Here is a 52,691-nt window from a genome sequence, read left to right on the forward strand (position 1 = left end):
ACTCTGCGTCGGCAATAAACTCGTTGGCGACTTCGTTCGACTCGAACTGAGCGACGGATTCCTCACCGCCGGCCACAGGCTCTGCGTCGGCAACAAACTCGTTCGCGACTTCAGTCGACCCGACCTGAGCGACGGTTTCTTCACCGCCGCCAATAAGTTCAGCGTCGGCAGCAAATTCGTCGGCGACTTCAGCCGACCCGACCTGAGCGACGGTTTCTTCACCGCCGACCACAGGCTCTGCGTCGGCGACAAATTCGTTGGCGACTTCAGTCGACTCGACCTGAGCGACCGTTTCTTCACTGCCGGCAACAAGCTCTGCGTCGGCAACAAATTCGGCGGCGACTTCAGGCTCGGCAGTCTGGACCTGAGCGATCGATTCAGCAGCGATGCTCTCGCTCTCGACCTGAGTCAGCTCGTCGGCAACCGGCGTTTCGGCCAGCGAGTTGTTCTCTTCGGCCGGCTGCTCGGGCACGACGTGCTCTTCGACCACGTGCTCGGGAACGATGTGTTCCTCGACTTCGTGCTCTTCGACGATATGCTCTTCGACCTTGTGCGACTCGCCCGGCTCGGCGGCGGCGATCGCATCGACCGCGGCGCTCGGCTCGATCGATTCGAAAGCTTCGGCGGACCCTAGCGTGCCGGCCGACTCAGGCGACTCAGCCGCCGTCTCTTCGGTGACTACGACCGCCTGCGTAACCGCCCCCTCAGGCAGAACCTCCGCAACCGGCGAAACGCTGGCTTCCACCGTCTCTGCGGCGTGCTCGACGACCTGCGCTTCGAGCGGGTCGACGAATGCGCCGGCATCATCGACCGGGCCGAACTCAAGCGGCACATCTTCGAGCGTGACTTCCTCGGCAGCGTGCGAGCTCACCGCGGATCCATCGACGACCACCGGCTCGCCAGCTGCAACTTCTTCAGCAACGGCAGCAGCGATCACCGCATCGTCGGTCGCGGCAACCTCAGCGACCGTTTCGACCGCATTCTCAGTCGACGCAACCGCTTCCGACACAGCCGCTTCAACGAAGCCCGCATCAGTAATCGCGTTATCCGACTCGATGCTGTCTACCGCGATCGAAGACGCAGCGGCCACGTCAGCAACGGCCGCCTGTACAGCAATGGCAGCGTCATCGGCCGGCGGGGTCTCATCCTCATCCGGGATGTCGTTCTCACCCGCCAACTCAGGCTGCGCCAGCGCGGCCGCGTTCTCGGCGTCCGCGGTCTCGGAAGCCGCGACCCCACCTTGAACAACTTTCAAGTGCCGCTGCGCCGTGCGCACGTGAATCGGTGCGTAGGCCTCAGCTTGCACGATTTCGATCAAGCCTTCTTTCATCAACTCCAGAATGGCGATGAACGTCACAGTGACGCCCATGCGCCCTTCCTCGGGCTTGAACAGTTCCCTGAACTCGAAGAACGCGACCGTCTGCAAGCGCGCCAGGATTTCCGTCATGCGCTCTCGCTGCGACAGGCGTTCGCGCGAGATGTGGTGGTGAGCGAACTTCTCGGCGCGCGACAGCACGTCGCGGAATGCGTCGAGCATTTCCTTCAACGTCACATCCGGCTGGAGCTTGACGACCTTGCGCTCCTCCAGCTCGGCGGACGCGGTGATGTTGTCACGCTCCAACCGATTCAAGCGATCGAGGTCTTCCGCCGCTTTCTTGAAGCGCTCGTACTCTTGCAGACGACGCACCAGCTCAGCCCGCGGATCCTCTTCTTCCTGACCTTCCGCGACCGCTGGCCGCGGCAACAGCATGCGCGACTTGATCTCGGCGAGCATCGCGGCCATTAGCAGATATTCGCCGGCCAGCTCCAATTGCATCTCCGCCATCACTTCGATGTACTGCATGTACTGACGAGTGATCTCGGCGATCGGAATATTCAGAATATCGAGGTTCTGCTTGCGGATCAGGTACAGCAGCAGATCGAGCGGACCTTCGAACGCGGTCAGGAACACCTGCAGCGCGTCCGGCGGAATATACAAATCGCGCGGCAGCTGGGTCATCGGCTCGCCTTCGACCACAGCGAACGGCATCTCGCTCTGCTGGGGCGGCAGCTCGATGCTCAGGTCCTCCTCCTGCAGCTGCGAGCCGGTGTCCTCCACCAGCTTCAGTTCGGGCTTGGACTTGCTCACCGGTAATTCATCCCCATCGCCTGGTGCACCTCATCGAGCGTCTGGCGCGCAACGTCGCGCGCCTTCTCGTTGCCCTCGGCGATGATGCCTCGGACGAGGTCGCGATTCTCTTCGAATTCCTTCGCGCGTGCCTGCATGTCACGCAGCTGCGCCACGACCGCATCGATCACGGGCTTCTTGCAATCCAGACAGCCGATGCCGGCCGTGCGACAGCCCTGCGCGGCCCACGCCTGAGTGTCGGAGCTCGAGTAAATCTTGTGCAGATCGAACACCGGGCACTTGTCCGGATCGCCCGGATCGGTGCGCCGCTGGCGCGCCGGATCGGTCACCATGCCCTTGAGCTTCTTCGCGACCTGATCGGGATCTTCGCGCAAGCCGATGGTGTTGCCGTACGACTTGGACATCTTGCGGCCATCGAGGCCCGGCACTTTGGGCGTCGCGGTCAGCAGCACTTCGGGCTCGACCAGATAGCTGCGGCCGGTGCCCTCCAGATAACCGATCAGCCGCTCACGGTCCGCGAGCGTCAGGCGAGCCGTGCCTTCCAGCAGCGAGTGAGCTTTGGCAATGGCTTCCGCGTCGCCCTTCTCTTGATAAAGACGCCGCAACTCGCTGTATCGAGTGCTGTTGCGAGTGCCGAGCGCCTTGAGTGCTTTCTCAACTTTGGCTTCGAAGTCGGGCTCGCGGCCATAGATGTGATTGAAGCGCCGCGCGACTTCGCGGGTGATCTCCACATGCGCAACCTGGTCTTCGCCGACCGGCACGAACGCGGTCTTGTACAGCAGGATGTCCGCGGCCTGCAGCAGCGGATACCCCAGGAAGCCGTACATCGCCAGATCCTTGTCCTTCAACTGCTCCTGCTGATCCTTGTAGGTCGGCACGCGCTCGAGCCAGCTCAGCGGCGTCACCATCGACAGCAGCAGATGCAGCTCGGAATGCTCGGGCACGCGCGATTGAATGAAGATGGTCGACGAGGCGGGATTCAGGCCGGCCGCGAGCCAATCGATCACCACGTTCCAGACATTGCTCTCGAGCTGCGAGGTGTCCTCGTAACCGGTCGTCAGCGCGTGGATATCGGCGACGAAGAAGTAGCACTCGTACTGGTACTGCAGCTCCACCCAGTTCTTGAGCGCGCCGTGATAGTTACCGAGATGGAGTGCACCTGTCGGTCGCATGCCGGACAGGACGCGTCGGTTGTTAGCGGGGGTCGCGCTCAATGCTTGGCCTCAGGCCCTGTAAATCAAGGCGTTATCGAATCTTGTTAATTCGGGAAATCAGCAGCTTGCAAAGCTGGCCGCATTATACGCAGCTTGACAGCCAGTCTTGATAGCCGCGCAGGGAGGTAGTTATTCGAAGGCGCTCACGTCGCCTTTGCCGCGGCGGACGATGACCGGCGCCGGCCCGACCAGGTCGATCACGCTGCTCGGCTCGAGGCCGCAGTTGCCGCTGTCGATCACGGCATCGACAAAGTGAAACAGCCGCTCCTGGATCTCGCGCGGGTCGGTCAGCGGGTGCTCGTCGCCCGGCAGGATCAGGGTCGAGCTCATGATGGGCTCGCCCAGCTCGTCGAGGATGGCGATGGGCACCGGGTGATCGGGCACCCGAACGCCGATCGTCTTGCGCTTCTCGTTCTGCAGGCGCCGCGGTGTCTCCTTGGTGGCCTGCAGGATGAATGTGTACGGGCCGGGCGTGAAGGCCTTGAGGGTGCGGTACTGGGTGTTGCTGACGCGGGCGTAGTTGGCGATCTCGGACAGGTCGCTGCACACCAGCGTGAAGTGGTGATGGCGGTCGGTCTGGCGAATGCGCGCGATGCGCTCCATCGCCGTCTTGTCGCCCAGGTGGCAACCCAGCGCATAGCTCGAGTCGGTCGGGTAAACGACCACCCCACCCTCGCGAATGATCTCGACCGCCTGACGGATCAGGCGGAGCTGCGGGTCCTGGGGGTGAATCTCCAGATAGCGGCTGGTCATCCCGGTATGATAGCGGCCCTGTCAAATCGGACCGGCTGCGCCGGTCCGCAAGGCTCGCAAAAAGTTAATTGAGTATTGGCGCATGCAGTTGTTGTTCGACTTCTTCCCGGTCATCGCTTTCTTCGTCACCTACAAGGTCACCGGCAACATGTTCGTCGCCACCGCCGTGATCATCGTCGCGGTGATAGCGCAGACGGCCTGGCAATGGTTCCGCCATCGCAAGATCAGTCAGATGGCGCTGATCTCGGGCGTGCTGGTATTGATTTTCGGCGGCCTGACGCTGGCGATCCATGACAAGGCCTTCATCCAGTGGAAGGTCACGGTGGTGAACTGGCTGCTGGCGGCCGGCTTCCTGGCCAGCCGGTTCTTCGGCGACAAGCTGCTGATCGAGCGCATGATGGGTGAGAACGTGCAGCTGGAGCGCCCGGTGTGGGCGACGCTCAACTGGGCCTGGATCCTGTTCTTCGCGGCGCTCGGCGCCATCAACCTGTACGTCGTCTACAACTTCTCGGAAGAGACCTGGGTCAACTTCAAGCTGTTCGGCATGCTCGGGCTCACCTTCGCGTTCGCGATCGCGCAGGCGATCTGGCTGTCGTCCAAGATGCCGGCCGAGGATGCGCCGCCGCAGTCGGAGAAGCCGCAATGACGCGCGCCGAACGCATCGTCGCCGAGCTGCGCAAAGCGCTGCACACCGATCAGGTCGAGTTGATCGACGACAGTCACTTGCATGCCGGCCATGCCGGCGCCAAGGAAGGCAAGGGCCATTTCCGCGTGCACGTCGTCTCTGCCGATTTCGACGGGTTGCGCACCTTGCAGCGCCACCAGCTGGTCTACCGCTCGCTGGGCGAGCTGATGCAAACCGACATCCACGCCTTGAGCATCACCGCGCTGACACCGGACGAGGCGCGCTGACGAATATCCGTTCAGCATCACTTTCCCTTTATCTCTCCCAAGGATTGCGTATGAACCGTCATTTTCTCGTCAGCCTGCTGCTGCCCCTGACGCTGCTGGCTGGCTGCGGCAAGGCTGCCGAAACCTCCAAAGCGCCCGCCGGCCCCGCCGTCGCGGTGGTCAACGGCAAAGAGATCAGCAAGTCCGAGTTCGACCTGTACGTCGAGAACGTCGCGCGCCAGTCGAAGCGCGAGATCACCGAGGCCGAGAAGTCGCAGCTGCTGGATCAGTTCATCAGCATGCAGCTGGCGGCCGAGCAGGCGGAGAAAGGCGGCATCGAGAAGGAAGCGAAGGTGCAGGACCAGCTCGCGCTGGCTCGTTTGAACGTGCTGGTCGATTCGGGCCTGCAGCAGTGGCTGGAAAAGAATCCGGTGACGGATGCGGAGCTGCGCCCGGAATACGACGCGCAGGTCGCCCAGATGCCGAAGGAATATCACGCCCGTCACATCCTCGTGGACGATCAGGCCAAGGCTGAGGCCATCACGAAGGAGCTGAAGGCTGGCGGGGACTTCGCCAAGTCGGCGCAGAAGAACTCGAAGGATCCGTCGGGCAAGAATGGCGGCGATCTTGGCTGGTTCACGCTGGAAACCATGGTGAAGCCGTTCTCCGATGCGGTCGCGGCGCTGCAGCCGGGGCAGATGACGGACAAGCCGGTGCAGAGCCAGTTCGGCTGGCACATCATCAAGCTCGAAGAGTCTCGCGTCACGTCACCTCCTCCGTTCGAGGAAGTGAAGGATCGGGTGAAGGTGCTCGTGCAGCGGAAGAAGCTGCAGACGTATTTGGATGACCTGCGGAAGAACGCGAAGGTCGAGAAGAAGATCTAAGAAAGCTCCTCGAGAGCCGAGCTTGCCTCGGCTCTCGCAGCGAAGCGCATTTAGCTCTCCAGGAGCTTTAAGAAGGCGGCCTCGTCGAGAATTTCGACGCCGAGCTCCTGCGCCTTTGTGAGTTTCGATCCAGCCTCCGAGCCAGCGACGACGTAGTTCGTCTTCTTCGACACGCTGCCTGTCACCTTGCCGCCAAGTGCGGTGATGCGATCGCCCGCATCGTCTCGGCTCATGCTCTCCAGCGTTCCCGTGAGCACAAATGTTTTCCCGGTCAGCGGCCCTTCCGTCGGCGCGGCGCGGGCTTTTTGGGCCGGCCAGTGGACGCCGAGATCACGCAGCGCCTGGATCACTTCTCGATTGTGGGGCTGCTGGAAGAACGTGTAGACGTGCGCCGCCACGACGGGCCCTACGTCCGGTACTTCCTGGATCGCGGCTTCGTTCGCGTCCTGAAGCGCCTCAATCGAAGCAAAGTGGTTCGCGAGCGCAGTGGCCGTCGACTCGCCGACGTCTCTGATACCGACGGCGTAAAGGAAGCGAGCCAGCGTGGTCTTCTTGCTCTTCTCCAACGCGGAGACCAGATTCTTCGCCGACTTCTCTCCCAGCCGCTCCAGATTCGCGAATTGATCGACCGTCAGCTTGTACAAATCCGCCGGGCTGTGCACCAGCCCTTCCGTGAGCAGCTGATCGACGATCTTCTCGCCCAACCCATCGATATCCATCGCGCGCCGCCCAGCGAAATGCAGCAGCGCGCCTTTCAACTGCGCCGCGCAGGACAGGCTGCCCGTGCAGCGGGCGACGGCTTCGCCCTCCTCGCGCTCCACGGCTGAGCCGCAGATCGGACATTTTTCAGGCAGCACGACCGGCCGGGCATTCTTCGGTCGACGTTCCAGAACGACTTTGACGACCTCGGGAATCACATCGCCCGCACGCCGAATGACGACCGTATCGCCGATGTGCACATCCTTGCGCTGCACCTCATCCATGTTGTGAAGCGTCGCGTTACTCACAGTCACGCCACCGACGAAGACAGGCTCGAGTCGAGCGACGGGCGTCAAGGCGCCAGTGCGACCGACCTGGAACTCCACATCACGGAGAATCGTGTTTTCCTCGTGCGCGGGAAACTTGTGCGCGATTGCCCAGCGCGGCGCGCGGGAGACGAAACCGAGCTCACGCTGTTGAGCAAAGCGATTGACCTTGTAGACGACGCCGTCGATCTCGTACTTGAGTGACTCACGCTTCTCGCCGATATCTCGGTAGTACTGCAGGCAACCTTCGACGCCTTGCACGACCTTGGTGAGAGGAGACACCTTCAACCCCCACTCACGCAGTTGCTCGAGCATCTCGCTATGCGTCGCGGGCAATTTCCAATTGCCGGATTCACCGACACCATAGAAGAAAACATCGAGTGGAGCGTTTGCCGCCATTCGCGGATCGTGCTGGCGGACGATGCCGGCGGCGGCGTTGCGCGGATTCACCTTTACCTTCTCGCCTTTCTCCAACGCGCGTTGGTTCATCGCTTTGAACCCGGCGATCGACATGAAGACTTCGCCGCGCACATCGATCACATCCGGCGCTTTGCCGCGCAGTTGCATGGGCACGGCCTTGATGGTGCGAATGTTGTGGGTAACGTCTTCGCCCTTCATGCCGTCGCCGCGAGTCGCGGCGCGCACGAGCTTGCCGTTTTCGTAACGGAAACTCATGGCGAGACCGTCGAGCTTGGTCTCCGCGACGTACTCGATGACTTTCTCCGTCTCCAGACGCTCGCGGACGCGGCGGTCGAAATTGATCAGGTCCTCATCCGTGAAAGCGTTGTCCAACGACAGCATGGGCGTCGTGTGAACCGCTTCCTGCAGCTCGCTGACCGGCGTCGCGCCGACGCGCTGGGTCGGCGAATCGGGCGTGATGAGATCGGGGCTCTCCGCCTCGATCTGCTTCAACTCATTCAGCAGACGGTCGTACTCGGCGTCGGAGACTTCCGGATCGTCGAGCACGTAATAGCGATAGTTATGATGCTCCAGCTGGCGGCGCAGATCCTCTGCACGCGCCGCAGGCGACGGCTTGGTCACTCGTGATTTCCCCTGCCCGGCGGGCGCTCGAACTCGCGGACTTCCTGTCGCATGCGCTCGATTCGATGCACGGTCAGCGGCACGCCACGATCGTCCTGAAGCACGCCGCCCAGCGACTGGTGCAGGCGACGCGCGCAGGCGACCAGCTCATTGAGCGCATGCATGCCCGGCACGGGGCCGGGCAACTGAGCAAACAAAGTCACGCCCGGATACAGCGTCTCGTTCATCTTCTCCAGATCGAACGTGCCGGGCTCGACCATGCTGGCGATGCTGAAGATGGCCTGCCCGTCGCTGTGCTCGCGATGGAAGATGTCGTACTTGCCATGGTTCAACAGCTCCGCGGCGAGCACTTCCTGCAGCTTCGCGCCTTCGATCCTTTGCGGAGCCGTGCTCAGTCGCAATGAAAGAATCTTGCGACGCTCCGGCGACCGCCGCGGCGCTGGTGTATCGCTGGAAGACAGCGTCGGCGCCGGGGTAACCACCGCCGTCGAACTGGGCGACTGGACCGGCAGCTCTTCGGTGACGGAATCGCTGCCGAGTGTGGGCTCGACGCGTCCGCGGCGAAAATCAGGCAGCGGCCGTGACTCTGGATTGGTCGCAGGCGGCGGCGTTTCTCTCGGCACCGGTCGCGGCTCGCCTCGAGGCAGGCGAGCTTCCATCCGTGGTGGACGCACTGGGCGAACCGCCGTTTCTTCGTAGCTTTCGGCGGCAGGCTTTTCGTCGGCCGCGTCCTCCGGCTCGTCGTTCTCCTCGTACGAAGGCTCTTCGTAGTCAGGAACGTCCGCTCGCTGGAACGCCGGCTCGCGACGCACCTCGGTGAAGCCATGCGGCTGCAACGCAGGCTCGGGCCGCGAGCGAAGCGCGACATCTTCCGCAACGGCGGCGCCACCGCGCCGCCCCCACAGATAAATGCCTGCGAGCAGGACGATACCGAACCCGATCAGAATCCAACGCAACTCACTCATTGCGAGCCCGCTTACATCGCCGCCAGACGCACCGCTTCATCGACATCCACGGCCACCAGGCGCGACACGCCCGGCTCGTTCATGGTCACACCGACCAGGTGCGACGCCAGCTCCATGGTCGTCTTGTTGTGGGTAATGAAGATGAACTGCACGCGCTCGGACATCTCCTTGACGGTGTTGCAGAAGCGGCCGACGTTGGCTTCGTCGAGCGGCGCGTCCACCTCGTCCAGCAGACAGAACGGTGCGGGGTTCAATTCGAAGATCGAGAACACCAGCGCCACGGCCGTGAGCGCCTTCTCACCGCCGGACAGCTGATTGATGGTGCTGTTTCGCTTGCCCGGCGGGCGCGCCATGATGGACACGCCGGCGTTGAGGATGTCCTCGCCTGCCAGCTCCAGGTACGCATGTCCGCCGCCGAACAGGCGCGGGAAGCGCTCCTTCAGGCCGGCGTTGACGCGATCGAACGTATCCTGGAAGCGCTGACGCGTTTCCTTGTCGATCTTCTGGATCGCCGTTTCCAGCGTTTCCAGCGCCTCGGTCAGATCCTTGAACTGACTGTCCAGGTATTCCTTGCGCTGGGACTGCTCCTGATATTCCTCGATGGCCGCGAGGTTCACGGCGCCGAGGCGGCCGACCTTGTCGGCGATATCGCTCAATGTTTCTTCCCAGGCGTGCACTTCGGCTTCCGGCGGCATCTCCTGATACACCGTCGCCAGATCGAGCCCGGTCGCGGCGAACTGTTCCTGCAGCGTCTCACGCCGCACCTTCAGTTCCTGCGCGAGCATGCGCATGTCTTCCAAGCCAGCACGCGCTGCTTCGATCGCGTGCTCGCGATCCAATCGCTGCTGATCCATCGTGCGCATCAGATGCTCGGCGGTTTCCAGCGCCTGGCGCGCGACCGACAACTCCTCCTCGACTTCGACGCGCTGCTCGAGCTTCGCTTCCAGCTCGGCTTCCAGCGCATTCAGCGGCTCATCGCCTTCGGAGAGCTGCTGCGTCAAGCGTTCGCGACGCTGTTCCAACTGTTCCAGCTGATTACGCAGACGATCGAGACCGGCCGAGATGGACGACAGCGCCGAGCGCCGCGACTCCACCTTGATGGCCACGTCCTGCGCACCGGCGCGATCCAGCTGCGCCTGTGAGCGCTTGTGCCCCAGATCCTCGCGACGCTCGTCGCGCTCCTGCTCGAGCCCCATGCGCTGATCTTCGAACTGCGCCATCGCTTCGACGCCTTCCTGCAAGCGGGCACGCGCTTCGGCAATGGCTTCGGAGCGACCTTCGTAATCGCGATCCAGCTCTTCGATTTCACCGGTGACGCGACGCAGACGCTCGGAGGTCTGCTCGGCCTTCGCACGCAGCGCGCTGACCTGCGAGGTGAACTCGCTATGCGAGCGATGCAGACGGTTGACCTCGACCTGCAATTCATCGCGACGCTGTTCGAGCGCGTGGAAGCCATCACGGCATTCCGCGAGCTGAGATTGAACGGTCTCCCGCTGCTCTTCGGCCGCGCTGACGCGATCGCGCAGCTCGCCCATTTCCTTTTCGCGCTCGATGACCCCGGCATGCACGTCCTTGTCGCGGCTGACACGCAGCCAGTCGCGACCGATCCACACGCCATCGCGCGTAATGATCGACTGACCCTCGGACAGCGAATGACGACGCTCCAGCGCTTCGGGCAACGTGTCGACCGCGATGATGCCGGTCAACAATGCCGAGATCGCGGACGGGCCCTGCACGTGCGACAACAAGCTGTTGCTGTCACCGCTCCGCGCACTGCTTGCGCCAGAAGAGAAGAACGAAACAGTGCCGGCTTGCAGTGAGTCGATGCGCTGGGCGATGTCATCGAGCGCATCGACGGATACGGCTTCGAGATACGAGCCGAGCACGGTTTCGACAGCGCGCTCCCAGCCCTGATCCACGACCAGCTGCTGACCGAGGCGCGGACGCTCAGTCAGCGAGTTGGACGACAGCCATTCGGTGACCTTGCCTTGTGCGAGACCGAGCGCAGCCTGCTGCAGAGCCTGCAGCGACATCAACTTGCCCTGCGCTTCCTGCAACTGCTTGCGGCTGTTGTCCTCGGCGCTTACCAGTTCGCGCTCGCGCTCACGCAAGCGCTGCAATTCTTCCGTCGCATCGCGCAGCTGAGTCGCCGCGGTTTCACCTTGAACCGCCGCGTCTTCCTGCTGAGCTTCGAGCATCGCGATGCGCTCGGTCGAATCGCCCATGTCGAGCTGGCCGAGCTCGGTGCTCAGACGCTCACGGCGCGACTGCAAGCCCGAGAGCTGATGTTCCAACTGCTCGATACGCACGCGCTCGACCTGCGTCTTTTCGCTGGCCGATCGAGATTCGCGATTGAAGTCTTCCCAGCGCTCCTGCCACAGCTGCATGGCCTCTTCGGCTTGCGACAACGCGTCGGCGGATGCCTGTTCGCGCTCGCGGGCCGCTTCGAGACCGGGCTCGAGCTGTTCCAGCTCGGTCTGCAGCTGGGTGATCTGTTCCTGATCGCGCGACAGATGCTTGCTGGCTTCGGCCGCACTCTCTTCGGTCTGTTCCAGGTCCTGACGCTGCCGCTGACGCAGCTCGCGGGTGTGCTGAATCGACTGCTCGTTGCGCGAGATCTCGGAGCCGATCTGGTAGTAGCGACCCTGGACTGCGTTGAGGGCTTCTGACTTTTCCGTGAAATCTTCGCGCGAGGTTTCGATCGACGATTCGATGGCGCGCAGCTCGGCGATCAGGGCCTGCATCGCGGTGTCGCGCTCGCGCAGGACGGTTTCTTTCGACTCCGCATCGCCCTCGATGGTCTTCAGGCGCAGCGCGATCAACTCAGCGTTGAGCTTGCGCTCGTCCTGCTTCAAGGCCTGGTAGCGACGGGCGGTCGCCGCCTGGCGCTGCAAGTGGCGCAGCTGCTTGTCGACTTCCTCGCGGACGTCGTTCAGGCGCTCCAGGTTCTCCTTGGTGGCGGAGATGCGGTTCGCGGTCTCGCGGCGGCGCTCCTTGTACTTGGAGATGCCGGCGGCCTCTTCGATGAAGCCGCGCAGTTCCTCGGGACGCGCCTCGATGACACGGCCGATCATGCCTTGCTCGATGATGGCGTAGCTGCGCGAGCCCAGGCCGGTGCCCAGGAACAGCTGCGTGATGTCCTTGCGACGGCAGCGGGCGCCGTTGAGGAAGTACGCCGACGTGCCGTCGCGGGAGACGACGCGTTTCAGGGACACTTCATTGAAGTTGGCGAACTGGCCGGCCAGCTTGCCGTCGGAATTGTCGAACACCAGCTCCACCGAAGCGGTGCCCACGGGCTTGCGCGAGCTGGAGCCGTTGAACACCACGTCGGCCATCGAATCGCCGCGCAGGTGCTTGGCGGAGATCTCACCCATGACCCAGCGCACGGCGTCGATGATGTTCGACTTGCCGCAACCGTTCGGACCGACGACGCCCGTCAGGTTGCCTGGGAAATTCACCGCGGTCGGGTCCACGAAAGACTTGAACCCGGCCAACTTGATCTTATTGAGTCGCATCGCGCCTCGGTAGGAAGAGGGGTATGAAAACGGGCCGTAGTGTATGTGAAACATTCCCGCCTGTGGACGCGTTGACGCAGGCTGAGCGGGCCAAAATTCAGCCCACCGATAGACCTGTACGCGCGGGGTGCGGTCTGTATAATCGCGCCCCTCTTTGGCGAACGATTGTCCGGAACTGTTGAAGCTGTTGGTCCAAGCTGTTGTTTAGGGCCGTGGTTTGGGTTCGAGCCTCGCGCGGGCGAGCCGAGCTCCTCTAGTAGGCCCTGGCGGAGGCACTTTAGATGGCCGCAAAAAAACCGTCGGCGAAGCCGGCGAAGGCCAAGCAAACCGTGGTCAAGAAAGCCCCGGCCGTGAAAGAGCCGGCCAAGGACACCGCGAAAAAGGCGGCGTCCGCCAAGAAAGCGCCCCCAGTCGCAGCCCGGCCCAAGCCCGCGGCGGCGGCCCCTGCGCCTCGCCCGACACCAGCCTCCGCCCACACTGCAACCAAGGCCGACAAGCCCATCGAACCGATCAAGCCAGTTGCCGCCCCCGTACCGAAGGCTGCAACTGTCGCCGCTTCTGCGAAACCGGCCCACAAGCCGGCGCCGAAGGTGAGCAACACAGCCGCCCCGGTCGAGCCGACCGACGATGAGTCGATCGCCGCGCCGGCCCCTGCAACCCCTGTGAAGCCAACGATTTCAGCGAGACCCGTGATTTCCAATCTGAATACCCATTCCCAGGACACTGACGCTGCTAGCGACAGTGAGGACAGCGAAGGCCAGGATCTGTCGAGCGTCAACCTGTTAGCCGGCCCGCGCAATGTAAAGCCTTACATTCCGCGGCGTGGCGAGCAGTACATGAACAAGGAGCAGCTGGAGCACTTCCGGCAGATCCTGAACAACTGGAAACGCGACCTGATGCAGGAAGTGGATCGCACCGTGCTTCACATGAAGGACGAGGCGGCCAACTTCCCGGATCCGAACGACCGCGCGACCCAGGAGTCCGAGTTCAGCCTCGAGCTGCGCACGCGTGACCGCGAGCGCAAGCTGATCCGCAAGATCGAAGAAGCGATCAAGCGGATCGAGGATGGCAGCTACGGCTACTGCGTCGAGACCGGCGAGGAGATCGGCATCAAGCGGCTCGAAGCCCGCCCGGTCGCGACCCTGTGCATCGAAGCGCAGGAACGCCGCGAGCGTCGCGAGCTCCAGTACGGCGACCGCGACGACCGCTATCGCTGATTCTCCTGGTCAGCTGACCTACCGGGGCCGGTTCGCACCCTCGCCGACCGGCCCCCTCCACTTCGGCTCGCTGGTCGCGGCCGTCGGTAGTTATCTGTACGCCCGTCAGGCGGGCGGCGAGTGGCTACTCCGCATCGAAGACCTGGACGCACCCCGCGAGGTCCCAGGCAGCGCCGATTCCATCATCCGCACCCTCGACACGCTCGGTTTCGAGTGGACTGGTTCTATCTTGCGCCAGAGTTCACGCCGCGATGCCTATGAAGCGGCCACTCAACATTTGCTAAATAACAACGCGGCATTTCATTGCTCATGTACTCGCAGTGAACTGCAAGCCGCGCAATCTTCCGAAGTGCGTTTGTTTGATACCGATGAGTTGCGTTATCCGGGATGGTGTCGCCTAGGCCCTCGCGCGCCAGAACGCAAGACCGCCGTTCGTTTATTTGTGCCCCGAGGGGAAACCGCAGTTACGGATTTGCTGCAAGGACGCTTCACTGTTGATGTGTCAGCAGAAGTTGGGGATTTCGTCGTTCGCCGCCGTGATGGGCTGCATGCTTATCAGCTCGCGGTGGTGATCGACGACGCCTTCCAAGGGATTACCGCGGTCGTGCGCGGAGCCGATCTGCTGCACAGCTCACCTCGACAGGTGATATTGCATCGCATGTTAAATCTGGCGGTACCGGACTACGCACATTTGCCGGTAGTAACAGATGTTAATGGGATCAAACTGTCGAAGTCGGCAGGCGCTGCAGCAATCGATATTGCCCGCCCTACTTACGAAGTGTGGCGGGCTTTAGAGTTTCTGCAGCAAACGCCGCCTCCCGAACTGCGTCGTGCCGGATTGGCGACGTTGTGGGAGTGGGCAATAAAACACTGGCAACCGAAACGTTTGAACGGACTGCGTCAGGCAACGATCCGGGTCGGACGCGAGGATGGACTAACATGAATGCGCTAGAAACAAGATTGGCTTCTAGCTCTGAGCTGCATCGGGGAGCAGTGATGAGCGAGCCGCACTTCGACGGTAAACAGGTCGACGGCAAGCAGGAGAATGCGATCAGTCAAACCAGAGACAATCAACCCAGAGAAGGACAACCCAGAGTCGTCAAGAAATATCCCAATCGCCGCCTCTACGACACGGTCGAAAGCCGCTACATCACTCTCGCCGACATCCGGCGCCTGGTGATGGACAAGATCGACTTCATCGTGATCGACAAGAAATCGCAAGACGACATCACCCGCTCCATCCTGCTGCAGGTGATCGCCGAACAGGAGCATGCCGGCGAGCCGCTCATGAGTCAGGATTTCCTGTCACAGGTGATCCGCTCGTATGGCGGGGCCATGCAATGCCTGGTGGGAAGCTATCTGGAACAGAGCCTGAAGCTGCTGTCGAACCAACAGCAGCAGATGAGGGAGCACATGCGAGGCGTGTTCGGCAACGATGCCTATGACAGCATTGCCGCGCTGACGCAGCAAAACATCGAGCGATGGCGCTCGGTGCAGGACGATATTTTCAAGGTGATGAGCGGGGCCGCAGCTACGGCCCGCAAGGACCAGCGCGCAGAGGATACGGAGACCGACCCGCGCAGCTAAGCAGATTTCAGGCCGGAGGCAGTGGCCACTGCCTCCGGCCCGATTAGCCCTTAGGCAGCGTCGACGTTGCGCATGCTCAGACGCACGCGGCCCTGACGATCGACTTCCAGCACCTTCACGCGCACCACGTCGCCTTCCTTCAGCTTGTCGCTGACGCGCTCGACGCGTTCTTCAGAGATCTGCGAGATGTGCACCAGGCCGTCCTTGCCCGGCAGGATGGTGACAAACGCGCCGAAGTCCATCAGACGCGCTACGCGGCCTTCATAGATGCGACCCACTTCGACTTCCGCTGTGATCAGCTCGATGCGACGCTGCGCCTCACGGCCCGACACGCCGTCCACCGACGCGATCTTGACCGTGCCGTCGTTCTCGATGTCGATCGTGGTGCCGGTCTCTTCGGTGATGGCGCGGATGACCGCACCGCCCTTGCCGATGACTTCGCGGATCTTCTCCGGATCGATCTTGATGGTGATGATCGACGGCGCCCACTCCGACATCTGCGGACGGGCTGCGGGCAGGATCTTGTCCATCTGCTCGAGGATGTGCAGACGGCCGGCCTTCGCCTGATCCAGCGCCACCTGCATGATCTCCTTGGTGATGCCGTTGATCTTGATGTCCATCTGCAGCGCGGTCACGCCGTCGCGGGTGCCGGCCACCTTGAAATCCATGTCGCCGAGGTGATCTTCGTCACCGAGGATGTCGGTGAGCACCTGGAACTTGTCGCCCTCCTTCACCAGGCCCATCGCCACGCCGGCGACCGAAGCCTTGATCGGCACGCCCGCATCCATCAGCGCGAGGCTGGAGCCGCAGACGCTGGCCATGGAGCTGGAGCCGTTCGACTCGAGAATTTCCGAGACGACGCGGATGACGTACGGGAAGTTGGTCATGTCCGGCATCACGGCGCTGATGCCGCGGCGAGCCAGGTTGCCGTGACCGATTTCGCGGCGCTTCGGCGAGCCCATCATGCCCGTCTCGCCCACGCTGAACGGAGGGAAGTTGTAGTGGAACATGAACGGCTCTTTGCGCTCGCCGGTCAGCGCATCGATGATCTGCGCGTCGCGGCCGGTGCCGAGCGTGGTGGTGACGAGCGCCTGCGTCTCGCCACGAGTGAACAAAGCAGAGCCGTGCGTACGCGGCAGCGCGCCGGTCTTGATCGTGATCGGACGCACCGTCTTCATGTCACGGCCATCGATACGCGGCTGACCGGCGATGATGCGGTCACGCACGATGCGATATTCGAGATTGGCAAATTCCTTGGAAACATCGCCGGCGGTGAACTGCGGAGCTTCGCCGGTGGCCAGCGCGGTGAGCGCGGCGGCCTTGATTTCCTGCACGCGGTCGCGACGCTTCATCTTGTCGGTGACCTGATAAGCCTCGCTCAGCGCGCTCTTCGCACTGGCGGCGACAGCGGCTTCCAGCGCGGTGTTGGCAACGGGCGGCGCCCAGGCCCAGGCCGGCTTGCCCGCTTCGGCCTTGAGCTCGTTGATCGCCTTGATCGCGACCTGCATCTGTTCGTGACCGAACACCACGGCGCCGAGCATCACTTCCTCGGGCAGGCGATCGGCTTCGGACTCGACCATCAGCACTGCTTCGGCCGTGCCGGCGACCACGAGGTCGAGCTTGGAAGTCTTCAGCTGCTTACCGGTCGGGTTGAGCACGTACTGGCCGTCGATATAACCGACCTTGGCCGCAGCGATGGGGCCCATGAACGGCACGCCGGACAGCGCCAGCGCCGCGGAGGCGCCGAGCATGGCCGGAATGTCGGCATCGATATCGGGGTTGAGCGAGACCACGGTCGCGACGACCTGGATCTCGTTGAAGAAATGTTCGGGGAACAGCGGGCGGATCGGACGGTCGATCAGGCGCGAGGTCAATGTTTCCTTTTCGCTCGGCCGGCCTTCGCGCTTGAAGAAGCCGCCGGGGATGCGGCCCGCGGCGTAGGTCTTCTCGACGTAGTTGACCGTCAGCGGGAAGAAGTCCTTGTTCGGATCGGCCTGCTTGCGGCCTACCGCGGTGACCAGCACCACGGTGTCGCCCATCGACACCACCACCGCGCCGTCGGCCTGACGGGCCATTTCGCCGGTTTCCAACGTGACTTGATGCTGACCGAAGGCGAAGGATTTTTTAATAGCGCTCACGATGGTTCCTACTGATATTTGGATGGCTCAGCAGCTCATCGCGCGACACGAGGGCGCAAATTGGCCGAGACACGAAGTTGAATTGAAAGCTCGATGCAGCGAACGGCACAGCATGACGATGGCCAGGGTTCGTGCGGGATCAGGCGGGAGAGCCGGCATGAACTGATATCCGGCTCGATCCCATCTGCGGCTTAGCGCCGCAGACCGAGACTGCTGACGACGGCGGTGTAGCGCTCCGGCGCGGTCTCTTTGAGATAGTCCAGCAGCTTGCGGCGCTGATTCACCATCTTCAGCAAGCCACGGCGGGAAGCGTGATCGCTCTTGTGAGCGCTGAAGTGCTCACCCAGGCCGTTGATGCGTGCGGACAGCAGCGCAATCTGGACTTCCGGCGAACCGGTGTCTTTGGCGTTGCGGCGGTATTGGGCGACGATTCCGCCCTTCTGGTCGGTCGACAATGACATCTGCTTAACCTCGGTGCGGCGTGCGAATCGCCGCGTGAAGAAACTCTAGCCGCCACGGCGGCGACTTTTGAGAGGCGCGCATTGTACCCGCGCGGCTTGGAATCTCAAGTAAAACCAAGAATTAGGGCACCGATACGAACAGACGTGCAGGTTTCACCCGCCCGCCCGGCTGGCCCTCGCCCAGGCCCAGGAAACGCCCGGCCGGGCCATAAAGTCGCACTTCGCCCAGCGGCGCCGCTGCTTCTCCGGAAACCGTACGGCCCAGCAGCAGGCTTTGCGCCGCTGAAGTGTCCAGGTCCACGCGCGGCAGGTCGGCAAACGCCGTATCCACCGCCAACAAGCGGCCGCCGAGCTGTTCCTGGCTTTCGGCCGACAACGCCTCCAGGGTGAACATCGGCTGGTCGCCGAAGGGATCCACCGACAGGCGGCGCAGGCCTTTGACATAGCCTAGCGTGCCCAGCTTGACCGCCACATCGGCAGCGAGGGTGCGGATATAGGTCCCCTTGGAGCAGTACACGTCGAATTCGAGCTGGTTGGTCGTCAGCCCCTCCTCGCTGCACACGCGCGCGATCCTGTGGATCACGATGTCCCGGGGCGGACGCTCGACCGACTCGCCTTTGCGAGCCAGCTCGTACAGGCGCTTGCCCTCGAACTTCAAAGCGGAATGCATCGGCGGGATCTGCTGCTGATTGCCGAGGAACCCGGCCAGCACCGCATCCACGCCCGCTGCCGTGAGCTGGGGCACGGGTGCGCGCTCAATCACTTCCGTCTCGCCATCGCCCGACGGCGTCAGCTCGCCGAGCTGCACCAGTACGCGATAGGTCTTGCCAGAGTTCAGCAGACGGCCGCAGACCTTCGTGGCCTGCCCGAAGCACACCGGCAGCAGGCCGGACGCCAACGGATCGAGGCTGCCCGCGTGGCCCGCCTTGAGCGCGCCATAGAGCACACGAACTTGCTGGAGAGCGGCGTTGGAAGACACGCCGAGGGCCTTGTCGAGCAGCAGGATGCCGTCGACTTCACGATGGAAGCGCTTCACGTGGGGTCTGGCTAGCGTTTGGGAGACGACTGCCCGTCGTCCTCGTCCGAGTCGTAGTGGCCGTCGTCGTCATCGTCGGAGCTGTAGTGAGCATCCTCGTCCGATTCGGCAGACGCCTCGCCCTCCGCGGCTGGCTCATCCTCGACATGCCGGGCTTCGTCATCCTTCACGGCCTTGTTGATGAGCGCCGACAGGCGCGCGCCGCTTTCGATCAGCTCGTCCTGCACGAAGCGCAGTTCGGGGCTGTGGCGAATTCCCAAGGCGCGCCCCAGCGGGCCGCGGAGCATGTCCGCAGCCTGCGTGAGGATTTGCTGAGCCAGGTGCGGATCCGCCCCGAGCACCGAGTAGTAGATCTTCGCGTAGCTCAAATCACTCGACATGCGCACGTCGGTCAACGTGATCATGCCGAGCCGCGGGTCGCGCAGCTCGCGTCGGATCAACTCGCTCAGTGCGCGTTGAATCTGCTGGCCGACCCGCTTGGCACGGGGATAAGACTTCGTCGACATCTCACCTCAAGCATCAAACTTCGAGCGTGCGCGCCACTTCGACGCGCGAGAAGCACTCGATCTGGTCGCCCACCTGCACGTCGTTGTAGTTCTTCACGCCGATGCCGCACTCGGTGCCGGCGCGGACTTCATTGACGTCATCCTTGAAGCGACGCAGCGATTCCAGGCCGCCTTCGAAGATCACCACGTTATTACGCAGCACACGGATGGGATTGTTCCGGCGCACGTAGCCGTCCGCCACGATACAACCCGCGACCGTGCCGAACTTGCTGGAGCGGAACACTTCGCGCACCTCGGCGAGGCCCACGATCTGCTCCTTCACTTCCGGCGCCAGCATGCCCGTCAACAACGCGCGCATCTCATCGATGGCTTCGTAAATGATGCTGTAGTAGCGAACGTCGACGCCCGCTTCCTTGATCATCGCGCGAGCCGAGCTGTCGGCGCGCACATTGAAGCCGATGACACGGGCATTCGACGCCTGCGCCATCGTGATGTCGGACTCGGTGATGCCGCCGACGCCGCTGCCGATGACCTTGACCGCCACCTCGTCGGTGGACAGCTTGGTGAGCGAATCGCGCAACGCTTCCGCCGAGCCCTGCACGTCCGCCTTGATGACGACATGCACGGTCGCGACCTTGCCATCGCCCATCTGCGACAACATGTCCTCGAGCTTCGCCGGGCCCTGCTTCGCCAGCTTGGTATCGCGGAACTTGCCCTGGCGATACAACGCGACTTCGCGAGCCTTGCGTTCGCTCTCGACCACGAGCAGCTCATCGCCGGCATTCGGCGCACCCGACAAGCCGAGCACGACGACCGGCAACGACGGACCCGCTTCGGTCACCTGCGCGCCAGTCTCGTCGAACATCGCACGGACGCGACCGAACTCGGTGCCCGCGATGATCGGATCGCCCGGCTTCAGCACGCCGCGCTTCACGAGCACGGTCGCCACGGCGCCGCGGCCCTTCTCCATGCTGGACTCGACCACGACACCGGCCGCGAGGCCCGACTTCGTCGCCTTCAGATCCAACACTTCCGCCTGCAGCAGAATGGTGTCGAGCAGCTCGTCGATGCCCTGGCCGGTGTGGGCCGACACGTTTACAAACATCGTGTCGCCGCCCCAGGCTTCAGGCAGCACTTCGCACCGGGAGAGATCGGTTCTCACCTTCTCCGGATCCGCGGCGGGTTTGTCGACCTTGGTGATCGCCACGACCATGGGCACTTCAGCCGCCTTCGCATGCTGAATCGCTTCGATGGTCTGCGGCATGACGCTGTCATCCGCCGCCACGACCAGCACGACCACGTCCGTCACCTGAGCGCCACGGGCGCGCATCGCGGTGAACGCGGCGTGACCCGGCGTATCGAGGAACGTGATGACGCCCTTCGGCGTCTCGACGTGATACGCACCGATGTGCTGCGTGATGCCGCCCGCTTCGCCCGCCGCCACTTTGGTGCGACGGATGTAGTCGAGCAGCGAGGTCTTGCCGTGGTCGACGTGACCCATGATGGTGACGACCGGCGGCCGCGCTTCGAGCTCGTGCGAGGCATCGGTGGCCTGCAACTCGTCCTCGATCGCGCTCTCCTTGTGGATGACGGCCGTGTGGCCGAGCTCTTCCACCACGAGCACCGCGGTGTCCTGATCGATGGGCTGATTGATGGTGGCCATCACGCCCATGTTCATCATGACCTTGATGACTTCGTTGGCCTTCACGGCCATGCGCTGAGCGAGCTCGCCGACGGTGACCGTCTCGCCGATCTGCACTTCGCGCTTGACCGGAGCGGCCGGGCGCTCGAAGCCATGCTGACTGGCAACGTTGATCTGCGACGGACGGCCGCGAGAGCGTGCACTGGTCGCCGCCTGCTGTTTCTTTTTCTTGAAACGAGCACTGGCGTCGCTCGATACGTGCAGCTCCGCGCGTTGCGGACGATCGGCGGCGCCACCCCGCTTGCCGCCACGTTCCGGCGCACGCGCTGGGGCCGCGGCCGCAGCTTCCTGCTGCTTGCGTTCGGCTTCGGCACGGGCTGCAGCTTCCGCCATGCGACGAGTTTCATCTTCAGCCGACTGACGAGTTTCCGCGTCAGCCATGCGACGGATCTCGTCTTCCATCCGCTTCTGCTCGCGGGCAGCGAATTCACGCGCTTCGGCTTCGGCCTGCTCTTTCTGCAGTCGATCCGCTTCCTGGCGTGCCGCTTCGGCAGCGGCTTCAGCAGCCGCTTGAGCGGCGCGCTGTGCTTCCGTCTGGGCTTCATTCTGGGCAGCTGCCGCAGCCGCTTGAGCGGCGGCGGCGGCATCGGCCGCGGCCTTTTGAGCCGCAGCGGCTGCGCTTTGAGCTGCAGCACGCGCCGCTGCTTCTTCGGCAGCTGCCGCGGCCGCCCGGTCGGCGGCCTGATCGTTCGCAGAAGGCGTAGCCGGACCGCGCGCCTGCTCTTCGAGCACGGTGCGGTTCATATACGTCTTCTTGCTGCGAACCTCGACGTTGACCATGCGCGCACGGCCCTGCGCCGAGGCGACTTTGATTTCGCCCTGGGACTTGCGCTTCAAGGTGATCTTGCGAGGCGCAGTCGCTTCCTGCGTGCGCCCGTGCGCACGGCGCAGGAACGTCAAGAGCTCCATCTTGGCGTCGTCGCTGATCGTGTCATTCGCGCCGGAGACTTGAATCCCGGCTTCATCGAGCTGCGTCAGCAGCCGCTCGACAGGTACCTTCAGTACCTCGGCAAACTGGCTTACGGTCACATCCGCCATATACGCCCTCCCGACCCGCTACTAATTACGACCCCGCTCAAGCCTGTTGCCCCGCGGAGTCGAACCAGTGCTTACGCGCCGCCATGATGAGCGCGCCCGCGCGCTCGTTATCCACGCCTTCGATCTCCGTCAGGTCATCGATCGCCTGCTCGGCGAGATCCTCACGCGTCACGATGCCTCTGCTGGCGAGCTTCCGCGCCAGGTCGTCGTCCATGCCATCCACCTCCAGCAGATCTGCTGCAGGCTCGGCACTGTCGATTTCTTCCTCGCTCGCGATCGCCTGCGTCAGCAGCACGTCGCGCGCACGATTACGCAATTCCTTGATGATGTCCTCGTCGAACTCTTCGATGTTCGCGAGCTCCGATGCCGGCACATAGGCGATCTCTTCGATGGTCGAGAAGCCTTCCTGCACCAGGATCTGCGCCACGTCTTCATCCACGTCCAGCTGCTGCTTGAACAGGTCGATGAGCTTCTGCGACTCGCCTTCGCTCTTCGCTTCGGCGGCCTGCTGCGTCATCACGTTCAATTCCCAGCCGGTCAGCTCGCTGGCCAGACGGATGTTCTGACCGCCGCGGCCGATGGCCTGCGACAGCTTCTCTTCCGTCACCGCGATATCCATGGAGTGCGAGTCCTCGTCCACGACGATGGACACCACTTCCGCCGGCGCCATCGCATTGATCACGAACTGCGCCGGATTCTCGTCATAAGGAATGATGTCGACGCGCTCGCCGGCGATCTCGTTCGACACCGCCTGCACGCGCGAACCGCGCATACCCACGCAAGCGCCGACCGGATCGATGCGGCTGTCATTGCTCTTCACCGCGATCTTGGCGCGTACGCCTGCATCGCGGGCGGCGCCGAGGATCTGGATCAGACCCTGGCCGACTTCCGGCACTTCGAGCTTGAACAGCTCGATCAGGAATTCTGGGGCCGTCCGCGTCAGAAACAACTGCGGACCGCGCTGCTCGGAGCGCACATCCGCGAGATAGGCCTTCACGCGATCCTGCGAACGGATCGGCTCGCGAGGAATCATCTGATCGCGCGCGATGAAGCCTTCGGCGTTGCCGCCGAGGTCCACGAACACGCCGTTGCGGTCGACACGTTTGACGATGCCGGACACCAGCGTGCCCTGGCGCGCCTTGAACTCATCGACGACCTGCGCCCGCTCGGCTTCGCGCACCTTCTGCACGATGACCTGCTTGGCGGTCTGGGCCGCGATGCGGCCGAACGCGACCGACTCCATCGGCACTTCCACATAGCCGCCGACTTCGGCGTCTTCGGAAATGTCCTTGGCGTCTTCCAGGCGCAGCTCGCTGTCCGGGAATTCCAGCTCGGTGGAATCGTCCGCGAACACCTTCCAACGACGCCACGTGTCGTAGTCGCCGCTCTTGCGGTTGATGGAGACGCGCACGTCGATGCCCTCGCCGTGACGTTTACGGGTCGCGGACGCGAGCGCGGCTTCGAGCGCCTCGAAGATGATTTCCTTGTCGACGCCCTTCTCGTTGGAGACTGCGTCCACGACCATCAGAATCTCTTTGTTCATCGTGCGAACTCCGCTTTACGCCTTGGCCAGCGACTCCCGTCGCTCATACGTCATACGTCCGGGATCAACCGCGCCCGGTGAATGTCTTCGATCGGCAAGCTCACCTCGCCGCCATCCGTCTCGAGCGTAATCTCGCTCTCGCCTACCTTTTGCAAGCGCCCCTGAAACCGCTTGCGGCCATTGATCTGCTGGATCATCTCCACCTTGACCCGCTCGCCGGCAAAGCGCGCGAAATGGGCCGGGGTCCTGAGCACCCGGTCCAGCCCGGGCGAGGACACTTCCAGGGTGTACTCGTTCGGAATGGGATCGGCCTCGTCCAGCACGGCGCTGACGGCCCGACTCACCTTCTCGCAATCGTCCAGAGAAATGCCGTCCGGGCTGTCGATATACAGCCGCAACAGCCCGCCGCCGGCGCGCGGCGCGTACTCGATTTCCCACAGCTCGTAACCGAGATTGGCCACGACCGGGCCGAGCAGCTCGCCCAGCTGTTCTCGCAGCATCGGTCACCTCCGGTTGACTGTGGGGCCCTTGGTCTGCCCCTATCCGGCGCTTGCTACCCGCGCCGGAAGAGCTCCGCCGGGCCGGTTTTTACCGTCGCCGAAACGAAAAATGGGCCCCAAGGCCCATTCTCACTCTCCGTCCCTTCCTGCCAGGCGGCCTTGGCGGCGCCCAACTCCCCTAATTCGTCTTGTAAGTCCTGCGCCGGAAGCCTGTCCTGGCTGGCTCCAGAAGCGAAAAAGGCCCTTCGAATCGGGCCCTTTCATACCCGGACACCTTATATATGCCCGGAAGCGCTACCTACAACCCCTGTCGGGACGGCTGACACCTGTTACCAAGTGGAGACGACCGGCAAGGGCCGCGGAGTTTAAGGGGGTGAGTGGGGGGATGGCAAGCGGGAGGTGGAAACGTTATGCACTACATGACCGCTAGTTAGCCTTACCAATCCGCTCAGACAGCCGCTGTAAAAGACCCCGCGGAGCCCCGTCGTCGCCGCCCGTTAATCTGCTCCGCACCTCTTCTTCATCGACTTTCAAAATCGCGGATCTGTATTTTGAAAGTAGCGAATGCAATTCCCCCCCTGTGTTTCGATCCTGAAGTGTTGAAGGTCGATCAAGAGCTCAGCGTAATCTTCCGCGCCCAGATCTTTGCTCCTTGCGGGAAGTGACTGATCAAGTACGGCCTCCCAGACGTTTACGTCCAGCCTATCTTGCAGAGTTGCCTGCGCTGCCTACAAAGCAGCGGACGCCGCACCCGATAGTCACGCGGCTTTTTTGTGCCCATACGTTTTGCATGCTCCGCATGCGGACATGCTCACCTATGGTCGGGTGTGAGGCTAATACAAGACTTCCGAAAGGAAGGAATACGCCCGCCGTCTTCGATCGGTTTTGAGCACCCGGCCACCATCTCAAAAGTGGTGCACTCAAAGCGACTCGAATGCGAACTGCTAAATTCAGCCGCTACTACTTCACCACAACGTCGAGACGCCGAGCTGGAGTGTCAGTGCTGGGCACTCCTGACGGCGAGTCCGGTGGGCCGTTTGATAGAACCTCAGTAGCTTTCAACTGGCGCAGAACTTCGGTTGCCGACGCAACATCGCTAGCAATTCTTCGCGCGCTCAAAAAGGGACGCGACTCGACATACGCGTAGGCAAAGCCGCAAATGAACAAGAGCCCCACGCGCCATTCGGCGCGCGTATTACTGCGGCGATCTCGAAGCGCTCACCCTCGGCGGCGCGCGCAAGCATCCGCCGCGAATGCAGTACACTCCGACCCATGACCTCCCTCACCACCCCGCTCTCCGACGACGAACTCGACCAACTCACCGAGTTCCTCGACTCCCTGCCCAGCCCAACGGCAATGAACATCGAGCGCATGGATGGATTCTTCTGCGCCCTGGCGGTCGGGCCGGAACTCGTGATGCCCAGCGAATCCTGGCCGCATGTCATCGGCGGCGAGTCGGCAGAGCATGGCCCAGCATTCGACTCGATGGAGCAAGCACAGACCATCATGGGCATGTTCACGCGCCACTGGAACTCGATTGCGAGAACGCTCGAGCGCGGCGACATCTACGTCCCAATCGTACTAGTGGATGACAACGGCCAGGCGCTCGGTAACGAATGGGCGAAAGGCTTCATGCATGGCGTGGGCCTGCGAGCTGCCAGCTGGCAGACGTTCCTGCACGACGAAGAGCGCGCCGGCGCAATCACCCCTATGATGGCCCTGGCGCATGAGAACGATCCAAATCCGGAGTTTCGATTCGAGTCGCCGTCACCCGAAAAGCGAACAGAGCTGCTGCAAATGATGACAGCGGGCATCGTGCAGATGTATCGCTACTTCACGCCGATGCGCACGCAACCGGTCGCATCGACGTTCGTGCGTGGCCAGCCGAAGACCGGCCGCAATGAACCGTGCCCGTGCGGTAGTGGCAAGAAATATAAGCAATGCTGTCTGACGCGAACGCATTGATCGCATCGCTGCCCGCACTCCAGCTGGAGTGCGCACTGTTAAATTCCGTTCTCCACGCGCACCCGACGACACACTCACGCGGCGCCCCGCACACGGGGGCGCGCTTGGCTCGTGGACCGGACCAAGCCGGAGCCGCTCGTCCGATACAAGGAGAAAATGACACGCAAACCAAGAATGCTGACGTCGAACATCACGCTACTCTTCTGACGCCAACCGGCCGGCTTGAGTCAAGGAGTGACGCGTGCCTCGGATTCTCAATTTCTACATGGACGATTCGGGAACACGTGCGCCGAATCGAGAGCCCCTGCCCTACAACAAGAACGCTCGTGAATTCTTCGCTCTTGGAGGCGTACTCATCGACGAGGACGCCGAAGCAGCTGCTCGCCAGTTGTACGATGAATTCTGCGCACGATGGTCCATCAGCTATCCGCTGCACTCTGTTGAAATACGTCATCGTCAGGAGCGATTTTCTTGGCTCGCTCTAGATCGATTCGAACGCGACAAATTCATGAGCGATCTAAGTCGAACCTTGCTGTCGCTCGACATTCTTGGCCTTGCATGTGTCATCGATCGCCCAGGTTACGATGCACGGTATCGGGAGCAGTATGGCTACCGACAATGGCATCTATGCCAGACCGCGTTTGCCATTGCCGTGGAGCGCGCGGCGAAGTACGCGCGGAAAATAGATCGAAAACTGCGTGTACTGCCGGAACGCACCAGCAAAGTCGATGATGACAGACTCGTCCGATACTACGACGATTTGCGGACAAGCGGCCCGCCCTTCGCCAAGGATTCATCAGCGCAGTACTCGCCACTCACAGCTAATGAGCTCAGCGAGACGCTCCATGAGATTCGGTTCAAGACCAAATCGTCACCGATTGCTCAGATCGCCGATCTGTACCTGTGGCCAATCGCTATCGCGGGCTATGCGCCCAGGAACCGACCCTATGTCGCGCTGCAGTCCTCTGGTCGATTGATCGAGAGCCGCCTTACCCCATCACAGATCGACGTAGCAGGATCGAAATACAGCTGCTTTGAACTTGTCCGCCGACATCGGCGCGGATGCTAGAAACAACAAAGGCCCAGACAGTGTCTGAGCCTTTGAGGCGGCCCTCATAACGAAGACCTCGTGGGCTAAGCCCGGTCGTTATATTACTCCGCGATGATTTTCTGTCCAGAGGAAAAGAATCAATTACAGGACATTCCCTATTCAGAGGCGCTCATGTGCTTGCACATATCAGGAACCGCAGCAACACGCGCGCAGGTTACCGCGGCACGCAAGCATCGGATCAGCGCGCGGTAATTCCGCGCGCGGGTGCGGGGTCATTTTCGACGCAGGCAAGCGCGAGCCCGCTTTGTTGACCGCACGCGACGCCGCGTTCTCAGGTTCACACGCCAACTCACGACCGCAAGCCCGCGCAAGCGATTCCATAGCGGCGCTATTCGTTCTTCGGCAGACCACGCGCGCCTGTGGTCGTCGCTGTGTCGAGCCCGCGAACGTTGCGAGCAGTTGCGCCCGTGAGATCCGCGTTGGTCAGGTTCGCCCCGGAGAGATCCGTGTCGGTGAACACTGCATCGCGCAGGTCTGCCCCAGAAAGGTCGGCGCCCGTCAGATTCGCACCGCTGAAGTCGGCACGGAAAAGCCTGGTCCGAAGCATCTTCGCGCGGCTCAGATCGGAAAAGCTGAAATCGGTGCGCGAGAAATCCGAGTCGGAGAAGTCCGCCTCGATGGCCGTGGCGCTCACGATGTTGGCGCGCATCAGCCCCATCGACTGATTCTTCATGTCCGGCGCGGCGTTCATGCGAACCAGTTGCGCCCCGGACAGATCGGCCTTGCGCAGGTCGCCGATCAACCGGGCGCCGGTGAGATCGGCACCGATCAGCTTCGCGCCAGCGAGCTGGGACGAAAACAGCATCGCCTCACGCAGCGAGGCGCCCGACAGATTGGCGCCCTCCAGGAAGCTGACCGTGAGATTGCATTTATCGAGCGTGGCGCGACTGAGGTTCGCGCCATTCAGCACCGAGGCCGAGAGATTGGCGCCGCGAAAGTCGATTCCCGACAGATCAACGTCGATCAGATTCTTGGAAGTGACTTCGGGCTTCACCCCCTTATGCGAACCGTCGAGAATTTCGAGCAACCGCTCACGATCGAGCCGCTCGTAGCCCTCCCACTCCGCTCCGAAGGTGGCGCCGGCGAGGATCACGCACAGCAACGCCACATATCGCCGACCGGCTCGCGAAGAGATGAACATCCGGTGTGCCTCGTGACGGTGTTGCAGCGGGTATACCGCTGACCGCCGCAACATTCAATTGTGACGCTCGCACCAGGCCAACCGACATACGCCACTTCACGTTTCCGCGGAAAGCGAATGTTTCTTATCTGCAAGCTCATAGTTCACAGCACGGCCGATCTCCAGCCAATTCGAAGCGAACGATGAAGTTGTTGTGCACTGCTGCGCCGACACGCGCAGGACGTCGCGAATTCTTTCGGCTAAGCCTTCATCGAACGCCACAAATCCTCCAGCTGGAGTGCCGAATGTCAAATTCCATCGCCTGAGTTCTGCGCCGGGCGCGCAATCTCCTCGAGCATCCATTCGCGAAAGGCGACGATGCGTGAGTCCTCGCCGCTGCTGTCTGGATACACCAAGTGATACGCGTATCCTGGTGCCGGACTGAGCCCGATATCGAACAGTTTCACCAGCCGCCCCCGAGCAAGGTCGCCAGCGATCATGGCCAGCTCAACCAGCCCTACGGCATTGCCGTCCAAAACGGCTTGCACCACGTGGCTTGAGTCCGCAAACGCGACGCATTGACTGTCGTCAAAGTCGCGTTCGCCGGCGGCGTCCATCCACATGCGCCAGTTAGGCCAGTCCACGTCATTCACTTTGCAATTCACATAGCAAAGGGTGTGCGTAAAAAGATCGCGCGGCGCCTTCAGCTGCGGAGCGTTGGCGAACAGCGAAGGACTGCAAACAGCCGCGACGACGGCATCGAACAGGCGGTGCGAGCGTGCTCCCGCATAGGTGCCCGCGCCGAAGCGGATCGCAACGTCGACATCGTCTCGGTCGAAGTCGCGAACCTGATCGGTAATGTCGAACGTGAATTCCAGCCCCGGATGTGCAGCCTTGAACTGGGGTAAGCGCGGCAGGAGCCAGTGAGTTGCAAACCTTGGCCCCACGGTCAGACGCAGTTGATTCGAATCTCGCGCAATGCGTCGAGCGCGGCCGGCAGCACGGTGCAATGTGTCCAACGCATCTGTGGTCGCTTCAAACAGCACGGCGCCGGCGGGAGTCAGCTGAATGCTCCGACTGGTACGCGCGAACAACACGATGCCGAGTTGATCCTCGATTTCCTTGATCTGGTAGCTGACGGCGGCCGGCGTCAATCCCACCTCATCGGCGGCGCGCGTGAAGTTCAAGTGTCGCGCGGCGGCCTCGAAGGTTCGCAGCGCTCGCGTGCCCGGCAGATTTCGGTTCATCGATCTTCAAGCCAAATTTGTCGATGCGTCGAAAACTACTCGTTTCCCCGCCTTCGTTCAAATCCCTAGGATGCGACCCATGTCTACCGCATCCAACGCTTTCGTTACGCAAGTCAACGGCCGCACGGCGATCACCGATGACTTGGCTCCGCTTGCCTTCGCAGGCTTCGCTCACTTCACTGCCATGCAGGTGCGTGGCGGCCGCGTGCGAGGGCTCGATCTCCACCTGCAACGGCTACGCACCGCCTCACTGGCGCTGTTTGGTCGCGCCACATCGGATGACCAACTGCGCACTTATCTTCGGAAGGCGCTGAAGGCCGGGCCAGCGGATGTATCGTTGACCGCGACGATTTACTCGCGAGCCGGTGAGTTCACCTCGACTGACACGAAGGGCGAGCTCGACGTACTGGTCCGCACGGGACCGGCGGCGTCCGGCCCCAACGGTCCGCTGGCATTAGCCGCGTTCGAACACGAGCGAATGCTCCCCGCCATCAAGCACGTCGGCGAGATCGCGAAGACCTATTACATGCGTGAGGCGGCAAAAGAAGGCTTCGACGACGCCGCATTCGTCGACCGCAGCGGTCGCCTGAGCGAGGCATCGATCTGGAATCTGGCGCTCTGGGATGGCGAAGCCGTGGTGTGGCCCGAGGCGGCCATGTTGACCGGCACCACGATGAGCATCGTTCAGCGGCAGCTGCATGCCATGGGAGTTCCACAGCGCGTTGAGGAGGTCTCGTTGACCAACCTGCCGCAGCTTCGTGGCGCCGTCGTGATGAACTCGTGGACGCCGGCGGTGCCTGTAAGCAGGATTGGCTCGGTGAAGTTACCCGAGGCGCCCGAATTCCCCGATCTACTCCGTCGCGCATACGAGGCCGAGTCCCTCGTCGAGATCTAGAAGCGCCGGCGAGATCGCTCATCGTTTCTGATGCCCACCGTCGGCTCAGGAACCGATTCGCCCGGGGCGCGTTCGCGTCGGTATGGAGCAGACCTTCACCAAGCCGCCCGACGGACCCAGCGTCGTCGCGAGGAACATTGAAGCTCTGCTGCAAAGACAGAGTCGGGACCAGCAATCGCGGACGTTACAGCAGCGGATCGCCGACGCCGTGACCGCGGCGGCAGGCAGTCTGCCGTTCGTCTACGTACATCTGGCGGTCGTGATCCTGTGGGTGCTGGTGAACGTCGGCTGGACGCCGCTGAAGGCGTTCGATCCCACGTTTGTGCTGCTCGCGACGGCGGCTTCGGTCGAGGCCATCTTTCTGAGTACGTTCGTGCTGGTAACGCAGAACCGCATGCAGCGGGAAGCGGATCGACGCGCGGATCTCGATCTGCAGATCAGTCTGCTCACCGAGCATGAGTTGACGCGCACCATTCAACTCGTCAATGCGATCGCGGCAAAGGTGGGCGCGCAAGTGCCCATAGACGAGATCGAGGAATTACAGCGCGACATCTCGCCCGAACAGGTGCTGGACGCGATCGATAAAGCAGCTACCAACGGTCCTTCGATCAACTGAGCGCCGCTCGGCCGGGAACGCTACCCGGCCGGCGAAGCCAATCGCGAGCTACTGCAGCTTGACGGCCACCAAACCGCCGTCACTCGCAGTGGCGCCCGTCGCGATATATAAAGTGCGATCCGCGGATATCGCCAACATGCCAGGCTGCGGATAGCGCCACCGGACCTCGCGAGTCTCCAAATCGAGCGCGTACACCGCGACATCGGTACTCACAAAAAGCAGGTTGCGCGTGACGACGATATTGCGATGGAACGAGCTGTCGCCTTGACCTTCCGGCTTCCAGCTCCACACGATCTGACCGGTGGTTTCATCGATCGCATCGAGCGACATCGGTGAATTACGCGCGACGTAAATTGTTTCATCGGCAATCGCCGGCGCCGTCAGATATGCATACGACGTGGACCATTCATAGCGCATGTTGGCGCTGACGTCGAAGCTCGACAGCACGCGCTGATCGTAATGTTCCGCGCTGCTACTGGCCCGACCGCTGAACGCACCGCCTGCATACGCAAGCACATTGTTTCGGCTGCCGAGCATCGGCGAGCCGTGGTACGCGTAGCCGGAGGAGCCGCCGAACGGATCCGCGATCGTATGGGCCGCGACGCCCGTCACTTTGTCCACGACATGAAGGGACGCGCCATTGTAGTGATAAACGTACTGTTCGTTGACTGCGGGCGTGAACAAGTCCCAAGCGCCACCTGACGCGTATTCCCACACGGCAGCACCATCCAACGTGGAGAACGAGTATGTGATGCCGCCAAAGTAGCCGGCGCCAACGTAGACGCGATCCTCGAATACAGTCGGATTCAACGTGTGCGGCCACTGCCCGGCAAACGCCGATTTGCCGAGGAACGCACCGGTGTCGGCATTGAACCGCCACAGGAAAGTATCCTGGTGGCCCGTGGTCGCGACATAGACGTTGCCACCCTTGACCGCCGGCGGGCCGAGCGCCGGGACCGATCCGAACGACACGCGCCAGGCCTCCAGCCCATCCTCCTCATTCAGTGCGATCAACGCGCCTTCGCCAAAATAGACGTCCTTGCTGAGATAAACGGTTTTATCGCTGGTAACCACGGCATTGATGCCGCCGATCGGCTCGCCGTCCGCCGGACGCTGCCAGCGCCAGGCTTCAGCAAACTTGGACGCATTCAGCCAGATGGGCACATAACCGGTGTGTCCGGCGTCCCGTTGATGCGTTTCCCAATCGGCCACGGCGGAAACCCGAAGCGCATAGGTGATAGATCCACTGGTGCCTGCATAGGTCTGCGCACACGCGGAGTCCTTGCATGCACGCACCGTCAGCGTGCCTTCGTAAGTCCCCGGGCCGACATCGGGCGCTGTCTCGATTGTGAAGTCACTGCCGGCTGTCGCCAGCTGCGGAGCATGTATCTGAAACCTGGAGGACGCATCGGCGATCTGAAAGTAAACGGAACTTGCCGATGGCAGATTGGTGGCGCTCCACGTGGCCGCAACTTTCACCGGAAACGCATCGCCCTCGGCCAGGTCCAGATCGACGTTGCTGGAAGTGACCGAGACCTGAACAGTGGGCTCGGGTGCGGGCTGCTGAGGTGTGGGCGGGGGCGACGATGACGGCGGCGGCGACGAACCGCCGCTGCCCGAACCGCCGCCGCAGGCAGCCAATAGAAGACCCGAGAGGACCCCGGCCGTCGCTCGTGAAAAATCCATACCCTCTTCCCTAGCGCAGAACGCGCGCTACTCGACAAACCCGGTTATGTAACCCTCCGCGTGCAATATTTCATCGGAAGTCCGTGCTTCCTGACCGCTGCTGGCGACGCGAAGGTGCAGCGGCATCTTAACTCAGATTTTTTGCGCCGGAATCCCTTCCGCAAGATTGGCCGGGCGCATGCGCTGCCGGCTCGACAATCTATGCCGGCGCCACGAGAATCCGATGACGATAATGACGACGGCAACCCGGCGATACCATGAACGACTGCAGCGTGTGCTGGAACACATCGACCGGCACGCCGGCCAGGCGCTCAGCCTGGAGACGCTGAGCAGCGTTGCAGCCTTTTCGAAGTTTCACTTCCATCGGCAATTTACCGCGGTGATGGGGTTGCCACTGCATCGTTACATCCAACTCGTCCGCATGAAGCGGGCGTCCTGGAGGTTGGCGTTCCGTGAGGGGCAGGCAGTCATCGACATTGCGATGGATGCCGGTTACGAGACACCCGACGCCTTTGCCCGCGCCTTTCGTCAACAGTTCGGACAGACACCCACGGGCTTCCGCAAGGATCCTGACTGGGATTCGTGGCTCGAAGCGTTTACGACTTATAACCACGCAAGGGCCGAACTCATGAAGACTTCATATACAGCCGATGACGTAACCATCGTCCAGGCACCAGAGACGCCGGTCGCCGTCATGACCCATCGGGGCGATCCAGCGCGGCTCGGTCAAACCATCCAGCGTTTCATCGCCTGGCGAAAATCCACCGGCCTTCATCCCCGCAGCAGCGCGACGTTCAACGTCTTTCATACCGATCCACGATCGACAGCACCGGAAGAGTTCCGCTTGGACCTGTGCGCAGCAACCGATCGTGCCGTCGCCCCGAACGATGCCGGCGTGGAGAACGGGCTCATTCCCGGCGGCCGCTGTGCCCGGTTACGTGTGACAGGCTCCAGCGACGACCTGGAGGCGCCCGCACTCTATCTCTATCGCCACTGGCTGCCGGCCAGCGGCGAAGAGACTCGCGACTTTCCCATCTATTGTGAGCGCGTCCGATTCTTCCCCGACGTGCCGGAGCACGAGGCGATCACCGATCTGTATCTGCCGTTACGATGAGGCTCACCCCGCCAGCGCCGGCGCGTAACGAAACATCGCCATCGACAGCACGGCGAGGCCAAGAAAGATACCCGAGACGCGCGAGCTCACAGCGGCGCGGCGACCGAGCGATGCAAGTTCCGCCAGATCGCCGGCCGACTTCGACGCCGCGCCTTGCAGCTTCGCCATCTTCATTCCCGCGGGCCGCCCAATCAAAACGCCCACCAGAAACGACAGCACCGCAGCGGCCGCTCCAGTGGCTAGCACGATGCCGCCGGTCGATGTATCGCCATCATGAAGCGTCGCGAACAAGTACATTCCCGACAGCACGGTGATAAGAGCGGCAATGCCCGACGCAGGTCCCAGCTTCCGCGTGGCCAGTGCCGTCCAGCGGCCGGCGCCCTCATCGGCGTGGCGTGTGCCGATCGGTATGATTGCGAAAGAGAGTGCGAACATGCTGCCCGCCCAGATCACTCCACCAAGGATGTGAAGCACGCGGGCAAGCAGCAACAGCGTGACGGTCGTCATGGGCGTCCCTCGAATGGCTAATTGAATATACACACTGTATAACTAATTTTATGGCAGTCAAGTCGAAACGCAGGACTTATCGCAGCGATGTGCGCGCAGCATCGGTTGATGAAGGCCGGGCACGAATGGTCGAGGCGGGACGGAAATTATTGATGGGCGGCAAAGGAATGCCGGCCTTCTCGATCGATGCGGTTGCTCGCGAAGCCGGCGTCACGCGCGCCACGGTGTACAACCAGTTCGAATCGAAGCACGTCTTGCTGGCGGCGATCTTCGATGACATCGCACAGAAAGGCGGGCTGTTCGAGCTGTCACAAGTCTTTTCGGAGCCGGACCCCGAGAAGGCGTTACGACGCGCAGTCGCAATCTTTGCGAAGTTCTGGGGCGGGCACGCGCAGACCATGCCGAAGTTCACTGCCTTCGGTCAGTTGGACGAGGAAGTCGCGACGCTGATGAGCGAACGCGCCGAGCGTCGCCGCAAACTACTCGCCGCGATCGTTGCACGCATGACGCCGGTCCACTCGCCTGCCGATCTCGTCGATGTTTTGTACGCACTGACGAGTGCGGAGTTTTATCGCCTGCTAGCGGTGCACGGTCGCAGCACGAAAGCCATCGAGGAGCTCATTTGGCAGGCTGTGGCAGACGCTGTGAATCGATTCACGAAGTAGCCGCTGGCAACTCGCCTCACGTTTGGCACCTGGTAACGAAAGCCTGCGGAGAAACGAAATTGTTCCTGCCCGCGACGCCGGGCATCATGGAGAAAAAAACGGAGCGGGCATGCCACGGATCGAAGCCAATGTGAGCGTCGAGGAGCTGCAGGCTCGCTTTCAGGGCGGCGTCAACGATCCCGATCTTCTGGGCAAAATGCTCGAGCGCCTCAGCGGGCGGCAAGGCCAGCGCGCGAGCGACCTGCGTGGCAAGCTGATAGCCCGGCTCAGCCAATTGCACTCACCCGTTCCGGAGACAACGGCGCAGACCTCGCCAGCCGTGCACGCAGGCATGCGCGCGCCGGGCACACCGGGTTTGCCGCCGGCCATTCCACAACGGACCGGCCGACGCACCGAATTAAACATCAAGCCCGATGCGACGCAGGCACAGAAGTACACCGCCGCGCTGCAGGCGCTGATCGTCGAGCAGAAGGCTTCCAAGAAGCGCCGCTCACGTTCGCTGTCGAACGGCAAGCAAGTGCCCGGGGGCGGGCAGACCCTCCTGTATTCCTTTGAGATCGAGGATGGCTCGAAGCTCATCGACGACTCCAATGTACAACTCGAAGTGCAGGGACAGCGTCACGACGCTGTCATTGCCTCCGCCCGGCCCGACGGCGTGTTGATCAGTATTGGAGTCGATCTCGGCCCGGAGCTGCCAAAAGCACGTTTGTTGTTGGACGACACCGCCCTGCTCGCTCAGCTGTGCGAGCGAATTGGCGATATCGGCAAAAACTTTCCGTTCAACACCACGCTGGCGGACGCCATGGTCGACCCGGCCCCGCGCCTGGCTGCAATCCCTGCACTCCAGGATTCTCCTGCCACCGCTCGGTTGGAAAGCTCGCAAACGCGTGCGCGCGAAAGCGTTCGGACACAGGCTCTGACATACATATGGGGCCCGCCCGGCTGCGGAAAAACCTACACCTTGGCCGAGATCGTGCGCATGGCGTTCGTCGCCGGCCAGCGCATTCTCATCTGCTCCAACACAAACAAAGCCGTGGATGGAGTGCTGCATGGGGTATGCAAGCAGTTGCAGATCGATCATGCCCCGGTATTGCAGGCCGGCCTGGTCGTCCGTCTGGGCCAGATCGTGGACGATCGGCTGCAGGCCGAGTTTGCCGAGCTCATCAGCGCGGACCGGGTAACCGAGCGCCTGGCCATGCAGCTTCGGGAGCTCATATCGGAGAAGAATGAAGCGATCAGGCAAACGATTGCTCAGCGCCATGCGGTTCGCGAGTGGCTCGCGCGCTTCGACGAGCTTGGCCAGAAGAAACACAGGGCCGCCGAGTTGCTCCGCTCTGCTCAGACGCTAGCCGCGGAGTCGACGCGAATCGACGGCGCCATTCAGGCGCAGCGGCGCACACTGGCACAGCTATATGAGGAGTCGCAGCGGGCCGAAGGATTCCTACGCCGCTTCTTCGAACGCCCCAAACGGCAGATCGACGCCGACATCACACAGATCGAGGCAGCACTCCCCGAGCTCCATCACGAGCTTGCCGATGCCAACCGGCAGGTCGGACTGGCCAACCAAAAGCACCGGGAAATGGAACAAGAGTGCCGGCATTTGGCGGGGGAACTGGCGCACGTCAACGAAGCAGCTCAGCGCCGCGAATTTGCCAGGCTGGAACAAGCCGAGCAGACGCTTGCCGATGAGATTCAGCAACTGGAAAAACAGATCTCTCAACTGCATGGTGAGCTCATTCGCAATGCTCGCATCGTCGGTGTCACGGGCACACGCGCGTACCTGAGTGTCAGGGACATTTCGCCAATGGACCTGGTCATCATCGACGAAGCGTCGATGATGCCTCTGCCGGTCGTGTGGTTCATTGCAGGGATGGCCAGTACGCGAGCCGTCGTCTGCGGCGACTTCCGACAACTACCGCCTATTGTCGACACCGACAATCCCGCGATCGCGGAACACATCGGCGCCGACGTGTTCAACGCAGCCGGCGTCAGTCGACTCGACCCGAACGACCGCCGCATCGTCATGTTGGACACGCAACGGCGCATGCAGCCGGCGATCTGCGATCTCATCTCCGGACCGATGTATGGCGGCCGGCTGCGAAGCTTCGACGGGGCCGACTTCTGGGCTCGGCGCAATGCCCAGCCCAAGCCGCCGGAACCGTTGTCGGCCACGCTGACCATCGTCGATACATCGCAGCTCTACCCCATCGAGTCCGTCGATGCGAACCGCTCGCGCTTCAACCTGCTGCATGCCTTACTCACGCGCAACATCGCGTGGCACATGAAGCAACGCGACTACCTGAACGACTCCAAGCGCCTGGCGATCATCACGCCGTACCGGGCACAGGTAAACCTAGCGCGCACGCTGCTTGCCGATGCGGGAATCGAGTATGCGCAGGTCGGTACGGTGCACGCGTTCCAGGGCGATGAGCGCCACACGATCGTAGTGGACATCCCCGAAAGCGAAGGCGCTACGGGCCAAGCCGGCAGGCTCATCCGTGGGTCCGCGCCGAACGACCTCGGAGCGCGCCTGATCAATGTGGCCGTCAGCCGCGCGCAGAATCATCTGATTGTCGTTGCGAATCTCGCTTATCTCGATCGTATATTGCCGACCTCGTCGATGCTGCGTGCGGTGTTGTGCGCGATGCAAACGGCAGGCACCGTTGTCCAAGCGGCAGAACTGTTATCTCGTGGGCCTGCTGGGCTGGAAGGACTCGATGGTGTCGATATCAAGACGCTGGCGCGAGAGTACGGACTGTTCGATCAAACGGATTTTGACGCCGCGCTCGCTGCCGATCTCGGGCGGGCCCGACGCAGCATAGCGATTTTCTCGGGATTCATTGCCAAGCGACGAACGCTCGAGCTCACGGATGCGCTGCAGGCCCGCATCCAAGCGGGTGTACGGGCCCGATGCGTTACGCGCCCGCCACATCGCAATCTGCCGAATACTGCAATCGGAAGAGAGGCCCTGGACAAGCTCGAAAGCATCGGTTGCGCGGTGGATTGCCGGGTGCACATTCACCAGAAGGTGGTGATCATCGACGGGCACATTGTCTGGCACGGCTCGCTCAACGCCTTGAGCTATTCTCAGTACGCGGATGAGCTGATGACGCGCACGCTGGGCCGGGGCTTCGCTCAAATGGTGGCTGCGCTTCTGGCCAAGAAGCGCGTACCGCTCGAGAAGGTGCTCGATGTAATTACCGATGCGGAGAATCCACGCTGCGGCAACTGCGGCAAGAAAATACGCACGTTCATCGATAGCCGCAGGTCCGTGGAAGAATTCTTCTGCGAGAGCTTCTGTGGCTGGAGCGAATCGATTTCCGGAGAGCGCAAACACAGCGCACGACGCTCCAGGACCCCTGCTGCCCCTGTTCCCACCGAGACAGGGCCGGCGCCCTGCCCGGAATGCGGCGCCCCGCTGGTGGAGCGACAGGGGCCCTATGGCCGCTTTCTCGGATGCTCGACGTTTCCTCGCTGCACGGGAAAGGCTCGCATCAGTTCAGGTTAGCCCAGCCGACACCTGCCGAAACGTGAGATTCACCCGCGGCCCGCACGGCCGGCTCAGCTTATTGATCCCATGCTTCCAGTGGTGCTGAGTCGCGCCTTTCATGAGCAGCAAGCTGCCCGACTCGAGCTCGATATTGACGGGCTTCAGATCCTTTCTGAATCTGTGTTTCAGCACGAACATACGCTGCTCGCCGAGACTCAGCGATGCGATTACCGGATTCCTGCCCAACTCGGGCTCGTCGTCGCTGTGCATGCCCATGCTGTCGCGATGATCTCGGTAGTAGTTCATGAGCACGCTATTGAACGAAGCGTCGGCCAGCGTCCCGACGCGACGCCGAACGTCCGAGAGCAAGTCCGTCCACGGCAAGGGTTCGAGCGCGAGCCCGGAGTATGTGTATCGCGCTCCGGGATCGCCGAACCACGCCGTCAATCTCGGTTGTGGATGCTGCTGACCCCACAGCGTGATGACCTCGGAGCGCCATGGCGTTTGTTCAATGAGCTCCTTCAGGACGCGATCCAACGGTGCGCCGAGATCGACCCGAGGCCAATAACGAATGTCTGCATCGGGTAGGTCCAGAAGGCGCGGTTCGCCATTATCGAAGAGATCGCCCGTCACTACCCCACCGCTCCATCTATTGCTCCAGAAAGTCCGTGACAGAGTCACGACTCGGCGTCAGCCCCCGCAACTGCAGGAGCGCGCCGGCATTGCCTCGATGATAGGTCCCGTGCATGCAAACATGAAGGAGGATCTCGCCTCGCTTCATGCGCGCCGGCTTGCCGCTGGTGAAGACGAAATCGATGGGCTCCTCGAAATCGCTCTCCGCCAGGCCGGTAACGTAAGCCGCATACCAGTCGTCGACCTCTCTGGCGCTCGCTGCCAGCGTCTCGAGCGTCGGCATGGTTTCGGACCGGGCCGCCTTGAAGGTGTGCGGCAGTCCGCACAGGTGGTGCTGGAAGATCCGGTCGACCGCGTGGATGTGGTCGAGAATGCGCAGCATGATGGAGGTGTCCTCGCTCGTCAGCCGGTCGAGGTTCTTGCCGACCACGTCGTACAAGCCGAGATCGGCCCAACGTTTGACCTGGATGAGCTGGGTATAAGCCGCGTGAGTCATGGTTTCGTCCGCCTCCGTCGATCGTCATTCGACGCCAACAGAATACGAGCCATGGCTCGCGTTCACTACTCGCATCGGGCGACACGCAGCGTCAGCTGAAAACAGGCGGCTCGAGCGGCTTCGATGAAATGACAGCTCGCATTCTGACGGGCCGCCCCTCCGACCGGAATCGCGCAATGATGTAACATGCGGCACGCAGAGCATCGCCACGCTCGTAGCGAAGCTCAGCTCGAAAACGACCGAGGACTGAGTATGTCACCCCCGATCAAACCGATTGCAGCGCGCGATGTCGAGTGGCAGGGCTGGACGGAAGGCTCGCGTTTCGGCGAGCGCTATCGGCATCTGACGAGCGCTCTGCTGGGATACCATTATCACGTCGGTGTTGCCGTCGAAGAGCTCGAGCCGGGCCGGCAAAGCTCGCCGGCTCACTATCACATCTTCGAGGAGGAGCACGTCTACATCCTCGAAGGCTCGCTCACCGTGCGCATGGGGACGTATTCGTATGAGATGAAAGCTGGCGACTACGTCTGCTTCCCGGCGGGCAAGCAGGCCGGCCACTGCCTGATCAATAACAACAGTGCGACCTGCCGCTATGTGATCGTGGGCGAGAACAATCCGAACGAAGTCGCCGTCTACACCGACTCGAGCAAAGTCCTGGTGCGCTCGCTCGGCCGGCGATCCATCCTCGACCTCGCGGCCGTGCGCGACTATTGGTACGGCGAGCATACGGGGTCGAAGGAAACATCCCCGCCGCCTGAGAATGCGGTGACGGCCATCGATTCGTCATTGAAATTGAATCCGCCGATCTCTTCGGACCATGTGCCATGGGATGAGAAAGGGCTCGCCGGCAGCAAAGAATTCGGCGGTCGCGCGAAACATCTCACTTTCGCGGCCGTGGGCCTCGACTATCGTGTCGGCATGCGGCTCGAGTCGCCGGCACCCGGCAAACGCCTCGCGCCGAAGCACTACCACATGGCCGAAGAGGAGCATGTATTGATCCTCGAAGGTCAGGTCACGCTACTGCTGGGCGATGAGCGCTATGAGATGCAGGCCGGCGACTACGTGTGCTTTCCGGCGGGACAGAAGGTTGGCCACTCGTTTCTCAACAGCGGCACGGCGCCGTGCTGCTACTTATCGATCGGCGAGCGCAACCCGAATGACGTGTGCGTGTACCCGGAGTCGAACAAGGTATTGATCCGGGCGCTGCGGGGTGGCGAGTCCATCCTGGATCTGGCCGCCACCAGAAAGTATTGGGACGGGGAAGCGACCTGACGGTTATTTGTCTTTCTGCATGGCGCGCTTGGTTTCCTTCGCGCCTTCTTTGGCAGCCTCGCCTACTTCCTTGGCTGCCTCGGCCACCCCCTTACCGACTTTCTTGGCGACATCGCCCACTTCGCGGGCAGCCGTTCCAACGGCGCGGCCGACATCCTTGGCCCCTTCCTTGAGTGTGCTTTCTTCGGCAAAGGCCGGGGCGGCCAGGCCGATCGTCAGCAGCAATGCGGTGATGCGAAGCGCGGCGGGCAATTTCATGGTTGCGGGCCTATATGAATGGAATGGCGCACATGTACATCCGCCCGGCGCGATTGTCCATAGTGCGGCCCCGGAAATGGGGGCTGGCACCCTTTATTGCCCGGAACAGCTGAGCGGAGCCTGAACGGATCGGGGGGGCTTACGGCCGACGGAACTTATAGATGAATTGGTCCGTGTAGTGCCGGACCGAAGCATCGAACACCGACTTGGTGTGATCGTCGTCGGGATGTCGGAGCACGTTGCTCTCGTCAGCGAAGGCAAAGCCGGCCCGCTCGAAATCCGCCCGGACCACTTGCGGGTCGATCCGGTGCAATCGGTTCGCGACCGGGGTGATGTTCTCGCGCGCGGTCGGATTGGCAACGTGATCGACGACAACGACCAGTCCGCCCGGCTTCAACGCCTCGCGCAGGATGCGCAGAACCTTGTCGGGATCGCCCATCGGCTCGGGCGAGTCGCCCGGCTGCCAGTAGATGTCGTGGTACGTGAGCACGATCAGCACTCGATCCAGCGAAGCGGGCGCGAGCTTCAGATAGTTGCTCGGCGCGTTGACCCGAATCGCATTCGGCAGCCGCTTGCGAGCCAATCGCGATGTGAGACCGTTATGGGCGGCCTGGTTGTACAGCTCGTTGTTATAAATGAGCACCTGACCGGTTGGCCCGACGATATGGGCCAGCAACTCGCTGTAGTAGCCGGGGCCCGCGTAGAAATCGAGCACATGATGACCCGGCGCGATCTCCAGAAACTGCAGCACCTCGTGCGGCTTGCGCCACGAATCCTCGACGCGATCTGCCGGCATGCGCGCGCTCGCGATCGCCGCAGCGATCGAGTCGTCAGCAACGGCCGCGTGTCCCCACACGAAGAGACTCAACGCCAACGGCAGCAAACAACGTGAGATGAGTTGCATTGGCACGCAGCATACACGCGGAGTCGGGCTCGAAAGGAATCCAATGACAAAACTTCAACCTGACGGAACATGCGCCGCATGACGTTCGTCATTCCGCTACACGAGCCGCAAAGGAGTCAGCCATGCCCAGCAAGACCACGGTAAAGCGCGCCAAGGCGGACTTGCGCGCCGGCAAGAAGCCATCGACGGCCGCAGGTGAATTCGTGCGTGAGGAGATGGAGCACATTCGCGAAGGCAAACACGGTGCTCGCTCCGCGAAACAAGCCATCGCGATCGGCTTGTCGAAGGCTCGTCGCTCCGGCGTGCCGCTGCAAGCACCCGAGGAAGGAAGCACCTCTCGGCGCACTCGCCAAAGTGCGAAACGCGATCTGGCCACCGGCCAGGGTCGCCGCAAACCCCGCTCAACGTCAGCTCGACGCCGACGTTCCACAGCGAAGGCACTCCGTAACGAGCCAAGATCCGCAGCGTCGCATCGCGCCCTGTCGCGGCAGGCGAAACAGGCTGCCCGGCGGCGACGCCGCGCGACCACAGCTAAGAAGAGGAGCACGCGGAAGCGCGCTTCTCGCTAAGGGTTACTCAGTAGCGGCCGAGGGCGTGTGTGCGACGGATGGAAACGTCCTCGCCACGCGCCCCATCCACTCTTTCAGCGCACCGGTGCGCAGATCCTTCTCCGGCGTCATGCCCAAACGCACCACGATGAGATCTTTCGAAGGCACGACCAGCGTGTACTGACCTTCGAATCCCTGCGCACTGAAGCCGTCGCGCTCGGGACCGGTATCGACATAGATGGGATAAGGACGCCCGCTTCCTTCCTTCGGCGCAAGCCACCACCCGGCGCCGTAGATGTCGGCGTTCGTGCCGGTGCCGTGAGTGCGCGCGAAATCCACCCAACCTTCCGGCAACACTCGCCGGCCATCCCACATGCCGTCGCGCAGATAGAGCAAGCCGAACCTGGCGAAGTCGCGCGCTGATGCGTAAATGAGCGCGCTGCCGTACAGCAAGCCCGTCGCGTCGAATTCGGGCTGCGGCTTCATGCCAATGACGTCGAACAGGCTCACATTCATCCATCTCAGCATCGCGCCACGACGTTGTTCCGGCGACGCTGGATTGGGAACAATGGTTCTGGTCAGCGCATCGGCTGTCAGCACGATGCCGCACGAATTGTAGTTCCAGTGCGTGCCGGGCTCATGGATCAGCGGCAGGTCCGCACAGTAACTCGCGACATCCAGACGGCCCGGGCCGAACAGTTTTCGCGAGGCATCGCTCTCGGCAATCGTTTCTGCTTCGATTTCGAGGTAACGCTGACCGTCCGTCATCTGCAGCCATTGGCGCCAGGGAATCTGCGCCCGACGATCGTCCGGCGACCAGTGGGGGCTGCCCATGGGCTGGTCGATGTTTATTTTTCCCTGGGCGACCGCGACGCCGACCAACGCCTGCGTGATCGACTTCGCCATCGACCACGAGACCAAACGAGTGTTCGTGCTGTAGCCCTGCGCGGCACGCTCATAGATGAGTCGCCCGCCGCGAATGATGACGAGCTCGCGGGTCTCTCCCAATCCGGGAGCCGGCTTGTCGAAGGCATCGGCGATCGCAGCGCTGAACGCGGCCGAATCCATCTGCGGCGGCAACGAGCCGACCGGCCATTCTGTCGTCGGCCAAGGCACATCGGGCGGCTGCGCCGGCAGCGGCGCCAAGTCAGCTTGTGCGTGAGATATCGACGCGGCCAGCAATATCGTCGCTAGCAGAGATCGCAACATCGCGAGGTCCCTCCCGATGCAGTACTTGTCGTTCTAGTTCACGGTGTGGCAGCCGAAGCCGTTCTCGAATTCCGCCCGCGACGAGATCAAGCCGCCGAGGGCCGAAGCAGTCACCGCGTTATTGCCAGTGACAACATCGAGAGATTGCAGCGACTCGGGATCGAAGTCCGTGCTGCACGAATCGAGCGGCCGACCCGCGACGAACAGGCAGGAACAGGTTTGTTTGGCAACGTAAGTTGTACCGATGCGTGCGGTCGCGAATGTATCCCTGGCGCTCCACACGCCAATACCGACCAGCAGTACCAGCACGCCGGCGATCAACGGCCATTTGCGCTTCATTGCGGCCTCCATGCGCTCGATGAGCGCGCCGATCCTAGCGCAATTATTTTCTGAGTAACAGGCGGGCCTGGGTGCCCCAGCCGCCGATGAAAACATCCTCCTTGCCATCGCCATTCAGATCGCCGACCGCCATGCTCCAGCTGCGCCCCACGACCGTGGCCGGCATGACCTCGGCGGTCACATCCTTGAACGTTCCTTTGCCGTCGTTGGCGTAGGCTCGAGCCTGGAGCGGCTTGAAACCGGGGACGGCAATCGCCCCGACGATCAGGTCGGGGTGCCGGTCGTCGTTGAAATCGACGACCGCCCCGCCCCAGGAAGAAAACGCATTGGCCGGCAGCCGCCGGGCGGATTCGTCGACAAAGCGGCCGCGTCCATCGTTCACCAGCAATCGCGCCTGCGGATCGCGCTCGTACTGACGCGCATTGCTGGTGAGATTCAGGAACAGAATGTCCGGCTTGCCATCGCCCGTGGCGTCGAACACGTGCACCTCGCGAGTATGCAATGCCACGGACGACACCATCCGGTCCGACGCATCCGTGAAGCGCCCTCGCCCATCGTTCAACAACAGTCGGTTCGGCGGAATCTCGTTCGCGACCACCATGTCGAGATCCCGATCGCCGTCGAGATCCGCCAGCGCGATGCCTTGGGTGGCATTCTCGACGTCGGGCAGATTCGTTTTGCTCGCGTCGATGAAATATCCCGGCTTGTTCGGGTCGCCCAACCACAGCAAGTTGCCGGCGCCCTTGCCCGTGTTGCCTAGAGCGATGTCGGCAAAGCCATCGCCATTCACGTCGCCAATGTCGAACCCATTGCCTTCGCTGCGAGCGGGCAAGCGATCGCTGGCATCCGCGAAACCGCCCCTGCCATCGCCGAAAAACAGCTGATGAACCTGGTCGTCCTCGGCAATGAACATCACATCGGCGTTACCGTCGCGATTGAAGTCGGCGCTCAGCACGTGCTCGGTGTCGTGCGCGACCTTTCCAAACGCTCCCTGTCGCCAGCTCAACTTAGCCTTGCCGTCGTTGATATAGAGACGATTCACGTCGCCCTCGACCGCGAGCACTACATCGAGATCGCCGTCCTTATCGACGTCGACGAAAGCCGCGTCCAGGGCGTGCAGCTGATCGGCCGGCGGGACGTGTGTAGCTGTTACATCGAGGAATACGTCGGAAGCGGACGCGGTCGCGCCCAAAGCGAGGACGCCGAGGGCAAGCGTCCAACGAGCAGGATGACATTTCATGAGACAGGCTTCCTGAGACGCTTTGTCATCGGTACAAACGTGATGCTCAACCCGCCCGGCAGAGGATGCTCGATCGGCGCGTTGCCCGCGTAGCCACAGACTTCATACAACCGTTTGCCGGGTAGCGTGGCCATCAAGGCAAAGTCGGTGAATCCGACACCAGCCGCTTCGGCTTCACAGCGCTCGAGCAGCATACGACCGAGGCCGCGGCGAGCATGGCGTGAATCGATGAAGAACGCACGGATGCGAGCGGCATCGACGGCGGGATCGAGCCAGGAATCGTCGCGGGATTCGCGAGTGTCGCTGCCGAACAGCGTCTTGCGCCGGCTCCAACCGCCGCATCCGACGATGTCGCCTGAGCCGGTTTCAATGACGAAGTAGGTTTGATCTCGAATCAGCGCGGTGTCGACGCCGAATGCACCGAGCAGTGCGGCTTCGATTTGTTCCGAGGTGTAATCGACTGCGCCCAGCTCGCGGATGGAGCGTGCGATCAGGTCACGAAGTACGGGCTCGTCGGCGGCGACCGCCAGCCGCAATTGATAGTCCACGCTCACCCTTGCCTCATCGAGCGAGCGTCAAGGATGACGCCCGTGAGCGATGCTAGCAAAAGTTAAGTCGTTCCTGGGGCGGCGGCGAGCAACGAGGAAACTGTACGCTTGGAAATGCCGGCAACTGTCTGCACGGTCGCGGCGATAGCGGTGCTGTCGCCCCGAGCGAGCGTGTCGGCATATTCCTCCGCGAAGCCTTGCCAGTAGGCGCCTTGGGCGGCGGTGGCCGCACCGTGGTCGACGCTCTGTGCGGCCTCCTCCAACACGCCACGCACATCGCCATACGACCTGCGAATCAGCTGGTGCGCCTGAGCGATGTCCTGCAGCGCCTTGCGAGGATCGGCGGCGTTCCATTGCGATGGCTGGATGGCCTGCTCCGCCACGACGGTGCGAACGTGATTGAACTGGCCGGTCGGAAAGCGACGTCCACCGCCGCGAATCGCGAGCGAGTCGCGTACCTGTGGCCAGTCCTTTTCGGAAACATTGAACGCCAGCTCCCCCTTCGCATCGCGCGTCGCTCGAACCCCCATGGGAGTGAGCGCTCGATCCAAAGCAGCCACGATTGCCGACTCGGATTGGGTCGGATCGACGGTGATGGAGCTCGCCTGCCGCGACCACTTGCCGACGGCGAAGCTCAGCGTTTCCGTGTCGCCGCTACGCAATGTTTCGAAGCTCAAGCCGCGGACCGCGAACTCCTGCGTCGCCTTGGCATCGGCGCTGAACTTCAGATTGCCATCCAGCGTCCCGGCGCTGGCCGCCGAGCGCTGTTGCCAGAACTTGTCGAACTTCTCGAGGGCGGCGGCCGCATCGCCGCCGGTCAATTCCTTGCGGAGCGCACGCAACCGCGCATCGGCTTCGGACAGGAATTGAATTGCCTGCTGCGCGCCCGAGACCTGGCGATTCAGCCGGCTGTCGTATGACTTCAGGCCACCGCGCAGCGTGGCCGGTGCAACGGGCTCGACCTTGCCGACCGGGGCTGGCAGCTCAGTACGGGTCAGCGAGACGCCTTCGACGGCGCCTCGCGGTGTAACCTGACGGCCTGAATCGACGACTGAAAGTTGCATGGCGTGAACGAGATCAGATCGCCTGGAATAGCGAGAGCTTGCTCACCTGCGCATACGCCTTCTGCGTCGCCTGCACCGCTGTCGTGTAGCCATTCAGCTTCACGGCCGCATCGCTGTAGTCGAGCTGCCCGAGCGTCAGTGCCGCCTGCTTGTTGGACAAGCTGACGTTGGCGTGACTGGTCTCCAGCGTTTCGAGAATGTTCTGCGCGCCACCCAGCCCGGCGATGCGACCGCTGATACTTTCGATCACATCGTCCAACGAGCCCATCGCGGCAGTGATATCGGCACGCACGGCCGGATCGTTCACGTTGGCGCCAGGAGTCTGCAGGGTCGTGAGCACGCGCTCCAACTGGTTCAGCATGTCCGCCATTTCCGGCAACGTGACATTGGAAGGCTGCGTCACTCCGGGACCGACCGCGACCTGTTGCGACTCGGTGTTGCCCGTGAACGTGTATCGAGCGCCCACCGGCGCGGCGGGATCGTAGCTCACGGTCGGAGAATCGACCGCCGTACCCGAGAACACATAGCGACCTTCCGCGTCGGCGCTGTTCGAAACATAGAACATGCTATCGAGCAGCGGCTTCAAAGACCCCGCCATGGCGGCGACGTCCTCCGGTGTGTTCGAGCCGTCGCCCGCCCAGACCAGCAAGTCGCGCGCGCTCAACATGTCGTTCGACATGCTGCTGAGATAGACCTCGTTCTGCGTCAGACGGCTTTGCAGGGTGGAAATGTTTTCCCGGTACTGATCGAGCGCCGCTTCTTCGCGATACAGACGCGACAGACGCACCGTGGTCACCGGATGCTCGGAAGGCAGCGAATATTTCTCGCCGCTGGCCATCTTCTGCAGAATGTCCTCCAGACGGAAGGACGCCTTCTGCAAGGCCGTGTTCATGGTGGTGTGATATTGCGTGCTGGCAATGCGCATCATGCTCTCGATCTCAACATCAACCCAGCAGCGCGAGCGTGTTGTCGAACAGCTCGTTGGCCACCGCGATCACTTTCATATTGGCCTGATACATTTGCTGGTACTGCATCAGGTTGATGGCTTCTTCATCGGTATTGACGCCGCTGGTCGACTTCCAGCTTTCCTCGGCCTGGTTGCGCACAGTCTGCGCGGTGTCCATGGCGGCCTGGTTCTGCTGACTGTCCATGCCCAGCTTGGCGACCAGCTGCGTCGACGCGTCGGCCAGCGTCACCGAGCCGAGTCCCGGCAGCGTGATCGCCGAGGAGCGCAGGCCAATCAACGCCAACAAGTTCTGGCTGTCGCCGCCCGCGGTCGCCGACGTGGAGAATGCAAGCTCGCTGCCTTGAATGCCCGGCCGAACCCGCAGCATGCCGGTAGCGGTCGATGAATCGTATTCAAACAAAGGCGTGCCCGGCGTGCCGTCGGGCGCGAAGCCGGCGGCGAGCTGCGTGTTCACAGCATCCGCCAACTGCTCGGCCATGTCGCCGATCGATTCGATCATCGGCGACAGCGTCCTGGCTTCGTAATCTTCCAGTCCGCCGAGCTCGCCGCCCAGGCCCGTTCTCGGCAGGATGAACGCTTCCGAGGCGAAGGCGACCTGCAACGTCTGTGTGCCGTCGGGGTTGGTGGTCGCGCTCATGGTCGCGGCACGTCCGCCGACGACCAGCGGCTGACCGCCACGCAAGGAAATGCTTCGTGTGCCGTCGGCCTGGTCGACAACCTGTAAAGAGACGAGCCCCGCGAGCTCATCGATCTTGTTGTCGCGCGCATCCATGAGCGCCGAGGGATTCACGCCCGAGCCCTGCGTGGCCGCGATCTGCTTGTTCAACTCGGCAATGTCCTTCGACAGGCCATTGATCTGGGTGATCGTGGTGGCGCGCTGCTGAGCGATCGCCTGGCGCTGATTCGAGAGCACCTGGGTGAGGCTGTTGAAGCGCTGCGCGAGCGCGTCGGCGGCAGTGATGATCTGCTGGCGCAACGGGCTCGACGTGGGATCGACGCTCGCCGCGTTCAATGCGCCGAAGAACGCATCGAGTCCGCTGTTGATGCCCGATTCCTCATCGCCCATCACCTGCTCGAGCTGCGTGAGATACGGCTGCGCCGTCGTGCGCTGACCCAGTTCGGAAGCGGCGCTCCACATCTGCAGGCTCTTGTAGCCGTCGCTGAAGCGGATCAATGACGGCACCGCGACGCCACTGCCAGCGCTCAGCTGGCCCGTCTGATAAGGCGCGATCGACGCCAGCAGCACGCCCTGGCGCGTATAGCCCGGCGTCATGACGTTGGCGACGTTCTGGCTGGTGGCGTTCAGGCCCGCCTGCGCCGCCAGCGCTCCCGACAATGCGTTGAAGATGATGCTCATTGCTGGAATGCAGAGCGACCCGCGCCGCTCAAAACTTAAGCCTTGGGCAGCAGCTGACGCACGATCACATCGGCGATGCCGAAGGCGCGCTGCCTGGACATCACGTCGGCGACCGACGTGTCTGCGTAATCGAGCATGTCGGCATTCGTGTTCTTGCCGTAGATGCTGTCTTCGCCGGCAATTTCCTTGGTGGCGCTGCGCATCTGGCGCAGCATCTGCGAGATGAAGAAACTTTCGAACTGCTCGGCCGCCTGCTGGACCTTGGCGCGATAGACAGCGTCTTCGGCCGACGGCGCAATCGCTGAGTCGTCCGCTACCCGGGTCTGCGATGATACGAGATCGACCTTCATGGCTCAGATCACCGTCAACTCGCCTTCGATCGCGCCGACTTGATCCAGCGCCTGCAGAATGGCCATCAAATCGTCGGGCGTCGCGCCCGTGCTGTTGACCGTATCGATGATGGCTTGCAGGCTCACACCCTCGGGCCACTGGAACATGCGACCTTCATCCTGGCTGACCGACACGTCGGATTGCGGCGTGACCACGGTCTGGCCCTGGCTGAGCGGATTCGGCTGGCTCACCTGCGGATTCTCGCTGATGATGACTTTCAGGCCACCGTGCGAGATCGCAGCAGAGCGCACGCGCACGCCTTCGGAAATCACAACCGTGCCGGTGCGTGAATTGAAGACGACCTTGGGCAATTGCGAGCCCACGTCGACCGGCAGCGACTCCAAGCCTGCGACGAACGCGACTCGCTGCGTTGGATCCATGGGGGCCGCAACTTCGACGCTGGTGGAATTGCGGGTCGTGGCGATCGCGCCGTAACGCTTGTTGATGGCCTGCACGATGTTGGTCGCGGTCTGGAAGCTCGGCAGCTTCAAGCTCAACAGCACGGTCGGACGCGTGTCGAAGTCTGTCTCGATCTCACGTTCGATGGTCGCACCGTTCGGCACGCGGCCCGAAGTTGGTGAATTCACAGTCACGCTCGAGCCGCTCGCGCCTTGAGCGGAAAGACCGCCGACAACGAGATTGCCCTGCGCGAGCGCATAGACTTCGGAATCGGCAGCACGCAGCGGCGTCAGCAACAACAAGCCGCCACGCAGGCTCTTCGCATCGCCCATCGACGAAACCGTCACGTCGATCTTCTGGCCGCGACGATAGCCCGGAGGAAACACGGCGCTGACCATGACGGTCGCGACGTTGCGCAGTCGCGGATCCGTGCCTTCCGGCAACTTCACACCGAACTGCTTGAGCATGTTGGCCACGGACTGGCCGGCGAACTTCACCTGCGTGCCGTCGCCGGTGCCCTGCAGGCCGACCACGAGGCCGTAGCCCAGCAACTGGTTCTCACGTACGCCCTCGACGCTCACGAGCGAGCGCAACGGCTTGGACGGCGACATCGGGATGTTCGCCGTCGCGTTCACGCTCGGCGCGGCGATCAGGAGCGCGAGCACCAGGGTGCGAAGAATTCGAGACAAGTACATGGACCAGATCCTTAGAACGGCATCCACGGACTGTTGAAGAAGCGCGTCAACCAGCCCGCCTGATTGGAATCGGCCAGGCTGCCCCGACCTGAATAGGCAATGCGTGCGTTTGCCACGCGCTGTGACGAAATTCTGTTCTCGGCGTCGATGTCCTCGGCGCGCACGAAGCCCGACACCCGCAGGAACTCTTCGCCCTGGTTCAAATACAGGCTCTTCTCGCCATGCACGCGCAGCAGCCCGTTCGGCAACACTTCCTGCACGATGACGGTCAGCGCGCCCTGCAAGGCGTTCTGCTGAGTGCTGGTCGCGCCGCCCTGGAACTCGCGGTCGGCCTGGATGCTGGTGTTCGCGTCGATGGTGCTGTGACCGATCGTGAAGCTCGGAATGTCGACGCTGCTGCTCTTGCTGATGTTGGTGTCGGCGCTCTTGCGCGCCTGGGTCGTTTCCAGCAACACCACCGTCAACACATCGCCCGGACGGAACGCACGCACGTCCGCGACCAACGCCCACGGACGCTCTGCTGTGAACACGCCACCCGATGTGCCCTTCGGCAAAGCGGTGAACTGAGGAACAGCAGGCTCTTCTTCGGCCGGCTGCTGACGCGGCAGCATCGAGCAGCCCGACAGCAGCAGCGTGGCTCCGACGACAGCGAATAGCGTGCGAACGTTCATGATCGTTACCGGACGGCCGCCGCCAGGTACTGCAGCATGTTGTCGGCCGAGGTCAGCACCTTCGTGTTCATTTCGTAGGTGCGCTGAGCCGCGATCATGTCGACCATTTCTTCGACGACCTGCACGTTCGAGCCTTCGAGCGCGCCCTGCTTGAGCTTGCCCAGCGCATCCTGGCCCGGGGTGCCTTCGGTCGGCACGCCGCTCGCCACCGTTTCCTGGTACAGGTTGTCGCCCAGCGCGAGCAGACCGGCGGGATTCATGAAATTCACCAGCGTGATCTGACCCACCTGCACCGGCTCGGCCTGGCCCGGCACGGTCGCGGACACTTGACCGTCCTCGCCGATGACGACGTTGGTGGCGTTCGCGGGAACCGTCACTTCGGGCGTAATCGGCATACCGGTCGAAGTGACCAGGCGGCCCTGATCGTTGATGCTGAACGCGCCGGAACGCGTGTAGCCCATCTCGCCGTTCGCCTGCTCGACCTGGAAAAAGCCCTGGCCGCCGATGGCCACGTCATAGGTCTGACCGGTGGTCTGAATGTTGCCGGTCGTGAACACCTTCTGCGTACCGACCAGGCGCGTGCCGTTGCCGAGCTGCACGCCCGACGGCGACACGGTGTTGTCGTCATTGCGCGCGCCCGGCGGACGGTCGATCTGATAAAACAAATCGGCGAACACCGCGCGATCGCGCTTGAAGCCAACGGTATTCACGTTGGCCAGGTTGTTCGCAATGGCCTGCAGCTTGGCGTCCTGCGCCTGTACGCCGGTCTTGCTGACCCACATTGCTGGATTCATGGAAACTCCCGAACTAACTTAACGATTGCCACCCCAGGCACATGGATGTGCCCGCCGCCACAGGCGGCGAGCGCAGGCGAAAAAGTCGCGCCTTTTTCGCTCTGCGCCACAGCGCGAGTGGCAGGATGCCCGAGTCGCTGTTTCATCATGCGCCGACCAGGCGGTTGCCGCTTTCGGCCATGCCGTCGGCGGCGCGATACAACTTCATCTGAATCTCGAACTCGCGCGTGAGATTCATGACGGCGACCATTTCCTCGATGGCGGACACGTTGCTGCCCTCGAGATGGCCGCTGCGGACAGTGACTGTTTCATCGACCGCGAACGGCTCGCCATTGCGCGCGACGATC

The 52,691-nt window shown here is 62.4% G+C and carries 48 protein-coding genes and 1 pseudogene; 15 read left to right on the top strand and 34 right to left on the bottom strand.

The genetic code is table 11. From position 1 onward, the window contains the following. Positions 1-1,267: 1,267 nt before the first annotated feature. The 3 genes and pseudogenes from GYH35_RS35405 to GYH35_RS10550 all read right to left on the bottom strand — a co-directional run. Positions 1,268-2,029 (bottom strand): annotated as a pseudogene (locus tag GYH35_RS35405) (segregation and condensation protein A); the annotation flags it as partial. Between the two features lie 95 nt (positions 2,030-2,124). After that, positions 2,125-3,342: a tryptophan--tRNA ligase gene (locus GYH35_RS10545; RefSeq protein WP_161815914.1), complete on the bottom strand. Its 1,218-nt coding sequence runs from the start codon at positions 3,340-3,342 to the stop codon at positions 2,125-2,127. 129 nt (positions 3,343-3,471) lie between these two features. Then, on the bottom strand, positions 3,472-4,095 hold the full coding sequence (locus tag GYH35_RS10550; protein ID WP_161815915.1) for an L-threonylcarbamoyladenylate synthase: 624 nt from the start codon (positions 4,093-4,095) through the stop codon (positions 3,472-3,474). Positions 4,096-4,177: 82 nt separating this feature from the next. Here GYH35_RS10550 and GYH35_RS10555 point away from each other — a divergent pair, with 82 nt between their 5' ends. From GYH35_RS10555 to GYH35_RS10565, 3 genes are read left to right on the top strand one after another with little or no spacing between them, the layout of a single operon-like run. Next, complete coding sequence (locus GYH35_RS10555; RefSeq protein ID WP_161815916.1) at positions 4,178-4,741, top strand: septation protein A; 564 nt, start codon at positions 4,178-4,180, stop codon at positions 4,739-4,741. Next, the gene (locus tag GYH35_RS10560; protein WP_161815917.1) at positions 4,738-5,007 is read left to right on the top strand and encodes a BolA family protein; all 270 of its coding nucleotides are present in this window, start codon (positions 4,738-4,740) and stop codon (positions 5,005-5,007) included. The genes GYH35_RS10555 and GYH35_RS10560 overlap by 4 nt, the downstream gene beginning before the upstream one ends. A gap of 50 nt (positions 5,008-5,057) precedes the next feature. Then, positions 5,058-5,870 (top strand): peptidylprolyl isomerase, encoded by an 813-nt coding sequence (locus tag GYH35_RS10565; RefSeq protein WP_161828349.1) that lies wholly within the window; start codon positions 5,058-5,060, stop codon positions 5,868-5,870. A gap of 50 nt (positions 5,871-5,920) precedes the next feature. On the opposite strand, the gene ligA is transcribed toward GYH35_RS10565, so the two are convergent. The 3 genes from ligA to smc are packed head-to-tail and all read right to left on the bottom strand — an operon-like array spanning position 5,921 to position 12,416. Beyond that, a complete protein-coding gene (gene ligA / locus GYH35_RS10570; RefSeq protein WP_202624219.1) occupies positions 5,921-7,936 on the bottom strand; it encodes an NAD-dependent DNA ligase LigA in 2,016 nt (671 codons plus the stop codon). Then, positions 7,933-8,901, bottom strand: a complete 969-nt coding sequence (locus GYH35_RS10575; RefSeq protein WP_161828350.1) for a cell division protein ZipA — start codon at positions 8,899-8,901, stop codon at positions 7,933-7,935. Before GYH35_RS10575 ends, ligA begins: the two co-directional genes overlap by 4 nt. 11 nt (positions 8,902-8,912) lie before the next feature. Beyond that, positions 8,913-12,416, bottom strand: coding sequence for a chromosome segregation protein SMC (smc, locus tag GYH35_RS10580; RefSeq protein ID WP_161828351.1), 3,504 nt, complete (start codon positions 12,414-12,416; stop codon positions 8,913-8,915). A gap of 281 nt (positions 12,417-12,697) precedes the next feature. Here smc and dksA point away from each other — a divergent pair, with 281 nt between their 5' ends. Genes dksA through phaR form a run of 3 tightly spaced genes read left to right on the top strand, consistent with a single transcriptional unit; the run spans position 12,698 to position 15,220 of the window. Beyond that, positions 12,698-13,633: an RNA polymerase-binding protein DksA gene (gene dksA, locus GYH35_RS35305; protein WP_161815921.1), complete on the top strand. Its 936-nt coding sequence runs from the start codon at positions 12,698-12,700 to the stop codon at positions 13,631-13,633. A gap of 13 nt (positions 13,634-13,646) precedes the next feature. Then, a complete protein-coding gene (gluQRS, locus tag GYH35_RS10590) occupies positions 13,647-14,576 on the top strand; it encodes a tRNA glutamyl-Q(34) synthetase GluQRS (RefSeq protein WP_161816010.1) in 930 nt (309 codons plus the stop codon). A gap of 53 nt (positions 14,577-14,629) precedes the next feature. Continuing rightward, positions 14,630-15,220 carry a polyhydroxyalkanoate synthesis repressor PhaR gene (gene phaR / locus GYH35_RS10595; RefSeq protein ID WP_161816011.1) on the top strand — a complete coding sequence of 197 codons (591 nt, stop codon included), beginning with the start codon at positions 14,630-14,632 and terminating at the stop codon, positions 15,218-15,220. A 50-nt stretch (positions 15,221-15,270) separates the two neighbouring features. On the opposite strand, the gene pnp is transcribed toward phaR, so the two are convergent. The 7 genes from pnp to rimP all read right to left on the bottom strand — a co-directional run bounded on the left by pnp (position 15,271) and on the right by rimP (position 24,144). Continuing rightward, positions 15,271-17,358 carry a polyribonucleotide nucleotidyltransferase gene (pnp, locus tag GYH35_RS10600; RefSeq protein WP_161815922.1) on the bottom strand — a complete coding sequence of 696 codons (2,088 nt, stop codon included), beginning with the start codon at positions 17,356-17,358 and terminating at the stop codon, positions 15,271-15,273. Between the two features lie 191 nt (positions 17,359-17,549). Continuing rightward, complete coding sequence (gene rpsO, locus GYH35_RS10605) at positions 17,550-17,819, bottom strand: 30S ribosomal protein S15 (protein ID WP_129649284.1); 270 nt, start codon at positions 17,817-17,819, stop codon at positions 17,550-17,552. Between the two features lie 121 nt (positions 17,820-17,940). Beyond that, entirely contained in the window at positions 17,941-18,855 is a 915-nt protein-coding gene (gene truB, locus GYH35_RS10610; RefSeq protein ID WP_161828352.1) for a tRNA pseudouridine(55) synthase TruB, read from the bottom strand. Between the two features lie 11 nt (positions 18,856-18,866). Continuing rightward, positions 18,867-19,361, bottom strand: a complete 495-nt coding sequence (gene rbfA, locus GYH35_RS10615) for a 30S ribosome-binding factor RbfA (RefSeq protein WP_161815924.1) — start codon at positions 19,359-19,361, stop codon at positions 18,867-18,869. Between the two features lie 13 nt (positions 19,362-19,374). Next, on the bottom strand, positions 19,375-22,101 hold the full coding sequence (gene infB / locus GYH35_RS10620; protein WP_161828353.1) for a translation initiation factor IF-2: 2,727 nt from the start codon (positions 22,099-22,101) through the stop codon (positions 19,375-19,377). 37 nt (positions 22,102-22,138) lie between these two features. Further along, on the bottom strand, positions 22,139-23,644 hold the full coding sequence (nusA, locus tag GYH35_RS10625) for a transcription termination factor NusA (protein WP_161815926.1): 1,506 nt from the start codon (positions 23,642-23,644) through the stop codon (positions 22,139-22,141). A gap of 50 nt (positions 23,645-23,694) precedes the next feature. Next, entirely contained in the window at positions 23,695-24,144 is a 450-nt protein-coding gene (rimP, locus tag GYH35_RS10630; protein WP_161828354.1) for a ribosome maturation factor RimP, read from the bottom strand. 1,272 nt (positions 24,145-25,416) lie between these two features. Here rimP and GYH35_RS10635 point away from each other — a divergent pair. Both GYH35_RS10635 and GYH35_RS10640 read left to right on the top strand, forming a co-directional pair. Then, positions 25,417-26,109, top strand: a complete 693-nt coding sequence (locus tag GYH35_RS10635; protein ID WP_161828355.1) for a UPF0149 family protein — start codon at positions 25,417-25,419, stop codon at positions 26,107-26,109. A 241-nt stretch (positions 26,110-26,350) separates the two neighbouring features. Beyond that, positions 26,351-27,178, top strand: a complete 828-nt coding sequence (locus GYH35_RS10640; RefSeq protein WP_202624220.1) for a DUF3800 domain-containing protein — start codon at positions 26,351-26,353, stop codon at positions 27,176-27,178. Positions 27,179-27,548: 370 nt separating this feature from the next. Here the strand turns inward: GYH35_RS10640 and GYH35_RS10645 are convergent, their stop codons facing one another. From GYH35_RS10645 to GYH35_RS10655, 3 genes are all read right to left on the bottom strand, one after another. Further along, the gene (locus GYH35_RS10645) at positions 27,549-28,361 is read right to left on the bottom strand and encodes a pentapeptide repeat-containing protein (protein ID WP_161815933.1); all 813 of its coding nucleotides are present in this window, start codon (positions 28,359-28,361) and stop codon (positions 27,549-27,551) included. Positions 28,362-28,457: 96 nt separating this feature from the next. After that, complete coding sequence (locus GYH35_RS10650; RefSeq protein ID WP_161828356.1) at positions 28,458-28,622, bottom strand: hypothetical protein; 165 nt, start codon at positions 28,620-28,622, stop codon at positions 28,458-28,460. A gap of 26 nt (positions 28,623-28,648) precedes the next feature. Continuing rightward, positions 28,649-29,587, bottom strand: a complete 939-nt coding sequence (locus GYH35_RS10655; RefSeq protein WP_161828357.1) for a LysR substrate-binding domain-containing protein — start codon at positions 29,585-29,587, stop codon at positions 28,649-28,651. A gap of 79 nt (positions 29,588-29,666) precedes the next feature. On the opposite strand from GYH35_RS10655, the gene GYH35_RS10660 reads away from it, so the two are divergent. Together GYH35_RS10660 and GYH35_RS10665 are read left to right on the top strand one after the other, a co-directional pair. Further along, positions 29,667-30,482 (top strand): aminotransferase class IV family protein, encoded by an 816-nt coding sequence (locus tag GYH35_RS10660; protein ID WP_161828358.1) that lies wholly within the window; start codon positions 29,667-29,669, stop codon positions 30,480-30,482. A gap of 82 nt (positions 30,483-30,564) precedes the next feature. Continuing rightward, entirely contained in the window at positions 30,565-31,098 is a 534-nt protein-coding gene (locus GYH35_RS10665) for a DUF1003 domain-containing protein (protein ID WP_161815937.1), read from the top strand. Positions 31,099-31,146: 48 nt separating this feature from the next. Here GYH35_RS10665 and GYH35_RS10670 read toward each other — a convergent pair whose 3' ends face one another. Then, the gene (locus GYH35_RS10670) at positions 31,147-32,784 is read right to left on the bottom strand and encodes an outer membrane protein assembly factor BamB family protein (RefSeq protein ID WP_161828359.1); all 1,638 of its coding nucleotides are present in this window, start codon (positions 32,782-32,784) and stop codon (positions 31,147-31,149) included. Between the two features lie 232 nt (positions 32,785-33,016). Here GYH35_RS10670 and GYH35_RS10675 point away from each other — a divergent pair, with 232 nt between their 5' ends. Continuing rightward, complete coding sequence (locus tag GYH35_RS10675; protein WP_161828426.1) at positions 33,017-33,898, top strand: AraC family transcriptional regulator; 882 nt, start codon at positions 33,017-33,019, stop codon at positions 33,896-33,898. A 3-nt stretch (positions 33,899-33,901) separates the two neighbouring features. Here the strand turns inward: GYH35_RS10675 and GYH35_RS10680 are convergent, their stop codons facing one another. Continuing rightward, the gene (locus GYH35_RS10680; protein WP_161828360.1) at positions 33,902-34,405 is read right to left on the bottom strand and encodes a hypothetical protein; all 504 of its coding nucleotides are present in this window, start codon (positions 34,403-34,405) and stop codon (positions 33,902-33,904) included. Between the two features lie 152 nt (positions 34,406-34,557). On the opposite strand from GYH35_RS10680, the gene GYH35_RS10685 reads away from it, so the two are divergent. Together GYH35_RS10685 and GYH35_RS10690 are read left to right on the top strand one after the other, a co-directional pair. After that, complete coding sequence (locus GYH35_RS10685) at positions 34,558-35,070, top strand: TetR/AcrR family transcriptional regulator (RefSeq protein ID WP_235936750.1); 513 nt, start codon at positions 34,558-34,560, stop codon at positions 35,068-35,070. A 109-nt stretch (positions 35,071-35,179) separates the two neighbouring features. Further along, on the top strand, positions 35,180-38,578 hold the full coding sequence (locus tag GYH35_RS10690) for an AAA domain-containing protein (protein WP_161828361.1): 3,399 nt from the start codon (positions 35,180-35,182) through the stop codon (positions 38,576-38,578). Here GYH35_RS10690 and GYH35_RS10695 read toward each other — a convergent pair. Together GYH35_RS10695 and GYH35_RS10700 are read right to left on the bottom strand one after the other, a co-directional pair. Further along, complete coding sequence (locus tag GYH35_RS10695; protein WP_161828362.1) at positions 38,570-39,193, bottom strand: alpha-ketoglutarate-dependent dioxygenase AlkB family protein; 624 nt, start codon at positions 39,191-39,193, stop codon at positions 38,570-38,572. The two genes, GYH35_RS10690 and GYH35_RS10695, sit on opposite strands and share 9 nt — an antisense overlap. Before the next feature lie 16 nt (positions 39,194-39,209). Then, positions 39,210-39,689, bottom strand: coding sequence for a DinB family protein (locus GYH35_RS10700; RefSeq protein WP_161815945.1), 480 nt, complete (start codon positions 39,687-39,689; stop codon positions 39,210-39,212). Positions 39,690-39,941: 252 nt separating this feature from the next. Between GYH35_RS10700 and GYH35_RS10705 the strand changes: the two genes are divergently transcribed. Beyond that, positions 39,942-40,961: a cupin domain-containing protein gene (locus tag GYH35_RS10705; protein WP_161828363.1), complete on the top strand. Its 1,020-nt coding sequence runs from the start codon at positions 39,942-39,944 to the stop codon at positions 40,959-40,961. A 3-nt stretch (positions 40,962-40,964) separates the two neighbouring features. Here GYH35_RS10705 and GYH35_RS10710 read toward each other — a convergent pair whose 3' ends face one another. Next, on the bottom strand, positions 40,965-41,219 hold the full coding sequence (locus tag GYH35_RS10710; protein ID WP_161815947.1) for a hypothetical protein: 255 nt from the start codon (positions 41,217-41,219) through the stop codon (positions 40,965-40,967). Positions 41,220-41,358: 139 nt separating this feature from the next. After that, positions 41,359-42,123 (bottom strand): class I SAM-dependent methyltransferase, encoded by a 765-nt coding sequence (locus tag GYH35_RS10715; protein ID WP_161828364.1) that lies wholly within the window; start codon positions 42,121-42,123, stop codon positions 41,359-41,361. A gap of 122 nt (positions 42,124-42,245) precedes the next feature. Here GYH35_RS10715 and GYH35_RS10720 point away from each other — a divergent pair, with 122 nt between their 5' ends. Next, the gene (locus tag GYH35_RS10720; protein WP_161815949.1) at positions 42,246-42,692 is read left to right on the top strand and encodes a transcription elongation factor; all 447 of its coding nucleotides are present in this window, start codon (positions 42,246-42,248) and stop codon (positions 42,690-42,692) included. A gap of 3 nt (positions 42,693-42,695) precedes the next feature. Here GYH35_RS10720 and GYH35_RS10725 read toward each other — a convergent pair whose 3' ends face one another. From GYH35_RS10725 to GYH35_RS34590, 12 genes are all read right to left on the bottom strand, one after another. Further along, entirely contained in the window at positions 42,696-43,880 is a 1,185-nt protein-coding gene (locus GYH35_RS10725) for a serine hydrolase domain-containing protein (protein WP_161828365.1), read from the bottom strand. Between the two features lie 33 nt (positions 43,881-43,913). After that, positions 43,914-44,219: a hypothetical protein gene (locus GYH35_RS10730; protein WP_161815951.1), complete on the bottom strand. Its 306-nt coding sequence runs from the start codon at positions 44,217-44,219 to the stop codon at positions 43,914-43,916. Between the two features lie 43 nt (positions 44,220-44,262). After that, positions 44,263-45,459: an FG-GAP repeat domain-containing protein gene (locus GYH35_RS10735; protein ID WP_161828366.1), complete on the bottom strand. Its 1,197-nt coding sequence runs from the start codon at positions 45,457-45,459 to the stop codon at positions 44,263-44,265. Beyond that, positions 45,456-46,013: a GNAT family N-acetyltransferase gene (locus GYH35_RS10740; protein WP_202624222.1), complete on the bottom strand. Its 558-nt coding sequence runs from the start codon at positions 46,011-46,013 to the stop codon at positions 45,456-45,458. The genes GYH35_RS10735 and GYH35_RS10740 overlap by 4 nt, the downstream gene beginning before the upstream one ends. A gap of 56 nt (positions 46,014-46,069) precedes the next feature. After that, positions 46,070-47,071: a hypothetical protein gene (locus GYH35_RS10745; protein WP_161815954.1), complete on the bottom strand. Its 1,002-nt coding sequence runs from the start codon at positions 47,069-47,071 to the stop codon at positions 46,070-46,072. 13 nt (positions 47,072-47,084) lie between these two features. Continuing rightward, positions 47,085-47,999, bottom strand: coding sequence for a flagellar hook-associated protein FlgL (flgL, locus tag GYH35_RS10750; RefSeq protein ID WP_202624223.1), 915 nt, complete (start codon positions 47,997-47,999; stop codon positions 47,085-47,087). Between the two features lie 16 nt (positions 48,000-48,015). Next, positions 48,016-49,395, bottom strand: coding sequence for a flagellar hook-associated protein FlgK (gene flgK, locus GYH35_RS10755; protein WP_161815955.1), 1,380 nt, complete (start codon positions 49,393-49,395; stop codon positions 48,016-48,018). A gap of 35 nt (positions 49,396-49,430) precedes the next feature. Further along, on the bottom strand, positions 49,431-49,745 hold the full coding sequence (locus GYH35_RS10760; RefSeq protein ID WP_161828367.1) for a rod-binding protein: 315 nt from the start codon (positions 49,743-49,745) through the stop codon (positions 49,431-49,433). Between the two features lie 3 nt (positions 49,746-49,748). Then, positions 49,749-50,879 (bottom strand): flagellar basal body P-ring protein FlgI, encoded by a 1,131-nt coding sequence (locus GYH35_RS10765; protein ID WP_202624224.1) that lies wholly within the window; start codon positions 50,877-50,879, stop codon positions 49,749-49,751. An 11-nt stretch (positions 50,880-50,890) separates the two neighbouring features. Next, the gene (gene flgH, locus GYH35_RS10770) at positions 50,891-51,550 is read right to left on the bottom strand and encodes a flagellar basal body L-ring protein FlgH (protein WP_161828368.1); all 660 of its coding nucleotides are present in this window, start codon (positions 51,548-51,550) and stop codon (positions 50,891-50,893) included. 5 nt (positions 51,551-51,555) lie between these two features. Then, positions 51,556-52,344 carry a flagellar basal-body rod protein FlgG gene (flgG, locus tag GYH35_RS10775; protein ID WP_202624225.1) on the bottom strand — a complete coding sequence of 263 codons (789 nt, stop codon included), beginning with the start codon at positions 52,342-52,344 and terminating at the stop codon, positions 51,556-51,558. A gap of 145 nt (positions 52,345-52,489) precedes the next feature. Beyond that, the coding region (locus GYH35_RS34590) for a flagellar basal body rod C-terminal domain-containing protein (protein ID WP_308683784.1) at positions 52,490-52,691 on the bottom strand (202 nt) is incomplete at its 5' end.

It is taken from the genome of Steroidobacter agaridevorans (assembly GCF_009932555.1).
Classification (GTDB): Bacteria; Pseudomonadota; Gammaproteobacteria; order Steroidobacterales; family Steroidobacteraceae; genus Steroidobacter; species Steroidobacter agaridevorans.

What these genes read in the sequence shown, in the direction of transcription:
- GYH35_RS10550 (WP_161815915.1), bottom strand. Translation starts at nt 4,095, where the DNA reads ATGACCAGCCGCTATCTGGAGATTCACCCCCAGGACCCGCAGCTCCGC.
- GYH35_RS10555 (WP_161815916.1), top strand. Translation starts at nt 4,178, where the DNA reads ATGCAGTTGTTGTTCGACTTCTTCCCGGTCATCGCTTTCTTCGTCACC.
- GYH35_RS10560 (WP_161815917.1), top strand. Translation starts at nt 4,738, where the DNA reads ATGACGCGCGCCGAACGCATCGTCGCCGAGCTGCGCAAAGCGCTGCAC.
- GYH35_RS10565 (WP_161828349.1), top strand. Translation starts at nt 5,058, where the DNA reads ATGAACCGTCATTTTCTCGTCAGCCTGCTGCTGCCCCTGACGCTGCTG.
- GYH35_RS10575 (WP_161828350.1), bottom strand. Translation starts at nt 8,901, where the DNA reads ATGAGTGAGTTGCGTTGGATTCTGATCGGGTTCGGTATCGTCCTGCTC.
- smc (WP_161828351.1), bottom strand. Translation starts at nt 12,416, where the DNA reads ATGCGACTCAATAAGATCAAGTTGGCCGGGTTCAAGTCTTTCGTGGAC.
- dksA (WP_161815921.1), top strand. Translation starts at nt 12,698, where the DNA reads ATGGCCGCAAAAAAACCGTCGGCGAAGCCGGCGAAGGCCAAGCAAACC.
- phaR (WP_161816011.1), top strand. Translation starts at nt 14,630, where the DNA reads ATGAGCGAGCCGCACTTCGACGGTAAACAGGTCGACGGCAAGCAGGAG.
- rpsO (WP_129649284.1), bottom strand. Translation starts at nt 17,819, where the DNA reads ATGTCATTGTCGACCGACCAGAAGGGCGGAATCGTCGCCCAATACCGC.
- rbfA (WP_161815924.1), bottom strand. Translation starts at nt 19,361, where the DNA reads ATGTCGACGAAGTCTTATCCCCGTGCCAAGCGGGTCGGCCAGCAGATT.
- infB (WP_161828353.1), bottom strand. Translation starts at nt 22,101, where the DNA reads ATGGCGGATGTGACCGTAAGCCAGTTTGCCGAGGTACTGAAGGTACCT.
- nusA (WP_161815926.1), bottom strand. Translation starts at nt 23,644, where the DNA reads ATGAACAAAGAGATTCTGATGGTCGTGGACGCAGTCTCCAACGAGAAG.
- rimP (WP_161828354.1), bottom strand. Translation starts at nt 24,144, where the DNA reads ATGCTGCGAGAACAGCTGGGCGAGCTGCTCGGCCCGGTCGTGGCCAAT.
- GYH35_RS10635 (WP_161828355.1), top strand. Translation starts at nt 25,417, where the DNA reads ATGACCTCCCTCACCACCCCGCTCTCCGACGACGAACTCGACCAACTC.
- GYH35_RS10645 (WP_161815933.1), bottom strand. Translation starts at nt 28,361, where the DNA reads ATGTTCATCTCTTCGCGAGCCGGTCGGCGATATGTGGCGTTGCTGTGC.
- GYH35_RS10655 (WP_161828357.1), bottom strand. Translation starts at nt 29,587, where the DNA reads ATGAACCGAAATCTGCCGGGCACGCGAGCGCTGCGAACCTTCGAGGCC.
- GYH35_RS10660 (WP_161828358.1), top strand. Translation starts at nt 29,667, where the DNA reads ATGTCTACCGCATCCAACGCTTTCGTTACGCAAGTCAACGGCCGCACG.
- GYH35_RS10665 (WP_161815937.1), top strand. Translation starts at nt 30,565, where the DNA reads ATGGAGCAGACCTTCACCAAGCCGCCCGACGGACCCAGCGTCGTCGCG.
- GYH35_RS10670 (WP_161828359.1), bottom strand. Translation starts at nt 32,784, where the DNA reads ATGGATTTTTCACGAGCGACGGCCGGGGTCCTCTCGGGTCTTCTATTG.
- GYH35_RS10675 (WP_161828426.1), top strand. Translation starts at nt 33,017, where the DNA reads ATGACGACGGCAACCCGGCGATACCATGAACGACTGCAGCGTGTGCTG.
- GYH35_RS10680 (WP_161828360.1), bottom strand. Translation starts at nt 34,405, where the DNA reads ATGACGACCGTCACGCTGTTGCTGCTTGCCCGCGTGCTTCACATCCTT.
- GYH35_RS10685 (WP_235936750.1), top strand. Translation starts at nt 34,558, where the DNA reads ATGGGCGGCAAAGGAATGCCGGCCTTCTCGATCGATGCGGTTGCTCGC.
- GYH35_RS10690 (WP_161828361.1), top strand. Translation starts at nt 35,180, where the DNA reads ATGCCACGGATCGAAGCCAATGTGAGCGTCGAGGAGCTGCAGGCTCGC.
- GYH35_RS10700 (WP_161815945.1), bottom strand. Translation starts at nt 39,689, where the DNA reads ATGACTCACGCGGCTTATACCCAGCTCATCCAGGTCAAACGTTGGGCC.
- GYH35_RS10705 (WP_161828363.1), top strand. Translation starts at nt 39,942, where the DNA reads ATGTCACCCCCGATCAAACCGATTGCAGCGCGCGATGTCGAGTGGCAG.
- GYH35_RS10710 (WP_161815947.1), bottom strand. Translation starts at nt 41,219, where the DNA reads ATGAAATTGCCCGCCGCGCTTCGCATCACCGCATTGCTGCTGACGATC.
- GYH35_RS10715 (WP_161828364.1), bottom strand. Translation starts at nt 42,123, where the DNA reads ATGCAACTCATCTCACGTTGTTTGCTGCCGTTGGCGTTGAGTCTCTTC.
- GYH35_RS10720 (WP_161815949.1), top strand. Translation starts at nt 42,246, where the DNA reads ATGCCCAGCAAGACCACGGTAAAGCGCGCCAAGGCGGACTTGCGCGCC.
- GYH35_RS10725 (WP_161828365.1), bottom strand. Translation starts at nt 43,880, where the DNA reads ATGTTGCGATCTCTGCTAGCGACGATATTGCTGGCCGCGTCGATATCT.
- GYH35_RS10730 (WP_161815951.1), bottom strand. Translation starts at nt 44,219, where the DNA reads ATGAAGCGCAAATGGCCGTTGATCGCCGGCGTGCTGGTACTGCTGGTC.
- GYH35_RS10735 (WP_161828366.1), bottom strand. Translation starts at nt 45,459, where the DNA reads ATGAAATGTCATCCTGCTCGTTGGACGCTTGCCCTCGGCGTCCTCGCT.
- GYH35_RS10745 (WP_161815954.1), bottom strand. Translation starts at nt 47,071, where the DNA reads ATGCAACTTTCAGTCGTCGATTCAGGCCGTCAGGTTACACCGCGAGGC.
- flgL (WP_202624223.1), bottom strand. Translation starts at nt 47,999, where the DNA reads ATGATGCGCATTGCCAGCACGCAATATCACACCACCATGAACACGGCC.
- flgK (WP_161815955.1), bottom strand. Translation starts at nt 49,395, where the DNA reads ATGAGCATCATCTTCAACGCATTGTCGGGAGCGCTGGCGGCGCAGGCG.
- GYH35_RS10760 (WP_161828367.1), bottom strand. Translation starts at nt 49,745, where the DNA reads ATGAAGGTCGATCTCGTATCATCGCAGACCCGGGTAGCGGACGACTCA.
- GYH35_RS10765 (WP_202624224.1), bottom strand. Translation starts at nt 50,879, where the DNA reads ATGTACTTGTCTCGAATTCTTCGCACCCTGGTGCTCGCGCTCCTGATC.
- flgH (WP_161828368.1), bottom strand. Translation starts at nt 51,550, where the DNA reads ATGAACGTTCGCACGCTATTCGCTGTCGTCGGAGCCACGCTGCTGCTG.
- flgG (WP_202624225.1), bottom strand. Translation starts at nt 52,344, where the DNA reads ATGAATCCAGCAATGTGGGTCAGCAAGACCGGCGTACAGGCGCAGGAC.